The following is a 54,694-nucleotide window of genomic DNA, read 5'->3' on the forward strand; positions in this document are numbered from 1 at the left end:
TCCCGCGACCAGTACTACGCCACCCGCTCGCGGACCGTCGACCCGAACGCGCTGCTCCCCGGTGACCTGCTCTTCTTCGCCTCCGGTAGCAGCTGGACGAGCATCCACCACGTCGCCATGTACATCGGCAACGGCAGGATGGTCGAGGCGCCGCGGACCGGGGACGTCGTGAAGATCTCGGTGGTCCGGTGGAGCCGGCTCTTCGCCGCCACCCGGGTGGTCGGCGCGGTGCCCGCCCCGGTCACCCCCACCCCGACGCCGAGCCCGTCGAAGACGCCGAAGCCGACGCCCACCTCGCCGTCGCCCAAGCCGACCTCGCCGTCCCCGAGGCCCACCACGCCGTCGCCGACGCCGACCTCGCCGTCGCCGAGCCCGTCGACCTCGCCGTCCCCGTCGCCCACCCCCTCCGACTCGCCGTCCCCGTCGCCGACCGGCACGACGAGCGGGCCGAGCCCGACGAACAGCTCCGCCGGCTCCACCGACCCGTCGACGAGCACGGCGGACACCACCGCGTCCGCCACGAGCAGCGCCGGCTGACCCAACCGTCCACTCCGACTGTGCGGCCGGGTCGGAATGTGGCACGGTGAGAGCCAGGCACTCCCGACCGACGCCACGGTCCGGGGGCGAGCGTTGCCGTGGAGGGGCGAGCATGGGCGAGCGAGAGGTTCCGGCGGAGACGGTCCACCCGGGATCCGCGCCCGACCCCGTCGACCGTCCGGCCGACCCGGGCGTCGACCAACCGGGGCAGGCGGCCGCTGCGGCGGGAGCCGCCGTGGTGGCGCGGGCCCGGGTCAGCGTCGCCGGCGCGGCCGTACCGCCGGCGGCGGAGGAGCGTTCGGGCACCCCGGCCACCCCCAGGACGTACCGGGCGGGCACCCCGGCGGAGCCCGCCGCGCCCCTGCCGCGACGTGAGCCGGTCGCCCCGGTCACGGCCTCGACGTGGTCGGCGTTCGCCGCCGCCGAACGCCCCGGCGCGTCGAAGCCCCCGGTCGGCCCCGTCGGCACCGGCTCCGCTGCCGGCGACGACGCGGGTGCCGGGACCTCAGGGCCCGACGCGGAATCCTCGGCACCCGCGGCCGAGGCCGGCGCCCCGGCGCGGGCCAGCGCCGCCGTGCCGGGACTGAGCCGGGTCTCGGCGGACGAGGTCGCCGCGGCGGGGGTGGCGAAGGCCGGCGGCGCGAAGGTCTACCGCGCCGGACCGGTCAACCCCGAGCCGCCCGAGCCGGCCCAGCCGCCGGAGCCCGCGCAGCCCCCGCCGCCCCCCGGTCCGGAGCCCGAGCCGGCACCGACGCCGGTACCGGGTCCGACCCCGCCGTCGCCGGCACCCCCGGTCCCGGAGCCCGAGCCCCCGTTCCGGCCGACCCCGCCGGTGCCCGCCCCGCCGCCGGGCCCGGTTCCGCCGGTCCCCACGCCGCCACCCGGGCCCACCCCGCCGGCACCGGTCCCGCCGCTGCCCGGGCCGCCGGTACCGCCGCCGGCCCCGCCCGTGCCGCCGCCCCCGCCGCCGCCCGGGCCGATGCCGGCTCCGCCGTTCCCGCCGCCGCCCGCCACCCCGGCGGCCGGGCGCGTGCCGGCGGCCCGGGCGAGCGCGCCGGTCTCCGCCCCGCCGGTCCCGCCCGTCTCCGCTCCGCCCGTGGTGCCGGCGCCCGCCCTGCCCAGCTGGCCACCGTCGACCAGCCCCACGGTGAGCGGCGGCGCGTACCAGGCCAGCCCTCCGCCGGCCACCCGGCCGGCCTACCAGGGCGGCCCCGACCTGGCCGGCACCGCGTACGGGGGCACCGACGGGCCGGGCTTCGCGACGGTCTCGCTCCCGCACAGCAACCCGCTGGACAACTCCGGCTCGCTGACCGGGCACATCCTCGCCCAGGGTTGGGCCGAGGACGCCCCGGCGACCCGGTCCAGCAACACCCGGGTGGTGATCGTGCTGGCCGCCGCGCTGGGCCTGCTGATCGCGATCAGCCTGCTGGTGGTCTTCCTGGCGAACGACGCGTTGAGTGGCATCACGGGCAACATGCTCGACAAGTGACGGGGTGAGCCCGCCCACTACGGGATCGCGGCGCGGTGGCGGTCCCGCCACGCCGCCGTACACTTGTGGAGATCACTGACCCGGCGCGCCGATCGCGCGCCCATGGGCGATCTTGCGGGCGAATCGGCGGCGTACGGCGCTGCGGCGGGCCATCGCGAAGATGCGCCCCGCTCGAAAGGCATTTCTTGACCACCTACGCTGCCCCCGGCACGTCCCCGTCCGCTGACCAGATCCGCACGCCGGAGCTCCCGGCCACCGACACCCCCGACTTCGCCGCGCTGGGCCTGCCCCGGCAGCTCGTCGACGCGCTGGCCCGCCAGGGCATCACCACACCGTTCGAGATCCAGCGGGCCACCTTGCCGGACGCCCTCGCCGGCCGGGACGTGCTCGGCCGGGGCCAGACCGGTTCCGGTAAGACGCTCGCCTTCGGCCTGCCGGTCATCGCCCGGCTCGCCGACCGCAACCGGGCCCGGCCGCTGCACCCGCGCGCCCTGGTCCTGGTCCCCACCCGCGAGCTGGCCATGCAGGTCAACGACGCGCTGATGCCGCTCGGCAAGGCGGTGGGCATCTTCCTCAAGACCGCCGTCGGCGGCGTCCCGTACGACCGGCAGATCGACGCGCTGCGCCGGGGCGTGGAGATCGTCGTGGCCACCCCGGGGCGGCTCGGCGACCTCATCGAGCGGGGCGTCTGCAAGCTGGACGACGTCGAGATCACCGTGCTGGACGAGGCCGACCAGATGGCCGACATGGGCTTCCTGCCCGAGGTCACCGAGCTGCTCGCCAAGACCCCGGCGGACGCCCAGCGGCTGCTCTTCTCGGCCACCCTGGACAACGACGTGGACACGCTGGTCAAGCGGTTCATGACCGAGCCGGTCACGCACTCCACCGCGCCACCGACCGCCGCCGTGTCCACCATGGACCACCACCTGCTGCTGATCCCGCCGCACGACAAGTTCGCCGTCGCGGCGTCCATCGCGGCCCGGGACGGCCGCACCATGCTCTTCGCCCGTACGCAGCTCGGCGTCGACCGGCTCGTCGAGCAGCTCGCGGCGGTGGGCGTACGCGCTGGCGGCCTGCACGGCGGCAAGACCCAGCGGATGCGTACCCGGACCCTGGCCGAGTTCCGCGAGGGCCGGATGAACGTGCTGGTCGCCACCGACGTGGCGGCCCGGGGCATCCACGTCGACGGGGTGACGCTGGTGCTGCACGTCGACCCGCCGAAGGACCCGAAGGACTACCTGCACCGGGCCGGACGTACCGCCCGGGCCGGGGAGTCGGGCGCGGTGGCGACCCTGGTGCTGCCGAAGCAGCGGCGCACCACGCTGGCCATGCTGGAGAAGGCGGGCGTCGAGCCGGCCCAGACCCGGGTCCGGGCGGGCGACCCGGCGCTGGCCGAGCTGACCGGCGCCCGCGAGCCCAGCGGCGTACCGGTCCGCGACGAGCCTGAGCCGCGCCGTGAGCGTCCGGCCGGTGGCCGCCGCTTCGGCGACCGGGAGGGACGCGGCGGGTTCGGCCGGGACGGGCGCGGCGAGCGCCGCTTCGGCGGCCGGGCCTACGGCGACCGGGGCGAGCGTGGCTCGTTCGACCGGGACGGCCGTGGCTCGTTCGACCGGGACGGCCGTGGCTCATTCGACCGGGACGGCCGCGGCTCATTCGACCGGGACGGCCGCGGCTCATTCGATCGGGACGGGCGTGGTGAGCGGCGCTTCGGCGACCGCGACGACCAGCGGTCCGGCGAGCGGCGCTTCGGGAACCGGGACGACCGTGGCCAGGGCCGCCCCACGGGCGAGCGGGGCTTCGGCGAGCGCCGCCACGCCGACCGGGACGGGCGGGACGACCGCCGCTTCGCCGACCGCCGGGGTGCCGGCGAGCGCGGGGACCGGCGCTTCGATGACCGGCCGACCGGCGGGCGGGGCTTCGGCGTCCCGGACGGCCGGGGCGACCGACGCTTCGGCGAGCGGAGCGGGGAGTTCCGCTCCCCGGACCGCCGGGGCGGCTTCCGCCCCGAGGGGCGGGGCCGGGACGACCGGCGGGGCTTCGGGCGCCCGCCGGCGCGCGCCCACTGAGCTGACGGAACGACGGGACGCCGTCGTCGGGCCACCGCCCGGCGGCGGCGTTTCCGCATCCCGTGCCAGCGCCCGTCGGGTCGCGTAACGTCCGATTCATGCCGACCATGCCGAAGTCCCTCTTCTGGACCAGGACCGACACCGCCGGCTCCGAGCAGGTCGTCTTCGATGACCGTCAGGGCCTCTCCGCGCAGGGCGTGGCGCTGGCCGTCGACCCGATCCCGTACACCCTCCGGTACCGGTTGACCGCTGACGCGGACTGGTCGACCAGACGGCTGGAGGCCGAGGTCGAGGGGGCCGGCTGGACGCGGAGCGTACGCCTGGAGCGGGGCGGGGACGGCTGGCAGGTGCGTACCGGCGAGGAGGGCAACCTGGACGCGGCGCTGGACGCGACCGGGCATCCGCCGGTCGGCCTCCCGGGCACCGGAGAACCGGACCAGCTGGCCGACGCGCTCGATGTCGACCTGGGCGGGTCGCCGCTGTTCAACACCCTGCCGATCCGCCGGATCGGGCTGGGTCGGGCCCCGGCGGACCTGGCCCGGCCGGTCACCGTGGCGTGGGTCCTGGTGCCCAGCCTCCTGGTGGTCCCGGCCGATCAGGTCTACACCTCGCTCGGCCCCGGCCGGATCCGCTTCGCCAGCGGCACGTTCACCGCCGACCTGGACGTGGACCCGGACGGTTTCGTGGTCCGCTACCCCGGCCTGGCCGAGCGGGTCGGCGCGCGCTGACCGTCAGGCCGGCCAGGCGCCGGTGGCGAGGAACCGGTCGATGGTGGCCAGGTGCGGGGCGAGGTCCAGCCCCTGCGCGGCCACCCACTCGTCGGAGTAGTACGTGTGGGCGTAGCGGTCCCCCGGATCGCAGATCAGGGTGACCACCGAGCCGGTCCGCCCGGCGGCGACCAGCTCGGCGATCAGCCCGAACGCGCCCCAGAGGTTGGTGCCGGTGGAACCGCCCACCCGGCGACCGAGGACGGCCGACCCGGCCCGCATCGCGGCCAGCGAGGCGGCGTCCGGCACCTGGACCATCCGGTCCACCACCGACGGCAGGAAGGACGCCTCGACGCAGGGCCGGCCGATCCCCTCGATCCGGGAGCCGCGGTTGGTCCGCACCGACCAGTCGGCGGCCTGCCAGGCCGGATAGAAGGCGGAATTCTCCGGGTCGACCACGCAGAGCTTGGTGGGCAGCCGCCGGTAGCGGGCGTACCGGCCGATGGTGGCGCTGGTGCCGCCGGTCCCGGCGCCCACCACGATCCAGGCCGGCACCGGGTGCCGCTCCAGCGCGAGCTGGGCGTAGATCGACTCGGCGATGTTGTTGTTGCCCCGCCAGTCGGTGGCCCGCTCGGCGTAGGTGAACTGGTCCATGAAGTGCCCGCCGGTGTCCTCGGCGAGCCAGCGGGCCTCGATCACCACCTTCGCCGGGTCGTCGACCAGGTGGCAGCGCCCGCCCTGGAACTCGATCTGGGCGATCTTCTCGGGCGAGGTGGAGGCGGGCATGACCGCGATGAACGGCAGCCCCAGCATCCGGGCGAAGTACGCCTCCGAGACCGCGGTCGACCCCGAGGACGCCTCGATGACGGTGGTCTCCGGGCCGATCCAGCCGTTGCACAGCCCGTAGAGGAAGAGCGAGCGGGCGAGCCGGTGCTTGAGCGAGCCGGTGGGGTGCACCGACTCGTCCTTGAGATAGAGGTCGATCCCCCACTCCCGGGGCAGCGGGAAGGGCAGCAGGTGGGTGTCGGCGGAGCGGTTGGCGTCGGCCTCGACCGTGGCGATCGCCTCGGTCACCCACGTACGGCTGGCCTCGTCACACCGGTCGAGATGAGTCACGCCGGCAACGTTACAAGCGAGGTCAGCTCGGGTCCGGACGGACCCTGCCCGCCTGCCGGCGCTGACCGGCCCGGCCCGCCGCCCGGACCACCGGCAGCAGCGCCAGAGCCAGCCGGGGGAAGGTGTCGAGGAGCCGGACCTGGACGCCGCGCCAGCGCGGCAGGCTGACCACCGGGCGCGGGCGGCGGGCCAGCCGCACCGCCCGCGCGGCCACCCGCTCGGGCGTCAGCAGCGTCCCGGTGAAGGAGGCCAGGGCCCCCGGGTCGTCCAGCTTGTCGTGCAGCATCGGCGTCCAGATCCCGTCCGGGCACAGGCACGACACGTGTACGCCCCGAACGCCGGCCATCCGCAGGTCGGTGAGGATGCCGAGGCTGAACGCGAGCAGGGCGTGCTTGCTGGCCGCGTAGACGGTCTCGCCGGGTGCGGCGACCAGCCCGGCGAGGGACACGACGTTGAGCACGTGCCCGTGGCCCTGCCGCCGCATCACGGCCAGGGCGGCGAGGGTGCCGTTCATCGCCCCGAGCGCGTTCACCTCGACCAGCCGCCGCCGGGTCGCCGCATCATGCGTCCAGGCCGGGCCGGTGGCCAGGATGCCGGCGTTGTTCACCCAGAGGCCCAGCCCGCCGTCGGCGCCCGCCGCCTCCGCCGCCACCTCGGCGCAGGCCGTCTCGTCGCGTACGTCGAGGGCGCGCGACCACCCGCCGAGCGGCGCCGCGGCGGCGGCCACGGCCTCGGCGTCCAGATCGGTGAGCAGGACGCGCCAGCCGTCGGCGTGCAGCGCGGTGGCGATCGCCCGGCCCAGCCCGCCGGCCGCCCCGGTCACCACGGCCGTGCCCCGCGTCGAGATCGTCATCGGCGCACGGTATCCCCGCCCAGCCCGGCAGGACCAGAGTCGCCCGGCCGATGCCGGTCCGCGTCTCGCCGACAGCGGACCTGCTTGCGCCCCGCTGTGGAGCTGATATCTCAGACGACTCAACCGCGCCCGCCCGTGACCCGGCAGCGGCTGCCTGGAGCCCCGCCGGGCCGCTCGTCGCCGTTCGGTGAGTCGTTCGTGATATCAGCTCCACAGGCGGCCGACGAGGGGTGTCGGACCCGACGCGACCCGCCGGAGGCGGGGATCAGGAGGCGGACGGCTCGATCGGCTGGGGGCGGTTCTCCCACTTGGTCGACAGGGCGATGCCGGTACGGGTGGAGGCGACGCCCGGGGTCCGGTTCAACCGGACGATCAGCTGCTCCAGCTCGGCGATGGTGCCCACCCGGGCCTTGAGCAGGAAGGACTCGACCCCGGCCATGAAGTAGCAGGACTCGATCTCCGGCATCTGCCGGAACGCCTCCAGAACGTCGTCGGTGTCGGCGGTGGAGTCCTCCACGATGCCGATCAGCGCCGTGACGCCGAGCCCGATCGCCTCCGGCTCGACCTCGGCCCGGTACGCCCGGATGATCCCGCCCGACTCGAGCTTGCCGACCCGCTCGTGCACGGCCGGGGCGGAGAGCCCCACCTGGCGGGCCAGCTCGGCGTACGAGAGGCGGGCGTTGCCGCGCAGCAGCTCGACGAGACTGAGGTCGATCGCATCCACGGAGTGTCACCCTAGCCGTTCGGGCGTAACGTCCGGCGGTCGGTAACAGTTGAATGTGACGTCATGTAACGGTTCACAATCCAACTGTCAGGGGACCTCTCTGCCGGTACCATTTACTAACTTCTCACTTCCGTGCTTTTTTCGCGTTTGGGCGGACAGGCCGGTTCGCTGGTGCTGTAATTGCCATACGTCCCTCATGACGGCTCTGGGCTCGCACCGGCCGGGGGCAGTGTGTTCAGCCGGGGGCTTCGTCGATGCGAGGAGGGGGCTGTGGACACTGGAGATCGCCTGCTGACACCGGGAGAGGTCGCTGCGCTGTTTCGGGTAGACCCGAAGACCGTGACCAGATGGGCAGCGGCCGGCCGGATAGGCAGCATCCGGACTCCAGGCGGGCATCGCCGGTTTCGGGAATCCGAGGTGCGGGCCCTGCTTGAAGGGGAGGGCATGCTGGACGAGGCGGAGGACATGGGCAAGGCGCGCAACATGGGCCCCACCGCCTCGACCGGCCCTGGCCCGGCGAACGCCGGCATGTACTGAGTCGGCACCGAGCGGGACGCGGACCAGCTCTCCGACCAGCACCGTCAGGTCGGTTCCGCGTCCCGCCGGGCCGCCGCCAGCTCACCCGACCAGCGCCGGAACAGGGTGTGCGGCACGCCGAGCGCATCCAGCACCTTGCCGGCCACGAAGTCGACCAGCTGCTGGGCGGAGGCCGCCGCCCCGGCGCCGTAGAAGCCGGGGCTGGCCGGCAGCACGACGGCACCGGCGTCGTGCAACGTAATGAGGTGCTCCAGGTGGCTGCGGGTCACCGGGGTCTCCCGGGGGACCACCACCACCGGCCGCCGCTCCTTCAGATTCACCTCCGCGGCGCGCTGCAGGAGGTCCTTGGAGAGCCCGATCGCGATCCCGGCGCAGGCCGCCGTGCTCGCCGGGACGACCGCCATGCCGCGTACCCGGTAGGAGCCGCTGCTGGGGCCGGCGGCCAGGTCGCCGGCGGGCCAGTGCCGCAGGTCGGCGTCGGCGAGGTCGCGGCCCAGCCAGGCCGCGAGGTCCTCGGCCCAGTGCCCGTCCCGGAACGGGCGGCCGGTCTCGTCGAGGATGGTCAACCGGGCGGCCCGGGAGACGATCAGGTCCACCGCCGCACCGGCGTCGAGCAGGCCACGGATCACCGCGGCCGCGTACGGCGTACCGGACGCCCCTGAGACGCCGACCACCCATGGTTCGCGCATACCGGCAAGCCTGCCTGGTCGGTTCCGGCCCCGGGCGGGGACCCCCGGGGAACCGTCCCGGACGTCCTGCTTGCCCCACGACAAGCAACGTTGTCCACCCGGGCAACGGCCGCTGCGGCGACCTGCCATGCTTCCGTCTGCGATCCACATCCATGGAAGGGATCGGTGATGACGGAGGCGGTGCTCCGGTCGCTGCGGTCCGACTGCCCGATCGCGCCCCGGCTCTCCCCCTGCGCCGACCGGGTGCAGGAGTGGCTGGTCGACCAGCTCGACGGGCTCGGCCTGCCGCCGGACCCGGCCGCCCGGGAGCGGCTGGCCCGCGCCGGCTTCGCCCGGTACGCCGGCCGGCTCTACCCGGAGGCCAGCGAGCCCGACCTGCGCGCGCTGACCGCGCTGTTCACCTGGTTCTTCCTGGTCGACGACGCCTGCGACGGGCCCGGCCGGCCCGATCCGGCCCCGATCCGCGCGCTGCGGGACGGGGCGCTCGCCCTGCTCCGCGAGGGACCCCGGGCCCGGCACCCCGGGTTCTCCGGCCCGCTGCGCCGGCTGCTGGTGCGGGCGTGGCGGGAGCCCCGGCGCCGGATGCCGGCCCGCTGGCGGCTCCGCTTCGCCGACGCGGTCGCCGACCATCTCGACGGCGTCTGGCGGGAGGCGGTGGCCCGCGGCACCGGCCGCCCACCCGGCGTGGACGAGTACGTGGAGCTGCGCCGGGCCACCTCGGCCGCGTACGTGGCGTACCCGCTGATCGAGTTCGCGGCCGGCCGGCCGCTGCCCGACGCGGTCTACCACCATCCCGCGCTGCGCCGGCTCGGCCAGCTCGCCAACGACCTGCTCTCCTGGTTCAACGACATCGCCTCGCTGGACCGGGACCGGGCCACCGCCGGGGGCCACAACCTGGTGCTGGCCGTGGCCGCCGAGCGGGGCGTGCCGGTGGAGACCGCGGTCGAGCTGGTCGCGGCGCGCTGGCGGACCGAGATGGCCCGCTTCATGGCGCTGCGCGCCGCCGTGCCGTCGTTCGGTCCGGCGCTGGACGAGTCGGTCACCACCCATCTCGACGGGGTGGCCAACGCGGTCCGGGGCACCGTCGACTGGACACTGGAGAGCACCCGCTACCCGGTCGACGCCGGCGACAAGGAGCCCGCGCGGGCTCGCTAGGCCGGGCCTCAGGCGCGCAGGCCGAGGCGGACCACCAGATCCAGCAGGGCGAACACGAACAGCGCGATGCCGACGAAGCCGTTGGCGGTGAAGAACGCCCGGTTGACCTTGCTCAGGTCGGTCGGGCTGACCACCAGGTGCTGGTAGCCGAAGGCGAGCGCGGTGAGCGCCAGCCCGATCCACCAGAGCCAGCCGAAGCCGACCAGCGCGCCGAACCAGATGAACAGGGCGAAGGTCACCACGTGCGCGACGGTGGAGGCGTGCAGCGCGAAGCGCCGGCCGTAGCGGGCCGGGACGCTGTGCACCCCGATCTCCCGGTCGATCTCGGAGTCCTGGCACGCGTAGATCAGGTCGAAGCCGCCGATCCACAGGCCGACGGCGGCGCCGAGCAGCCAGGCCGGCCCGGAGCCGGCGAGGGTGCCGGTGACCGCCAGCCAGGCGCCCACCGGGCCGACCGCCTGGGCAATCGCCAGGATGGCGTGCGGCCAGTTGGTGAACCGCTTGCCGTACGGGTAGACGACCAGCGGGACCACGGCGAGCGGGGCGAGCGCCAGGCAGAGCGGGTTGAGCAGGGCGGCGGCGGCGAGGAAGACCACCAGCGCGACGGCCGCGCCGGTCCACGCCGTGCGGACGCTCACCGCCCCGGTGACCAGCTCCCGGTTGGCGGTACGCGGGTTCCGCGCGTCGATCCGCCGGTCGAGGATCCGGTTGGCGGCCATCGCGAACGTCCGCGCCCCGACCATCGCCACGGTGATCAGCAGCAGGTCGCGCCAGCGGACGTGCCCGCCGTTGACCCGCATCGCGGTCAGCGCGGACAGGTACGCGAACGGCAGGGCGAAGACCGAGTGCTCGATCGTGACCAGCTTGAGGAAGGACTTGACCCGGCCCGGGCGTTCGACGGGCTCCAGCACGGTCGCCATCAGATGCCGTACTCCTTCCAGCGCTTGTCGACCAGCGAGACCACCTCGGGCGACATGGTCATCTCCTCCGGCCAGCCCCGGGTGTAGCCCTCGGTGGGCAGCTTGCGGGTCGCGTCGATGCCCGCCTTGCCACCCCAGAACTGCTGGTACGACGAATGGTCGAGGTGGTCGACCGGCCCCTCGGTGACCAGCAGGTCCCGGGCGTAGTCGACGTTGCCGAAGGCGCGGAACGCGACCTCGTTGTAGTCGTGCACGTCGCAGTCCTCGTCGACGATCACGATCAGCTTGGTCAGCGACATCAGGTGGGCGCCCCAGATCGCGTTCATCACCTTCTGCGCGTGCTTCGGGTAGCGCTTGCGGATGGAGACGATGGCGCAGTTGTGGAAGACGCCGGCGGCCGGCAGGTCGTAGTCCACGATGTCCGGGATCATCAGCTTGAGCAGCGGCAGGAAGATCCGCTCGGTGGCCTTGCCCAGGCCGTGGTCCTCCTGCGGCGGCTTGGACGTGATGATCGAGTGGTAGACCGCGTCGCGCTGCATGGTCATCGTCTCGACGTGCAGCACCGGGAACGGCTCGACCGGGGTGTAGAAGCCGGTGTGGTCGCCGAAGGGCCCCTCGGGCAGCCGCTCGCCGGGCTCCAGGTAGCCCTCCAGCACCACCTGGGCGTGCGCCGGAACCTGCAGCGGCACGGTCAGGCAGTCGACCATCTCCACCCGCTCGCCGCGCAGGAAGCCGGCGAACAGGTACTCGTCGATGTCACTGGGCAGCGGCGCGGTCGCGGCGTACGAGACCACCGGGTCGCAACCGATGGCGATGGCGACCGGGAGGCGCTGGCCGAGCCGCTCGGCGACCGCGTGGTGGGCGGTGGAGTCCTTGTGGATCTGCCAGTGCATGCCCAGCGTGTTCCGGCTGTGCTGCTGGAGCCGGTAGAGCCCGAGGTTGCGCTTGCCGGTCTCCGGGTGCTTGGTGTGGGTCAGCCCGTAGTTGTGGAAGATCCCGCCGTCGCCGGGCCAGACCTGGAGGCCGGGGAGCCGGTTGAGGTCGACGTCGTCGCCCCGGTACACCACCTGCTGGCAGGGGGCGGTCTTCACCTTGCGCGGCGGCACCGACTTGAGCTGCATGACCTTGCCCAGGCCCTCGCGGATGCCGGACCAGCCGACCGGCAGCTCGGGCTTGATCAGCCCGCCGATCCGCTCGCCGATCTCGTCCAACGAGTCGACGCCGAGCGCCATCGCCATCCGCTTCTCGGTGCCGAACAGGTTGATCGCCACCGGCAGCTCGCCCCGGGTCGGCCGCTCGAAGAGCAGCGCCGGGCCGCCGGCCCGGACGGTCCGGGTGACCACCTCGCTGATCTCCAGGGTGGGGTCGGCCGGGACGCTCACCCGCCGCAGCTCGCCCGCGCGCTCCAGGGCCGCGAGGAAGTCCTTGAGATCGGTGTACGGGAAGCCACGAGCCGCCATGCCCGCCATCCTCCCGCACCGCCCCCAGCCCCGCCCACGCCGGGTGCTGTGATGCAAGCAGGGGCCCCTTCTTAACGCCTCCGGTAGAGCAGGGGGCCCCTGTTACACACACCGACACCGGCATGGACGGGAGCTGGACGGGTAGTCGGGCGGTCCGGCGAGGCCGGGGTGGGGGGACCATGGGTGATGGACGGCTTCCGGTCGGGTTCACCGAGCAGCGGGCCCAGATCGGCGAAGTCACACTGAACTACGTCCGCGGCGGGCGGGGGCCGACGGTGATGTTGCTGCACGGCTACCCGCAGTGCTGGCGCATGTGGCGGCACCTCCTGCCCCAGCTGGCCGAGTCGTACGAGGTGGTCGCGCCCGACCTGCGCGGCTTCGGCGACAGCGACGCCCCGCCCGGCGGGTACGACAAGAAGACGGTCGCTGCCGACCTGCACGGGCTGCTCACCGGGCTCGGCCTGACCGGGGAGACCCGGCTGGTCGGCCACGACGTGGGCACGATGGTGGCGTACGCCTACGCCGCCGCCCACCCCGACCAGGTCGCGCGGCTGGTCCTCACCGAGGCTCCGATCCCCGACGAGAGCATCTACACGTTCCCCGCGCTGACGGCCGCCGGCCCGGCGGTGTGGAACTTCGGCTTCTTCACCGTTCCGAACGGCCTGCCGGAGCAGCTCGTCGCCGGCCGGGAGGCGACCTGGGTCGACCGCTTCAGTGACTCGATCATGGTCAACAAGGGCAGCCTCGGCCCCGACGACATCGAGGAGTACGCGGGGCACCTGCGCGACGAGGCGCACCTGCGGGCCAGCTTCGGATACTTCCGGGCGTTCGGCCAGGACGTCGCGGACAACGCGGCGTACCGGGCGACCCGGCTGCCCATGCCGGTGCTCGCCGTGGGCGCCCGGGCCAGCCTCGGCCCGCAGGTCGCCGACCAGGTCCGCCAGTACGCCGACACGGTGACCGGCGAGGTGGTCGAGGACTGCGGCCACTGGCTGTTCGAGGAGCGCCCGTCGCAGCTGGCCGACCTGCTGCTGCCCTTCCTCCGCAGCTGACCCGCACCGGCCACGCCTGGGCGCCGAGCCGACCCGTCAGGCGGCCGGTTCCCAGGCGTACGCGGCGAGGGGCGGATCGAGCGGGGCGCCGGTGAGCCGGTTGGCGAAGGTCGAGATGGTGTACGTGCCGACACCGAGCACCACGTCCAACGCGTGCCGCGGTTGCCACCCGGCGGCGAGGAAGGCGTCCAGCTCCTCGTCGGGGACGGCGCCCCGGTGGTCGAGCACGGCCAGGGTGAATCGGCGCAGCGCCTCCAGCCGGGGCTCGGGCAGCTCGGCGCCGGCCCGGAGCGCCTCGACCAGCTCCGCCGTGCCGTCGTGCCGGCTCAGGGTGGCGGTGTGCATGGCCACGCAGAGGTGGCACTCGTTGCGGGTGGCGACGGTGAACACCACCACCTCGCGGGCGACCGGGTCGAGGTCGGTGGACTCGAAGACGGCGTTGGCGTCCAGGAAGCCCTTGAGCAGCTGCGGCGACTCGGCCATCAGGGCGACGGCGGTGGGCAGGTGCCCCTGCTTGCGGTGGACACCGGCCATGACCGGGCGGGCGGCGGCCGGGGCGGTGTCGGGGGTGTGGGCGGTGAAGACCGGTCGGGACATGACGGTACCCCTCACATAAGATGGTCAACGTGGTTGACCAAATAGTAAACGGGGTTGTCGAACGTGGCAACGTCTGACCGCCCCGGCTTCGCGCTCCCCCTGCTGCTGCTCGCCGGCTTCCGTACGCTGATCGACGACCTGCACGCCGAGCTGGCCCGGCAGGGCCACCCCGAGCTGCGCCCGGCCCACGGCTTCGTCCTCCAGGCGGTCGGCGCGGGCGGCATCACCGCCTCCGACCTGGGCCAGCGCCTCGGCGTCTCCAAGCAGGCGGCCGGCAAGACCGTCGACCGACTGGTGGTGCTCGGCTACCTGGAGCGCGTCGACGACCCCGCCGACGCCCGCCGCAAGCTGGTCCGGATGACGGACAAGGGCCTGGACGGGCTGCGCCGCTCGGCGGTCGTCTTCGACCAGCTCCGCGACCGCTGGGCGGCCACCCTCGGCGCCGACCGGGTCGCGGCCATCGAGGACGACCTGCGCCGGATGGTCCCCGCCGAGTTCTTCCGCCTCGACGTCCCCGGCTGGTTCGGCGGCTGAGCCCCACTCCCGTCCTGGCGTGAACCCGGAACCCCGCTGACGGAGAGACAGGGTGTCAGATCGTTCGTGGACGGGAGGTTCCTCGTGAGTCAGCTCCGACAGACCGCACCACCGTGCTGACGGTGGTGGGCGGTCGGGGCGTCGACGACGCCACGGCCATCGCGGCGTCCCACCGGGACGCCGAGGAGTTCGGCGTGCTCTATGACCGGTACGCCGCCCAGCTCTACCGCTACGCCCACCGCCGGGTCGGGCCGGAACTCGCCGAGGACGTCGTGGCCGACACGTTCCTCGCCGCGTTCCGCCGGCGCAGCTCGTACGACCTCGCCCGCACCGACGCCCGTCCCTGGTTCTTCGGCATCCTGACCAGAGAGATCGCCCGGCACCGCCGGTCCGAGGAGGCCCGCTGGCGGGCCCTCGCCCGGGCCGGGACCGACGACGTCGCCGAGGGCTTCGCCGACCGGATCGCCGCGTCGGTCACCGCCCGCTCCACCCGGCGTCCCCTGGCCGAGGCGCTGCGCCGGCTCTCCCCCGGCGACCGGGACGTGCTGCTTCTCGTCGCGTGGGGCGATCTCAGCTACGAGGAGGTCGCCGAGACGCTCCAGATCAAGATCGGCACGGTGCGCTCCCGGCTGCACCGCGCCCGCCGCAAGCTGCGCGCCGCCCTCGGCGACAGCAACCCGACCGACATCACCGAGGTGGACCGATGACCGACCTGAAGTCGCTGGACGAGTTGGGCCGTACCCTCGACCCGCCCGCACCCACCCCGCCCGGCCGGCTCCGGCACCGGGTGCTCACCGAGGCCACCCGGCCGGCCCGGGGCCGGCGACTCACCGCCCCCCGGTTCGGCTGGCGGCTGGCGGCGGTGGGCGGCCTCGCCGCGGCGCTGACCGCCGGCGTGCTGGCCACCCAGGTGGTCTCCTTCGGGGAGCGGACCCCGGTGTCCACCGCGTCCGCCGCCGAGCGGATCCTCGCCGGCGCGGCCGAGCAGGCGAGACGTCAACCTGCCCGGCCCGTCCGCGCCGACCAGTTCATCTACGTCGAGTCCCGCACCGTCACGATGAGCGTGCACGAAGGCGGTTCGGAACCGGCGACGATCAGTCCGGCACACCGGCGGGTGTGGCTCTCCGTCGACGGCACTCGGGACGGGCTGCTGCGGGAGCGGGGCGACACGGCCACCGGCCGGGAAGAGATGGTCCTGCCGGGGTGCCAGGACGGTACGAGCACCCAACGGAAGTCCGGCAAGCCAGTGCAGGTCGAGTGCACGCCCACCCCGGGCTACCACGCCGACCTGCCCACCGACGCCGATGGCATGTTGGCGTACCTGTATCGCGGAGCGGACCGGACGAAGAACCCGCGGGACCAGGAGGCGTTCACCACCGCCGGCGACCTGATCCGGGAGGCGTACCTGTCGCCCGCCACACTGGCCGCCGTCTTCGAGGCGGTCGCGCGGATTCCCGGCGTACGGGTCGTCGGTAACGTCACCGACGCGGCGGGCCGCGCCGGGGTGGCCCTGGCCCGGGACGAGGTGCAGGGCATCCGGGCCGAGCTGGTCTTCGACCGGAAGACGTCCGCCTTCCTCGGCGAGCACGAGGTGCTGACCCGGGACGCGTACGGCCTGAAGGCCGGGGAGTCGATCAACTCGACGGCGGTGCTGAAGGTCGCCGTGGTCGACCGCGCCGGACAGCTCCCCTGACGGAAGCGCCACACGCCGGCCGGGATAGGGCCCCGGGGCCTGTCCCGGCCGGCGGCCGCCGCGCATCATGGGGGGGCATGGACGACGCGTACGTGGTGGGAGATCCGGACGGGCTCACCCCGCTCCAGGCGGAGATCCGGGACGCGGTGGCCCGCGAACTGCACGCCCAGTTCGCCCTGCGAGCCGACCGCCTGGACCTGGCCGACCTGCCCGAGGTGGCGTACCAGATCACCCTGCGGGTCGACGGGGTGCCGAGCAGCCGGCGACCGGCCCGCTGAGACGACGCGACCGCCGGGGGCCGCGGGGCTCCCGGCGGTCGGCGCGCCACAGCTCAGTTGACGCCGGCGTACGAGTGCAGGCCGGTGAAGAAGAAGTTGACCCCGAACAGGTTCATCAGCATGGTCAGGAAGCCCAGGATCGAGATCCAGGTGGCCACGTTGCGCTTGACGCTCGGGGTGGCCCGGGCGTGCAGGTAGCCGGCGTACACCACCCAGGAGATGAAGGCCCAGGTCTCCTTCGGGTCCCAGCCCCAGGCCCGGCCCCACGCGGCCTCGGCCCAGATGGCCCCGGCGATCACCGCGAAGGTGAAGATCGGGAAGGCGAAGGCGTGCAGCGCGAAGGTCAGCCGCTCCAGGCCGGCCGCGGCCGGCAGCCGGCGGGCCAGGGTGTACGGGAAGCTCCGCCGGCCCTGCTCCCAGCCGGCCCGCATCAGGTACGCCGCCGCCGGCACCACGCCCAGCAGGAAGATGCCGGAGGCGAAGATGATCGTCGACACGTGGATGATGAACCAGTACGACTGGAGGGCCGGCATCAGCGGCGTGACCTGGACATAGAGCTTCAGCTCGGCGAACGCCAGCAACAGCACCATGACCAGGGTCAGGAAGAGCCCGAGCCGGCGCAGCGACGGCTGCTTCCAGAGCACCGCCAGCCAGGCCGCGGCCCCGATGAAGGTGACCGTCAGCACGAACTCGTACATGTTGCCCCAGGGCATCCGCTCGGCGGCGATGCCCCGGGTGGTCACGGCGCCCAGGTGCAGCGCCACGGCGAGCGTGGTGACCCAGGCGGCGATCCGCCCGGCGATCACGGCCCGGGCGGCCGAGCGGCTGGGCCGGGTCGCGGCCGGCGCGGTGACCGGCTCCTCGACGGTCCCGCCGGCGCCGCCGGCGCCCGCGCCGACCAGTTCCCGCGCCGGGACGGCCTTCGCCGGCACCGCGCGGGCGTTGCCGAGCGCGTACTCGACGGCGTGGCTGATCATGGCGACCAGGTACGCCAGGATCGCGTACGTGACCAGCTGGTCGGAGAGTGCGGACATCACTCGGCCCCTTCTCGTGCCCGCCGGTCGCCCCGCCCGTCGTCGCTGACCGCGGCGACGAGCTGCGCGAACTCGTCGGCGAACCCCGGATGCTCGGTGCGCGGCAGCCCACCGGCCTCCACCAAACTACTACCGCTCGTCGGAGATCCACCCTCGGGGGGCGAAACCCGGAACCACACCCGACGCCGGCGGGCGAAGAGCGAACCCATCAGGCCGGCCAGCAGGGTCACGCAGGCGACGAGCATCAGCGTCTGCCCGGGGGCGTACCGGACCGAGATGGTGATGTACGGCTGGGTGCCGACGAACTCCAGCGTGCTGCCGTCGTCCAGGGTCCACTTCTCGCCGAGACGCAGCAGCTTTTCATCGATCAGCTTCAGCTTGCCGTTGTCGATCTGCCGCTGGTCGAGCTGGTAGACCGAGCCGGGGATGCCGGCGTCCAGCCCGAGGTTGCCCCGGTAGGCGCGCAGGTTCAACGCCGGGTTCCGCTCCTCGGGGAACTGCGACGAGACGAACGGCGCGCTGTCCGGCGCGGTGGGCAGGTAGAGCCCGTCGAAGGCGACCTGCTGGTCGGCGGCGCGCTGGCCGGTCTTCGGGTCGACGTTCGCGTCGGGGAACGCGGCCACGCCCTCCTCGGTCGCGTTGTTGTCGCCGGTCCGCAGGAACGGCACCGTGCTGGTCTGGGTCCGGCCGTACCTGTCGGTGTACTTCAGGATCGGGGCGTACCCGTTGCCGAGCAGGTAGACGTTGGCCGAGCCGAGCCGCAGCGGCGAGTTGACCGAGAAGCCGGCCGTCCGCTTCGACCCGCCGGTCTCGTCCACGGTCACCGTGGCCCAGTAGTGCGCGGCCTGCCCCGACGGCAGGTACTTCGCGTCGAACCTGTCCAGGGTGAGGCAGAACGGCGGCAGGTCGGCGCTGTCCACCCGGGGGCCGAGGGTCGCCTCGGCGTACTGCTGCCGGGTGTTGCAGAAGGCGTTCTCCGCGCCGGAGACCAGGATCCGGTTGCCGTGCCAGCCGTACCAGGAGCCGACCGCGACCCCGAGCAGGACGGCGACCAGCGAGACGTGGAAGAGCAGGTTGCCGGTCTCCTTGAGGTAGCCCTTCTCGGCGGAGACCTCGTCGCCGCGGACCACGACCCGCCAGCGACGGCGACGCAGCACGCCCGCGATCGCCTCGGCGTCGGCGGCGGCCGGCGCCTCCAGCACCGCGTGCTGCGGCAGCCGGTCGAGCCGCTTCGGCGCGGCCGGCGGCTTCATCCGCAGCGCCCGGAGGTGGTCGCGGGCCCGGGGCAGGATGCAGCCGACCAGCGAGGTGAACAGCAGCAGGTAGATCGCGGAGAACCAGACCGAGCCGAAGACCTCGAACATGCCCAACTGGTCGAGCCGGGGCGCGAGGTCGGGGTGGTCGACGAAGTACTGGTTGACCTTCTCCGGGTTGACCCCGCGCTGCGGCAGCAGCGAGCCGGGGATGGCGGCGATGGCGAGCAGGAAGAGCAGGATCAGCGCGGTACGCATGCTGGTGAGCTGCCGCCAGGAGTTGCGCAGCAGGGCCAGCACCGGGTGGACCCGTCGCCGGGGCGCCTCGGCCGGCGGGCTGGCCGGCCGGTCGTCCACGGACGTCATCAGATGCTCACCTCGCCCACGCCCACGTGCGTCTGCAACCAGATCACGAAGTTCTGCCAGCCCCCGGTGACCAGCGCCAGGCCGATCAGGATCAGCAGCGCGCCGCCGATCCGGGTGACCCAGCGGCTGTTGCGCCGTACGGCGCGGAACACCCCGAGCAGGCGGTGGAAGCCCAGCCCGAAGACGACGAACGGTACCCCCAGCCCGAGGCAGTACGCCACGGCGAGCAGCACCGCCCGGTCGGTCCGCCCGTCGACCGTGGCCATGCCGAGCACCGCGCCGAGCGTCGGGCCGGTGCACGGCACCCAGCTGAGCGCGAAGACCGCGCCGAGGACGGGGGCGCCGAGCAGGCCGGCGGCGGGCAGCCGCTGGATCCGGAACTCGCGCTGCAGCCCCGGGATCACGCCGAGGTAGCCGAGACCGAGCACGACCACCAGCGCGCCGATGACCATCTCCAGCGTGCGTTCGTGCTGGAAGAAGAGCTTGCCGACGCCGGAGAAGAGGATCGCGGTGGCGACGAACACGGCGGTGAAGCCGGCGATGAAGAGCAGCGTGCCGGCCAGCACCCGCGCCTTGACCGCGGCCACGGTCCGGGTCTGCGGGGGTGCCGCGACCGCCACTCCGCCGCCGGTCGCCCCGTCGTCCCCGGCGGCCGGTGCGGTGTCGGCCCGGGGCCGGCCCTCCAGGTCGGCGCCGGCCAGCCCGGTGACGTACGACAGGTAGCCCGGCATCAGCGGCAGCACGCACGGGGAGAGGAAGCTGACCAGCCCGGCGAGGGCCGCCGCGCCGATGGCGAGCAGCACCGGGCCGGACTCGGCGAGCTGGCGGAAGGTCTCGCCCATCAGCGGGATCCGGACGCGGGCTGCTCGGCCGCGATCCGCTCGACGACGGGGCGCAGCCTGTCCTGCGTCACGGCGGCCCGGATCACCGTGGCGATCCGGCCCTCGCGGTCCAGCACGACCGTGGCCGGGACGGTGTTCGGCGGGATGTCCAGGGCCAGCGCCAGCCGGCTCGCCGGGTCGAAGAGGCTCGGGTAGGTGACCCGGCCCTCCTCGAAGGCGATCGCCTTGTCCTTGCTGTCCTGCACGTTGATGCCGAGGAAGGTCACCCCGGACGCCTTGGTGGCCTGGTAGGTGGCCTCCAGGTCGTCCGCCTCGGCGCGGCAGGGCGCACACCAGGAGCCCCAGAAGTTGACCACCACGACCTCGCCCCGGTCCTGGGAGACGTCGTACCGGCCGCCGGTGAGCAGGTCACCGGCGAGCTTCGGGGCCGCCGACCGCTGGTCGGGGGCGCACTCGATGATGCCGTTCCGGTCCGCGCAGCGGCTCTCCTGGCTCCCGGAGGAGCAGCCGACCAGCGCCGTCCCGGCGGTGACGGCGGTGAGCAGGGCGGCGACGAGCCTCCGGGTGCGCATCAGGCCCCCTTGGCCGTCCGGGCGGTCGGCGAGATGGCGATCAGGTGGGCCGCCGGCTCGGCGTATCCGATGCCGACGACCTTGGCGCCGTCGAAGTGGAACGAGGTGAGGCTGGCCAGGCCGCACTGCCGCCGGCGCGGGTCGTGCCAGAGCCGCTTGCGCTCGACGTACCGGCGCAGGGTCCAGATGGGGAGCTGGTGGGAGACGAGCACGGCCTCCCGGCCCTCGGCGGCCACCCGGGCGGCGTGCAGCGCGGCGAACATCCGCTCCGCGATCACCCGGTACGCCTCACCCCAGGACGGGGTGACCGGGTCGCGCAGCACCCACCAGTTGCGCGGGTCGCGGAACGAGCCGTCCCCCGGGGAGACCTTCTTGCCCTCGAACCAGTTCGCGCTCTCGATCAGCCGCTCGTCCACCCCGACCGGGAGCCCGAACTGGGCGGCGATCGGCTCGGCGGTCTGCTGGGCGCGCTCCAGCGGGCTTGCCACCACGTGCACCACGGTCCGGTCGGCGAGCGCCTGGGCGGCGGCCTTGGCCATCTGGACGCCCAGCTCGGAGAGGCGGAAACCGGGCAGCCGGCCGTAGAGGATGCCGTCCGGGTTGTGCACCTCGCCGTGCCGCAGCACGTGCACCACCGTCTCGCTCACGATTCCTACCCCCCGTTTCCGGCCGCTGCCGCTGCCCTCGCCGCGCCCGGGAGCGCGGCGGCGATCTGCTCCATGGCGGCGTCGTCGATCGCCGCCGACACGAACCACGACTCGAACGCGCTCGGCGGCAGGTAGACGCCGGCGGCGAGCATCGCGTGGAAGAACGCCTTGAACGCGGGCACCTGCTGCGTGCGGGCGCTGTCGTAGTCGGCCACGTCGGCGTCGGTGAAGAAGATCGAGAACATGTTGCCGGCGTACGACAGCCGGTGCGGGACCCCGGCGGCGGCCAGCGCGTCGGCGGCGAGCTTGCCCACCACGGCGGCCGTCTCGTCGAGCCTGCGGTAGAGGGCGTCGTCGGCCAGCCGCAGCGTGGCCAGGCCGGCGGCGCAGGCCAGCGGGTTACCGGAGAGCGTGCCGGCCTGGTAGACCGGGCCGGCCGGGGCCAGCCTCGCCATGATCTCCGCGCGGCCGCCGAACGCCGCCGCGGGCAGGCCGCCACCCATGACCTTCCCGTACGTCCACAGGTCGGCGTCGGAGGCGTCGAGGCCGTGCCAGCCGGCGCGGGAGACCCGGAATCCGGTCATCACCTCGTCGACGATGAGCAGCGCGCCGTGCGCGTGGGCGATTCGGGCGAGCTGCTGGTTGAAGCCGTCCCGCGGGGCGATCACGCCCATGTTGCCGGCCGCCGCCTCGGTGATGATCGCCGCGATGTGCGGGCCCTCGGCGGCGAAGACCTCCTCCACCGCGCGGACGTCGTTGTACGGCAGCACGATGGTGTCGCCGGCGGCCGCCCCGGTCACGCCGGGCGAGTCGGGCAGGCCGAAGGTCGCCACGCCGGAGCCGGCGGCGGCGAGCAGCGCGTCGGAGTGGCCGTGGTAGCAGCCGGAGAACTTGACGATCTTGGCGCGGCCGGTGAACCCGCGGGCCAGCCGGATCGCCGACATGGTCGCCTCGGTGCCCGAGTTGACCAGCCGGACCTGCTCGACCGGGGTGCGCGCGACGATCTCCGCCGCCAGGTCGACCTCACCCGGCGTGGGGGTGCCGAAGCTGGTGCCGAGGGCGGCGGCGGCGCGCAGCGCCTCGACCACCTCCGGGTGGGCGTGCCCGAGGATCAACGGACCCCAGGAGCAGACCAGGTCGACGTAGCGGCGACCGTCGGCGTCGAAGAGCCAGGGACCCTCCCCCCGGACCATGAAGCGCGGGGTGCCGCCCACGGCGCGGAACGCGCGCACGGGGGAGTTCACCCCGCCGGGCACGATGGCCTTGGCGCGGTCGAACAGGGCCTCGGAGGCCGGCGCGTCGGCCGGGTAGCGGCCGGATCCGGCGGAAAAGGTATCGGTCACGATGCCGCCATTGTGTCAGCGCCGGGCGGCTGGTCGGCAGCCACCCCGCATCGCGGGTTACCGGGCTCACGCCGCGCGTGCCCGCCGCATGGTCGACCGACGCGCCCGTGGCTCGACGGGCTCGGTGGTCGAGATCGCGATAGGCTGACCCGGTGGATCGTCCCGAACTGTCCATCACCGTACATCGGACGGGCGAGGAAGCCGTGCTTCGCCTCGCCGGTGAGATCGACATGCTCACCGCCGCCCAGCTGTCGACCGTCGTCAATGAGGTGCTGGCCGATCCCCCGCCACGCATCGTGCTCGACCTGGCCGGGGTGACCTTCTGCGACTCGCAGGGCCTCGGGACCCTGGTGGTGCTCAGCCGCAAGGCCAGCCACGCCCAGAGCCTGCTGGTCCTCAGCAACGTCGGCGACTTCCTCCTCCGCGTCCTGGACATCACCGGCCTCCGCTCCGCCCTCATGATCCGCAACGAAGCCGCCTAACCCCTCCCTCCCCCCTCCACCCGCCTTGTTGACCAAGGAGTTTGCGTCCGATCGGGGGCGATTCCAGACGCAAACTCCTTGATCAACGCGGGCTGGCCGGTGGGGGTCAGGTGGTAGGGACGTCGCGGCGGTGGAAGGCGGTCAGGCCGATCGCGGAGAGGGCCAGGGCCACCGCGGTGAGGGTCCAGAGGGGGGTGGCGCTCCAGTCGGTGCCCAGGGTCTGCGGGGTGTGGGTGAACGGGGAGACGTCCAGCAGCCACTGGCTCAACTTCAGCACCGCGCCGAGCTGGCCGAGCAGCACGCAGACCGCGAGCACCCCCCAGGCCACGGGCGCGAGCCGGGGCAGCAGCCCGTAGAGCAGCACCGCGAACCCGGCCAGCACCCAGGCCGCGGGCACCTGGGCCAACGCGGCGCCGAGCATCCGGGGCAGCTCGCCCGGCACGTCGTGCACGCTCAGCCCGTATGTGAGGCCGGTGGCCAGACCGGTCACGGCGAGCACCACCACCGGCCCGAGCAGCGCGAACGCCACGTGCGAGAGCAGCCAGGTCGAGCGGTGCGTCTCGGTGGCGAGCAACGGCTCGGTCCGCCCCGCGGCCTCCTCCGCGCGCATCCGCAGCGCGGCCTGGACGCCGTACCCGGCCGCCGCCAGGCCCGCCAGGCTCAGCGTCGCGCCGAGGTACGCATCGGCCAGCCCGGTCGCGCCCCCGATCCGGGCCATGATCTCCTCCAGCTGCGGGTTCCCCTCGACGGAACGGCCGGCGGCCTTCGCGGCGCCGCCCAGGATCAGCCCGAGCGCGCCGAAGCCGACCGACCACCAGAGGATCTGCCCCCGGTGCAGCCGCCAGGCCAGCCCGAACGGCCCGGCCAGGGCGGAGCCGGCGGTGGCCGGCCCGAGCCGGGGCGGCAGCAGCCCGGCACCCAGGTCGCGGCGCACCGACAGCGGGTACGCGAAGGCCGCCACCAGCGCCGACACGACCAGCGGCAGCGCCAGCACCCACCAGCGCTCCCCCACGTACGGGCGCACGCGCGGGGCCCAGCCGAGCGGGGAGAGCCAGCTCGGCCAGTCGTTGCTGGCGGTGTCCCCGACCATCCGCAGCGCGAAGGCCGCGGCGAGGACGGCGATGCCGATCCCCCGCGCCCCGCCCGCCGTCTCGGTGAGCTGGGCGGCCAGCCCGCCGATGGTGGCGAACACCACGCCGGTCAGCGCGGCGGCGAGCCCGTACGCGTACGAGCCGGCCGCGGGCAGCCCGGTGGAGGCCAGCCCGGCGGCGGTGAGCAGGCCGAGCAGCAGGTCGGCCGCGTACGTGACGAGCAGCGCGGCGGTCAGCCCGGCGTACCGGCCGAGCACGGTCGCGCCGAGCAGCTCCCGCCGGCCGGCCTCCTCCTCGGTGCGGGTGTGCCGGATGACGGTGAGCAGGCTGGCCAGCCCGATGATCACCAGCAGAAAGCCGCCGCGCTGGGCGGTCAGCGCGCCGACGCTGTCGCCGTACACCGGGCCGAGCAGCGCGATGATCGACGGGTTGCGGGCGGTGCCGGCGGCGTACGCGGCTCGCTGGGCATCGGTCGGGAAGAGGTCGAAGAAGCTGGTCGCGTAGGTCATCGGCAGGACGGCCAGGACCAGCACCCAGAGCGGCAGCAGGAACCGGTCCCGGCGCAGGATCAGCCGGACCAGGTGCCGGGTGCCGGTGAGCGTGCTCATCGCGTCACCTCGGCCGGGCCCGCCTCGTAGTGCCGCAGGAACAGCTCCTCCAGGGTCGGCGGCTTGCTGACCAGGCTGCGTACGCCCAGCTCGGTGAGGCGGCGCAGAGCGGTGTCCAGCGCGGCGGAGTCCACGTCGAAGCGCACCCGGTTGCCGTCGACCCGCAGGTCGTGCACGCCGGGCAGCTCGGCCAGCCCGTCCAGCGGGGCGGCCAGCTCGGCGTCGATCGAGGTGCGGTGCAGGTGGCGCAGCTCGCCGAGGGTGCCCGACTCCACGGCCCGGCCGTTGCGGATGATCGTCACCCGGTCGCAGAGCGCCTCCACCTCGGCCAGGATGTGGCTGGACAGCAGCACCGTCCGGCCGTCCTGCTTGGCCCGGCGCACCCAGTGCTGGAAGACCTCCTCCATCAGCGGATCGAGGCCGGAGGTCGGCTCGTCGAGGACCAGCAGCTCGACGTCGGAGGCGAGGGCGGCGACCAGGCCCACCTTCTGCCGGTTGCCCTTCGAGTAGGCCCGGCCCTTCTTGCGCGGGTCCAGTTCGAAGGACTCCAGCAGCTCGGCCCGGCGCTTCGGGTCGAGCCCGCCCCGCATCCGGCCCAGCAGGTCGATCACCTCGCCGCCGCTCAGCGTCGGCCAGAGGGTGACGTCGCCCGGGACGTACGCCAGCCGGCGGTGCAGGGCGACGGCGTCGCGCCAGGGGTCGCCGCCGAGCAGTCGGACGGCCCCCGCGTCCGCCCGCAGCAGGCCGAGCAGCACGCGGATGGTGGTGGACTTGCCGGCGCCGTTCGGGCCGAGGAACCCGTGCACCTCACCGGCACGCACGGTGAGGTCGAGTCCGTCGAGCGCTCGGGTCCGGCCGAAGGTCTTCACCAGGCCGGACACCTCAATTGGGGTTTCCATGCTTCGGAAGCTACGCTCGTTTCACAAACTTGTGAAGACAGTGAGAGCTGAGGCACGATCAGCTTCACGGCTTTTTAACGCGAGGAGCGCCCGCCGATGTCTGACGACCGCCGCCCGGCCCCGAACGAGGAAGAGGTCCACCTCTTCGTCGAACGGATGGCGATGGCCTTCGCCGACGTCGGCTTCCCGCGGATGGCCGGTCGGGTGCTCTTCACCGTGATGAGCGCGGACCAGCCGCTCACCGCCGCCGAGATCGGCGAGCGGCTGGGGGTCAGCGCGGCGGCGGTCTCCGGCGCGGTCCGCTACCTGACCCAGTTCGGCATGCTGGTCCGCGAGCCGGTCAAGGGCTCCCGCCGGGACCGCTACCGGATGCCGGACAACCCCTGGTACGAGGCCACCATCACCAAGACCGGCCTCTACAAGAACTTCATCGACATCGCCAATGGCGGGGTGAACGCGCTGCTCGGGCGGGACACGCCGGCCGGCGAGCGGGTGGCCGAGATGCGGGACTTCTTCCTCTTCGTCCAGTCGGAGCTCGACACGATGGGCGAACGGTGGCGGGCCTGGCGCGCCGCGCGGGGACTTGACGACCGGGCCGGCTGACCTCAGCGGGTGCTGCCCCAGCGGGCCTGCTCCAGGAGGTCCACCGCCCGCTCCCTGGCGTCCGGGCCGTCGTCCGCGCGCAGCAGGGCCGTCGCCTCGTCGACCGCGTCGGTGAGCACCCGCCACTGCGAGTCCCGCTCCCGGACCAGGTCCGACTGGGCGGCGAGCTGCCGGGTCTTCACCCACAACTCCACGAAGACCGACACCTTGGCCCGCAGCACCCACGGGTCGAACGGCTTGGTCAGGTAGTCGACCGCGCCGACCGCGTAGCCGCGCAGGGCGAGCTGGGCGTCCTTGTCCGCCGCGGTGAGGAAGATGATGGGGACGTGCCGGGTGCGCTCCCGCCGCTTGATGTGGGTGGCGGTCTCGAAGCCGTCCATGTCGGGCATCTGGGCGTCCAGCAGGATGACCGCGAAGTCGTCGACCAGGAGCTGCTTCAGCGCCGCCTCGCCGCTCTCCACGGCGACCGACTGCACCGGAAGCCCCTGGAGGATCGCCTCCAGGGCCATCAGGTTCTCCCGCCGGTCGTCCACCAGCAGCGCCTTGGCCATCTGGGTCACGGGGTCTCCTCGCCTCGGCTCCGGCCGATCCAGGACGCCATCATCTCGATCAGCTCGTCCAGGTCCACCGGCTTGGTGATGTAGTCGCTGCCCCCGGCCGCGATCGCCGACTCCCGGTCACCGGGCATCGCCTTCGCCGTCAGGAAGACGATGGGCAGGTCCGCGAAGCGGTGGTTCCGGCGGATCTGCCGCGTCGTCTCGTACCCGTCCTGGTCCGGCATCATCGCGTCCATCAGCACGATGTCCACCTCCGGATGCTCGGCCAGTTGGCGGACGCCGTCCGCCCCGTTGTCCGAGTACAACACGGTCATCCCATGAAGTTCCAACGCAGAGGTCAGCGCAAACACGTTCCGGACGTCGTCGTCGACGATCAGCACGGTCACGCCCTCCAGCCGCCGGGTCGCCGGGGTCTCGGCCGGCTGGGGCAGCTCCATCGGCATCAGCAGGGACGACGGCAGGCCCGCCCGCTGCGGCGAGGGCGGCGCCGGCGCGACCACCGCGTCCGGTGCCAGCACGTCCGGTACGAAGAGGGTGAAGGTCGACCCCTGCCCGGGCGCCGACGACACGGTGATCGTGCCGCCGAGCAGCCGGGCCAGGTCCCGGCTGATCGACAGGCCCAGCCCGGTGCCGCCGTACCGCCGGCTGGTCGTGCCGTCGGCCTGCTGGAACGCCTCGAAGATCAGCGACAGCTTGTCGTCCGAGATGCCGATGCCGGTGTCGATCACGGTGAACGCGATCACCCGTCGGGCGTTGGTCAGCGCCGGCACGTCGAAGACCGCGTTCTCGGCCGCCGGGGCGATCCGCAGCGTCACCGCGCCGTGGTCGGTGAACTTGACCGCGTTGGAGAGCAGGTTGCGCAGGATCTGCTGCAACCGCTGGGCGTCGGTGACCAGGGACGGCGGCAGGTCCTTGCTGACCCGGACCTGGAAGTCGAGGCCCTTCTCCTCGGCCTGCGGGGCGAACGCCTGCTCGACGTACCCGCGGATCTCGGAGAAGCGGATCTCGGTCGGCTCCACGTCCATCCGGCCCGCCTCGATCTTGGACAAGTCGAGGATGTCGTCGATCAGCGAGAGCAGGTCGGAGCCGGCGCTGTGGATCGTCCGGGCGAACTCGATCTGCTTCGGGGTCAGGTTCTGCTCCGGGTTCTCGGCGAGCAGCCGGGCCAGCAGCAGCAGCGAGTTCAGCGGCGTACGCAGCTCGTGGCTCATGTTCGCCAGGAACTCCGACTTGTACGCCGACGCCCGGGTGAGCTGCTGCGCCTTGTCCTCCAGGCCGAGCCGGGCCAGCTCGATCTCCCGGTTCTGCGTCTCGATGTTCGCCTTCTGCTCCGACAGCAGCCGGGCCTTGTCCTCCAGCTCGGCGTTGGTGCGCTGGAGCTCCGCCGACTGCTCCTGGAGCTCGTGCGCCAGCCGCTGCGACTGGGCCAGCAGCTCCTCCGTACGCCGGTTGGCCTGGATGGTGTTGACCGCGATGCCGATCGTGGTGACCAGCCGCTCGAGGAACGACAGGTGCAGCTCGGAGAAGGTGGTCACCCCGGCGAACTCGATCACCCCGAGCAGCTCGCCCTCGAAGAGCACCGGCAGCACCACCAGGTCGGCGGGGGGCGTCTCGGCCAGGCCGGAACGCAGCACCAGGCGACCGTCCGGCTGGGTGTTGACCCGGATGGTCCGCCGGGAGAGGGCGGCCTGCCCGACCAGCCCCTCGCCGGGGCCGAACGTCACGTCGTGCCCGCGCGCCACGTACCCGTAGGAGGCGGTCAGCCGCAGCCGCATGCTCCCCTCGGAGCTGTCCACCAGGAAGAACGCGCCGAGCTGCGCGTCGACCAGCGGGGTCACCTCCATCATGATCATGCGGCAGACCTCGCCGAGGTCCCGCTGACCCTGGAGCAGACCGCCGATCCGGGCCAGGTTGGAGTCCAACCAGCCCTGCTCGGCGTTCTTCTTGGTCGTCTCCCGGAGGGTGACGATCATCTGGTTGATGTTGTCCTTCAGCTCGGCGACCTCGCCCTGCGCCTTGACCGCGATCCGCTGGGTCAGGTCGCCCCGGGTCACCGAGGTGGAGACCTGGGCGATGGCCCGGAGCTGGGTGGTGAGGGTCGAGGCGAGCTGGTTGACGTTCTCGGTGAGGTCCCGCCAGGTCCCGGAGACCCCCTTCACCTGCGCCTGACCGCCGAGCTTGCCCTCGGTGCCCACCTCGCGGGCCACCCGGGTCACCTCGTCCGCGAACGACGACAGCTGATCCACCATCGTGTTCACGGTGTTCTTCAGCTCCAGGATCTCGCCCTGCGCGTCGACGGTGATCTTCTGGCTCAGGTCACCCTTCGCCACCGCGGTGGTGACCGAGGCGATGTTCCGCACCTGGGACGTCAGGTTCGACGCCATCGAGTTCACGTTGTCCGTGAGGTCCCGCCAGGTCCCGGAGACCCCCTTCACCTGCGCCTGACCACCCAGCTTGCCCTCGGTACCCACCTCACGGGCCACCCGGGTCACCTCGTCCGCGAACGACGACAGCTGATCCACCATCGTGTTCACGGTGTTCTTCAGCTCCAGGATCTCGCCCTGCGCGTCCACCGTGATCTTCTGCGACAGGTCACCCTTCGCCACCGCCGTGGAGACCTGGGCGATGTTCCGCACCTGACTGGTCAGGTTCGACGCCATCGAGTTCACGTTGTCGGTCAGGTCCCGCCAGGTGCCGGCGACGCCGCGTACCTGGGCCTGACCGCCGAGCTTGCCCTCGGTGCCCACCTCGCGGGCCACCCGGGTCACCTCGTCCGCGAACGACGACAGCTGATCCACCATCGTGTTGACCGTGGACTTCAGCTCCAGGATCTCGCCCCGAGCGTCCACGGTGATCTTCTGCGACAGGTCACCCTTCGCCACCGCGGTGGTGACCGAGGCGATGTTCCGCACCTGGGACGTCAGGTTCGACGCCATCGAGTTCACGTTGTCCGTGAGGTCCCGCCAGGTCCCGGAGACCCCCTTCACCTGCGCCTGACCACCCAGCTTGCCCTCGGTACCCACCTCACGGGCCACCCGGGTCACCTCGTCCGCGAACGACGACAGCTGATCCACCATCGTGTTCACGGTGTTCTTCAGCTCCAGGATCTCGCCCTGCGCGTCCACCGTGATCTTCTGCGACAGGTCACCCTTCGCCACCGCCGTGGAGACCTGCGAGATGTTGCGGACCTGGCTGGTCAGGTTGCCGGCGAGCTGGTTCACGTTCTCGGTCAGGTCCCGCCAGGTGCCGGAGACGCCGCGTACCTGGGCCTGACCGCCCAGCTTGCCCTCGATGCCCACCTCCCGGGCCACCCGGGTCACCTCGTCCGCGAACGACGACAGCTGATCCACCATCGTGTTCACGGTGTCCTTGAGCTCCAGGATCTCTCCCTGGGCCGCCACGGTGATCTTCTGCGAGAGGTCGCCCCGGGCGACCGCGGTGGAGACCTGGGCGATGTTCCGCACCTGGCTGGTCAGGTTCGACGCCATCGAGTTGACGCTGTCGGTCAGGTCCTTCCAGGTGCCCGCGACGTTCGGCACCTCGGCCTGGCCGCCGAGCTTGCCCTCGGTGCCCACCTCCCGGGCCACCCGGGTCACCTGCTCGGCGAAGAGCCGCAGGGTATCGGTGAGCGAGTTCATCGTGTCGGCCAGTTCGGCGACCTCGCCGCGCGCCCCGACCGTGATCTTCTGCGACAGGTCACCCTTGGCCACCGCGGTCGCCACCTGGGAGATCGACCGCACCTGGCCGGTGAGGTTCGACGCCATGGTGTTCACCGAGTCGGTGAGGTCCTTCCAGGTGCCGGCGACCCCGCGTACGTCGGCCTGGCCGCCCAGCTTGCCCTCGGTGCCCACCTCCCGGGCCACCCGGGTCACCTCGTTGGAGAAGGAGGAGAGCTGGTCGACCATGGTGTTGACCGTGCGGCCGATCCGCAGGTACTCACCGCGCAGCGGGCGGCCGTCGATCTCCAGCGCCATGTGCTGGGACAGGTCGCCGTCGGCCACCGCCACGATCACCCGGGCGATCTCGGTGGTCGGCCGGCCCAGGTCGTCGATCAGGGAGTTGACCGCCCGCTGCCCCTCCGCCCACGAGCCGTCCAGGCCCTCGTCGTCGAGGCGCTCGGTGAGCCGGCCGTCCCGGCCGACGACCCGGCTGATCCGCCGCAGGTCCAGGTGCTGTCGCTCCTGGAGCGACACCACGTCGTTGAAGGCGTCGGCCACCTCGCCGGCCAGGCCGGCCCGTCGGGGCAGCCGAACCCGCAGGTCGCCACGGCGTACCCGCCGCAGCGCCTCCACCAGCTCGCCGAGGAGCACCTCGTGCTCGTCCCCGGCTACGGACTGTTTCGCCGTGGTCATCGTTCCTCGCTCAGCTCGAGGGCCAACCGGCTCGTGCGACCCGCCGCCATCCCATCATTCTGCCCGCGTCCGCGTCGAGGCCACGGCCTGCGCACGCCCGCCACGCCCACGCGTCGGCCCCGGTCCCGGTTACCCGGCGCGATCGGGGGAGCGCTTGGCACCCGGGGTGGCGGCGGTGGAGGATACGGAGGTGTCAGCGGAGGCGGAGCCGGCGATGGACGGCGGCTCGGACGAGCATGTCCGGCGTGTCCGGCTTCCCGCCGACCGGCGTACGCCCGCCGCGGCTCGCGCGCTGGTGCGGTCCGTGCTCGCCGAGGCGGACCTGGACGAACTGGCCAACGAGGCACTCCTGCTCACCACCGAACTCGCCACCAACGCCGTCGAGCACGCCCGGACGGAACTGGACATCGAGGTCGCGGCGGACGGAACGGGACTGACCGTCACCGTCACCGACTTCGCCTCCGGCCCGGTCGAGGAGCTCGTGGTCGGCGTCCGCAACGACGCCTCGGAGATCACCGAGGTGGCCGAGCGCGGGCGGGGGCTGCTGCTGGTCGACCACTTCGCCAGCCGGTGGGGCACCACGTACCTGCCCACCGGGAAGGGCGTGTGGTTCCGGCTGGACCGCCCCGACGTGGTGCCGCCCACCCGGGCGACCGCGGCCGAGTCCCGCACGGCGGCCCTCCCGGCGGAGGTCGGGGGGAGCACGCCGAGCGCCGCCGCGATGAGCGAGCTGATGCAGACCACCCCCGATCCGTACGCCGACGACCCGCTGCCGGAGTTCGCCACCGACCTGCTGGCCCGGCTCGCCGAGATGGTGGGCGCGGCCGGCGGGGTGGTCCGGCTGGACCGGGGCGACGGGCAGGGCATGCAGGCGCTCGCCCGCTTCGGCCGGCAGCCGCGGGAGGGCAACGACCTGCTCCGCGTCCCGCTCGCCGTGCACCGCCCGTACGCGGGTGAGCTGGAGCTGGACGCGGCCCCCTCGGCGTACGCCCGGCCGCTGGCCGTACTGGCCGCCGAGCGGCTCTCGCTGCACCTGGAGAACGACCGGCTGCGGCGGGCGGACATCCGCCGGTCGACCTGGCTGACCTTCCTCGCCGAGGCGAGCGAGCTGCTCGCCCAGTCCCTCGACGTCGAGCTGACCATGGCGCTCATCCCGCAGCTGGTGGTGCCCCGGCTCGGCCAGTGGTGCGCGGTGCACACCACCGACGAGTGGGGTCGGCTGCGCCTGGCCGCGTCCAGCCACGCGGACGAGGCGATGCTGCCGCAGCTGCACCGGGTGCTCCAGGAGACCGGGCCGGACTCGATCCAGGCGCGGCTGCGGGAGGCGTCCCGGAGCGCGGCGCAGGTGCCGCTGAGCGGGCCGATGGAGGGCTTCGCCGTACCGCTGATCGCGCGCGGGCAGCGGCTCGGCACCCTGGCCGTCGGCCGTCACCAGCGGCACCGGCACGACCCGGACGAGGTCTCGGTGCTGGAGGACGTGGCCCGGCGGGCCGCCCTGGCGATCGAGAACGCCCGGATCCACGCCGAGCGGCGCCGGGTCGCCCAGACCCTCCAGAAGTCGCTGCTGCCGCCGGTGCTCCCGGTGGTCGAGGGCATCGGCTTCGCCGCCGAGTACGTCCCCACCGGCGACGAGGCCGAGGTCGGCGGCGACTTCTACGACGTGGTGCCGCTGCCGGACGGCCGCTGGCTCGTGGTCGTCGGGGACGTCTCCGGCAAGGGCGTGCAGGCGGCGGCGGTGACCGGCCTGGTGCGGGACGTGATCCGGGTGCTGGTCGGCGACGGCAAGCCGCTGCCGGAGGTGCTGGTCCGGCTGAACGAGACGCTGGTCGACCGGGGTGGCGGCCGGTACTGCACGCTCGCGCTGGCGGCGGTCGGGCCGGGCGAGGACCGGCAGCTCGATGTCTCGCTGCACCTCGCCGGACACGACCGCCCGGTGCTGCTGCGCGGCGGTGGCGGGACCGCCTTCGTCGGCCGGGGCGGCACCGCGCTCGGCCTGCTCGACTCGATCGCCACGCCCACCGCGGAGATCCCGCTCGGGCCCGGCGACGCGCTGATCTTCTACACCGACGGGGTCACCGAGCGGCGGCGCGGTCGGGAACTCTTCGGCACCGATCGGCTGCGCGAGTCGGCGGCCCCGCTCGCCGGCTACTCCGCCGACGTGGTCGCCGCCCGGCTCCGCGCCACCGCGATCGGCTTCTCGGTCGAACCCCCGCGCGACGACATCGCCGTCCTCGTCCTCCGCAACGACTCCCTCTGACCCCCACCGGCCCCCCGGGCCGGCCCCGGCGCGCACCCCACGCTGTTGATCAAGGGGTTTGCGTCGGCCTCGGGTTCGTTCCCGACCCAAACTCCTTGATCAACAGGGCCAGGGCGGGGGTGGGCGGTGGTGAGGGGGTCAGAGGCCGCCGGGGAGGCGGCCGGGGGCCAGGCGGTGGTGGGGGTCGAGGTGGGCCTTGGCGGTGCGGAGGCGGGTCAGGGTGGGCAGCTCGCCCCACAGGTCGACCGCCCGGCGGACCGGGGTGGGCGCGGAGACCACCACGCAGCGGCCCTGCCGGGCCAGGAGCACGCTGCGGACGGCGGCCAGGATCGCGTCCACCCGCTCCGGGGGCAGCGAGCCCGGCAGCGCGGCGTGCACTGTGCCGACCCCGGCGGAGCCCCGGACCGGCACCGGGCCGCCGGCCGCGTCGCGCAGCGCGTAGACCGCCGCGTGCAGGTCGTTGATGGGCACCTCGAGCCGCAGCGCGGTGTCCCCGGGGGCGAACGGGTAGCGCCCCCACCACTCGGGCGCGGAGTGGCTGATCACCGCCTCGTCGCCGAGCACCTCGACCAGCCGCTCCGCCCGCTCCGCGACGTGCGCCGGCCCGCCCTCCAGCAGCACCACCAGGCTGCCCGCGGCGGCCGGCCGGGTCGACCGCCCGGTCACCGCCGGATGGTCCGGACGCCCGACCACGGACGGGTGCGACGGGTGGACCCGCCGCCGCGGGAGCGGCACCGGCACCGGCAGGTCCAGCTCGACGGCCGCCGGGTCCAGCCCGGCGGCGAGCACCGCCCGGACCAGGTCGTGCACCTCCAGCGGGGTCCACACCGGGCGGGACACCCAGACCCGGCCGGCCGGCGTCGCCTGCACCCGCATGGTCGCCGAGACCAGCACCCCGAGGCCGCCCTGCGAGCCGCAGAGCAGCCGCGCCACGTCCAGCCCCGGCAGGTCGCTCCGGCCGAAGATCGCCGCCGCGCCCCGGTGCGCCGCGTCGACCCCGGTCGGCGCCGCCCTGCCGAGCAGCGCGGTGCCGGCCTCCCCCAGGCTGACCAGCTCGCCCTCGGCGTCCAGGTAGCGCACCCCGACGAGCTGGGCGCACGGGGTCCCGTGCCGGTGCCGGAGCGGGCCGGCCTCGTCGGCGGCGAGCACCCCGCCCAGGGTCGCCCCCGGTGAGGGCGCGTCGATCGGCAGTCGCCGGCCGGCGCGCTCCAGCGCCGCCTGCACCGCGCGCAACGGCGTACCCGCCCCTACCTCGGCCAGCGTCGAGCCCTGCGGCTCGTGCCAGACCCCGGCGAGCCGGCCGGTGTCGAGCATGATGTCGACCTGTTCCGGGGCGGCACCCCAGTCGATCTTGGTGCCGGCGCCGCGCGGCACCACGGTGAGGTCGTGCGCGGCGGCCAGCCGCAGCACCTCGGCGGCGGCGCGCGGACCACCCGGCACCGCCACCCAGCGCGCCGTCCGGCCGGCCACCTCGTCGGCCGCGCCCGCGAACCGGGCGAACGGCGGGCCGCAGATCTCCGCCAGTCGTCGGGTTATCTCGAGGGCTCCGGGTCGGTTGGTGGAACTCGCTGCAGCCGCCATGGCGGTCATCGTACACATGTTCGAAAGAGCTGGTGGCGTGTTGCCGGAACCCGCCCCGGCGACATCTCCGGCGCGGCGCGTCCGGCGCCCCGCCGTGACCTGGAGCCGCCGACGGCGGGCCCGCCGGCCGGTAACGTGACGCCGTGACCACCGAGACCCCCGACAACTCCAGCTCGGCGCGTCTGTCGCCGCGCCGCGACCTGGAGCCGTCGCCCGTGCCCGTCGCCAAGCGCGTCCCGAGCGAGCGCACCCACCACGGCGACACCGTCGTCGACGAGTACGCCTGGCTGGCGGCCAAGGACGACCCGGAGACGATCGCCTACCTGACGGCGGAGAACGCGTACACCGAGGCACGCACCGCGCACCTGGAGCAGTTGCGCGCGACCCTGTTCGAGGAGACCCGCCGGCGCACCCAGGAGACCGACCTGTCGGTGCCCAGCCGCAAGGACGGGTACTGGTACTACACCCGCACCGTCGAGGGGCAGCAGTACGGCGTCCAGTGCCGCCGGGCCGTCCGCGACGGTGAGATCGCGCCCCCGGTCAGCGCGGACGGCGCCCCGCTCGACGGCGAGGAGGTGCTGCTCGACGGCAACCTGCTCGCCGAGGGGCACGACTTCTTCGCGCTCGGGGCGTTCGACGTCAGCCCCGACGGCCGCTGGCTGGCCTACTCGACGGACTTCTCCGGCGACGAGCGGTTCACCCTGCGGATCAAGGACCTGAGCACCGGCGAGGTGCTGGCCGACGAGATCCCCGGCACCTTCTACGGCACCGCCTGGTCCGCCGACGCCTCGATCCTCTTCTACGTGACCGTCGACGACGCGTGGCGGCCGTACCGGGTCTGGCGGCACGCCGTGGGCACCCCGTCGAGTGAGGACGTGGTGGTCCACCAGGAGGACGACGAGCGGTTCTGGGTGGGCGTCGAGCTGACCCGGTCCGAGCGGTTCGTGGTCATCGACATCCACAGCAAGATCACCAGCGAGGTACGGGTGGTCCCGGCCGCCAACCCGACCGGCGAGCCGGCGATCATCGCGCCACGCCGGCAGGGCGTCGAGTACGCGGTGGAGCACCACGGGCACCGCTTCCTGATCCTGCACAACGACGGCGCGGAGGACTTCGCGCTGGCGTACACCTCGGCGGACGCGCCGGGCGACTGGACCCCGCTCATCCCGCACACCCCCGGCACCCGGCTGGAGGCCGTCGACGCGTTCGAGAACCACCTGGTCGTGTCGCTGCGCAGCAACGGGCTGACCGGGCTGCGGGTGCTGCCGATCGGCGGCGGCGACCCGTACGACATCGACTTCCCGGAGCCGCTCTACAGCGTCGGGCTGGACGCCAACCCGGAGTACCGCACCAGCGAGGTGCGGCTGCGCTACACCTCGCTGGTCACCCCGGACTCGGTCTACGACTACGACCTCGTCAGCCGGCAGCTGGTGCTGCGCCGGCAGAAGCCGGTGCGCCCCGGGCCGGACGGGCGGGCGTACGACCCGGCCGACTACGAGCAGCACCGGGACTGGGCGCTCGCCGACGACGGCACCCGGGTGCCGATCTCGCTGGTCTGCCGCACGGGCACGCCGCGCGACGGGTCCGCCCCCTGCGTCATCTACGGCTACGGCTCGTACGAGGCGAGCATGGACCCGTGGTTCTCCATCGCCCGGCTCAGCCTGCTCGACCGGGGCGTCATCTTCGCCGTGGCGCACATCCGCGGCGGCGGTGAGCTGGGCCGCCGCTGGTACGACCAGGGCAAGCTGCTGGCCAAGAAGAACACCTTCACCGACTTCGTGGCCTGCGCCCGGCACCTGGTCAAGGCGGGCTGGACCGGGAGCGACCGGCTGGTCGCCCGGGGCGCCTCGGCCGGCGGCCTGCTGATGGGGGCGGTGGCCAACCTCGCGCCGGACGCGTTCGCCGGGATCGTCGCGCAGGTGCCCTTCGTGGACGCGCTCACCTCGATCCTCGACCCGTCCCTGCCGCTCACCGTCACCGAGTGGGAGGAGTGGGGCAACCCCCTCGACGACCCCGAGGTGTACGCGTACATGAAGTCGTACACCCCGTACGAGAACGTGGCCGAGGTGGACTACCCGGCGATCCTCGCGGTGACCAGCCTCAACGACACCCGGGTGCTCTACCACGAGCCGGCCAAGTGGGTCGCCCGGCTGCGCGCCGTCGCGCCGCAGGGCGACTACCTGCTCAAGACCGAGATGGGCGCCGGGCACGGCGGCCCCAGCGGCCGGTACGACGCCTGGCGCGAGGAGGCGTTCATCAACGCCTGGATCCTGGACCGCCTCGGCCGTGCCTGAACGGCACGGGCGGAGGGGCCACGCCGGCCCCTCCGCACCCGGCGGCCCGTCCTCAGCCGAGCGCCGACGCCAGCACCGCCGGGTCGACGTTGCCGCCGGTGACCACGGCGACCGTGCGGCCGGCCGGCAGCTCGTCGCGGTGGAACAGCCGGGCCGCCAGCGCCACCGCGCCGCTCGGCTCTACCACCAGCCGGGCCTCGCGGACCAGCCGCCCCAGGGCCGCGGCGATCTCCTCCTCGGTGACCGTGACGATGCGGTCGAGCCGGTCCCGCAGGTGGGCCAGGGTCAGCTCGGAGAGGTTCGTGCGCAGCCCGTCCGCGCTGGTGCGGTAGCTCCGCTCGACGTCCCAGACCACCACCTCGCCGGCGGCGAGCGACTCCCGGGCGTCGGCGGCCAACTCCGGCTCGACCCCGATCACGGCGGCCGACGGGCGCAGCGCCCGCACCGCCGTGGCCACGCCCGAGGAGAGCCCGCCGCCGCCCACCGGCACCAGCACCACGTCCACCTCGGGCAGGTCGGCGACGATCTCCAGCCCGACGGTGCCCTGCCCGGCGATGATCCGCGGGTGGTCGAAGGGCGGCACCAGCGCGGCCCCGGTGGCGGCCACGATCCGCTCCGCCTCGACCAGCCGGCGGGCCGGCGGCACGAGCCGTACGTCGGCGCCGAGCGCCCCCATCCGGTCCACCTTCACCTGCGGCGCGCCCTCGGGGACGACCACCGTGCAGGGCACGCCGAAGGCCCGGGCCGCATACGCGAGGGCCTGTCCGTGGTTGCCCGAGGAGTGGGTCACCACGCCCCGGGACCGGGCGGCCGGGTCGAGCCGGGCCACCGCGTGGGTCGCCCCGCGCAGCTTGAACGACCCCACCGGTTGCAGGCTCTCCGGCTTGAGCCACAGCTCGTCGTCCCAGAGGGTCGGCAGCAACGGGGTACGCACCACCGTCCCGGCGATGTCGTCGGCGGCGATCCGGATGTCGGCGATCGAGACCAACTCCATCGCCCCATCCTGCCCCGCCCCGACCCGGTCCGCCGCCCCATGATCGCGCTCGATCCTGGAAGTAGCCTCCTCGTCGTGCGCGGGAGGCGACTCCATCCATGATTGAGCGCGATCCTGCGCGGCCGGCCCTAGACTCCGCCCGATGAGTGAGGAGGACCGGGCGGCGACGGGCGCGGACGCGGCGGAAGCGGAGGCAGGGGCGGCCCGGCGCGGGCCGACCTGGTTGATCCTCGCCGTGGTCGCCGCCGCCCTGCTGGTCTGCTGCTGCTCGGCCGTCCTCGGTCTCGGCCTGTCCTGGTCCGCCGGCCTCTTCGGCCGCTGACGCGTCAGCGCACGGGGCCGGCGCCGACCAGGGCGGCCGCCTCCCCGGTACGGGCCATCCGCTGCCAGCGCAGCCGGTTGCCGACCACCGCGGTGACCACCGACTGCACCACCACCAGGTACATCACCTGCCGGTAGACGAGCTGCTGGAGCGGCAGGGTCCACAACGGCCCGTACCGTTCCCGGTCCAGCCGCAGCGCGTACGCGGCGGTGAACCCCTGGAGCAGGAGCAGGCCCAACCAGGCCAGCAGCAGGTCGGACCAGGGCATGAAGAGCAGCCCGTAGACCGCGAAGACGTCGACGGCCGGCGCGGTCAGCGGCAGCACGATCTGGAACACGGTCAGGTACGGCAGACCCCGCCGGCCCAGCTTCCCGCCCGCACCCGGCTCGCCCAACGCGTGCCGGTGCTTCCACATCGCCTGCATGGTGCCGTAGCACCAGCGGTACCGCTGCCGCCAGAGCTGGCGCAGCGACGACGGCGCCTCGGTCCAGGCGATCGCGCCCTCCTCGTACACCACGCGCCAGCCGGCCCGGAGCACTTTCATGGTCAGGTCGGTGTCCTCGGCGAGGGTGTCGGCGGGGACTCCCCCGACGGCGAGCAGCACCTCCCGGCGGAACGCGCCGATCGCGCCGGGGATGGTGGGCATGCACTCGAGCACGTCGTACATCCGGCGGTCGAGGTTGAAGCCGATCACGTACTCGAGGTGCTGCCAGCGGCCGAGCAGCCGGCGCCGGTTGGCCACCTTGGTGTTGCCGCTGATCGCGCCGACAGTCCGGTCCGCGAAGCCCTGGACCAGCCGGTACACCGTGTCCGGCTGGAAGACGGTGTCCCCGTCGACCAGCACCAGCAGCTCGGCGCGGGCGGCCCGGATGCCGGTGTTCAACGCGGCCGGCTTGCCCGCGTTGGCCTGCCGGATGACCCGTACCCCGCGCAGCCCCATCCGCTCGACGATGTCGGCGGTGCCGTCGCTGGAACCGTCGTCGACCACGATCACCTCCAGCGCCGGGTACGCGCTGGCGACCAGGGACCGCACGGTCGCGGCGATGTTCGCGGCCTCGTTGTACGCCGGCACGATCACCGAGACCGGCGCGGTCACCTCGGGCCGGCCGCGTGGTGGCCGGCGGACGCGACGGACGTGTACCTGGGCGCAGACCACCTGCACCACGAGCCGGGCCACGCCGAGCAGCAGGGCCACGCCGAGCAGCAGGTTCATCGCCGAGGTCAGCCAGCCGGCTCCGGTCTGCGCCCAGCGCAGCGCGGTCCCGCTCAGCCGGGCGCCGCCGCCGGCCGGGAGCATCGACGCGGGTGCGCCGATCCCCTCGGACACCGTGGTGAACCGGTATCCCGCCTGGTTCAGCCGGGGCAGCAGCTGGTCCAGCGCGGCGACGGTCTGGCTGCGGTCCCCGCCGCCGTCGTGCATGAGCACCACCGCGCCGGCGCCGCCCTGCGGGGTGGCCGCCCGGACGATGGCCGGTACGCCGGGCCGCTCCCAGTCCTTGGCGTCCCGGTCGGCGAGCACCGCCACGTGGCCGCTGCCGGCGGCGTCGCGCAGCGCCCGGTACTGCGGTTCGGTCAACGAGGCCGTGGTCGAGGAGAAGGGAAGCCGGAGCAGCGTCACCTCGCGGCCGGTCGCCCCGGCGATCGCGTTCCGGGTCCACGAGAGCTCGGCCGCGGCCCGCCAGGCCGGCACGCCGCCCAGGTCGGCGTGGGTGAAGGTGTGCGAGCCCAGCTCATGCCCCTCGGCGAGGATCCGCCGGACCAGCTCGGGATGCTCGTTCACCCGGGAGCCGACCACGAAGAACGTGGCGTGCGCGTGGTGCCGGCGCAGCACGTCGAGGATCTGCGGGGTCCAGCGCGGGTCCGGCCCGTCGTCGAAGGTCAGCGCCACGGTACGCGCGGGCAGCCGCCGGGCGACGGGCGTCGGCCCGTCCAGCCGCAGCACCGGGCCGCCGTCGGTGAGCTGCGGGGACGCGGCCGGGGCGGGTCCGCCGGCCGGGCCGGAGCCGCCGCCGACGTGGGTGACCAGTCCGTGGAAGCTCAACGCACCGAGCAGCACGAACAGCCCCAGCAGGAGCAGGATCCAGTGCGCCCGAGGGTCGGGGCGGGCGACGTGTCTCGCCATGGTCAGGGCTTGCCCGGAGTCCTGCTCGGCTTGACGGAGCTGCGGTGCTCGTCGCCCTGGCCCGGCACGCTGGTGGTGGGCTGCGGGGCCGAGGTGGTCCGGGACGTGGGGCGGGTGGCGGTGGGCGCCGACGACGGCAGGGGTGCGGTCGTGCTGGTCGCGGGTGCGGGGCGAGGGCTGGGGCTGGTCTGTTCCTGGGGGTGGCCGGGAGCGTCGACGCCGGCCTCGATCGGCGGCTGGACCTTCGTGTCGGACCAGCCGGGGATCGGCACCGAGGAGTCGAAGAAGAGCCCGGCGAGGATCAGGCCGAGACTGGTGAGCAGGCCGACGCCCATCGCCGTCCCGGCTATCACGGTGAGCCGGCGGCGCCGTCCGGTCCGGTCGACGAACACCGGCGGCGCGGCGCCGGGCTGGTTCTGCATGCTCGTGGTCTCCCGCTGTTCCGCTCTGCACCAGCCGGTGCACCCGGCTCGGGAGGCCCACCCGTGGGACCTCCCGGTCCGAACAGCGTCCGGGCCGGCGATCGCGTCACATCAGGTCGCCCGCAGCTCCTCGACCGTCGTACCCACCCGCAGGAAGAGCGCGCCCGCCCCGACCGTCAGCAGCACCGCGGCCAGCCCGCCGGCCCCGAACCAGGCGAGCTGCTCCCACGGTACGTCCGGCGTCACGGTCACCTTCGGCACCCACTCGGTGCGGGTGTACTGGGCGCCGGTGAGCGGGTCGCCGCAGAGCCGCGGCCCCGCGTCGCAAACCTCCTCAGCATAGCCACCGCCGCTCGGCGCCCGGTACACGCCCCGGACGAGCAGGTAGCCGACGGTCAGCGCCAGGCCGATGGCGGGCACCGCCGGGGTGAGCGACTGCCAGAGCAGGGAACGACCGATCGTCCCGCGCGGCACCCCGCTCGCCACCAGCGCCGCGTACGTCCGCCGCCGGGCGGTGACGCCCTCGACCACCGCGACCAGCAGCCCACCGGCGGCGATCGCCACGGCCACCCCGACCGCGAGGTCGACCAGGCCGAGTGCCCGCAGATAGAACCCGTCCGGGGCGGCGAACCCGCCCCCGACCCGCCGGTGCAGCTCGGCGTCGGCGAGGAAGCCGGCACGGAACCCGGCCGCCCCGGCGCCGAAGATGAGCGCCGCCAGCAGCGCGGCGAAGGTGCGGCTGCCGGCCCAGGGGTCGGCCGTCAACCGGCGCGCGGCCAGCAGCGTGGCCGGGCGGCGGGCGTACCGGTGCAGGACCCGGCCGGTGGTGTGGGAGATCCAGCCGGTGCCGGCCACCACGCCGACCATTGCGGCCAGGCTGCCGCCGATCAGCAGGGTCGGCAGCAGCCAGACCGGTGGTTCGCCGTACCGCCGCTCGTACCAGAGACCCACCGGCTGGAAGGCGGCGAACATGGCGAGCCCGAGGAGGATCAGCAGGCCCGGCCACGGCCAGGGGGCCCGGGTACGGACCCGGCGGACCACGCCGAACGGGGTGGTGGTCACCCGGCGCAGCAGCAGGGCGCTCACGGCGGCGGTCACCAGCGGCAGCCCGACCACCACCGCCACGATCGCCGCCGGGGCGGGGTGGACGTCGGTGGGCAGCGGCAGTCGCCCGTCCGGGTCGGGCCGGTGCAGCAGCCGGCGGCCGACCAGGTAGACGACCAGGCCGGTTCCGGTGCCGAGCAGGCTGGCCAGCCCGGTCTCCGCGACGGCGATCCAGGTGACCTCACCGGGCGTCGCCCCGGCCAGCCGGAGCGCGGCGAGCCGCCGGTCCCGGGCCGGCGCGCCGAGCCGGGCGCACTGCCCGGCCAGCCCGAGCACCGGGACCATGAGCAGCAACAGCGCGAGCGCGACGCCCGGGCGCAGGCCCGGCTCGCGGAGCAGGGCGTTGGTGTACTGCGTGGACTCGGTCCAGGCGTCACCCGGCGGCTTGACGATGGCCAGCACGGTCAACGCGGCCAGCCCGGAGAGGGTGGCGAGGGCGGCGCTCAGCGCGGTCAACGCCACCCGCGCGCCGTCCGTCCGCGTGCCGGCCAGGGCCAGCCGGAACAACGTGCCCGGCCTCACCGGTGGCCGCCGGGGAGCGGCGCGTCGAGGCCGAGGCCCGAGTGGTCGACCACCCCGTCGCGCAGGGTCACCTCGCGATCGGCGTACGCGGCGATCCGCGGCTCGTGGGTGACCAGCACGACGGTCGTGCGCTGCTCCCGGGCGAGCCGGACGAGCTGGGTGAGCACCTGCTCGCCGGTGAGGGTGTCCAGCGCCCCGGTGGGCTCGTCGGCGAGGAGCACCCGGGGTTCGGTGACCAGGGCCCGGGCGGTGGCGCAGCGCTGCTGCTGCCCGCCGGACATCTCGCCCGGCCGGACGTCGGCGACGTCGGCCACGCCCAGCCGCTCCAGCCAGGTCAGCGCCGCCGTCCGTGCTGCTCGCCGCCCCGTGCCGGCGAGCAGCAGCGGAAGGGCGACGTTCTCCGCCGCGGTCAGCTCGGCGACCAGCTGGCCGAACTGGAAGAGCACTCCGAACTCGGTGCGTCGCAGCCGGGACCGGGCCGCCTCCGACCACAGGTCGATCCGCTCCCCCCGCCAGGTGACCTCCCCGGCGTCGGGACGCAGGATGCCGGCGAGGCAGTGCAGCAGGGTGGACTTGCCACACCCGCTGGGCCCGGTGACGGCGACGATCTCTCCCTCCGCCACGTCGAGCGTCACCCCGCGCAGGGCGGGGGTCGGGCCGTACGCGCGGACCACGCCGCGCGCCCCCAGGTACGTCACGAGTGCACCTCCCGGTGCCAGTCGGCGACCCGGTCCAGGGTGGTGTGCAGCCACCGGAGGTCGGCGTCGAGATGGGCGATGGCGAAGTCGGCCCCGATCACGTCGTCGAGGGTGGCCGAGGGGGCGGTCTTCAACGCGGTCAGCTCGCGCAGTCGCGCGGTGTGCGCCCGGCGCTGGGCGATCAGGTAGTCGCGGGCCCGGTCGACGTCGGCCACCAGCAGCGCGACCACCACCTTGGCGAAGAGGGTGCTGGCCACGTACGGCATCGGCGGTTCGACGGTGGCGAGCCACCGGTCGAGCGCGGCCCGCCCCTCCGCGGTGAGCGCGTACGCCGTGCGGTCGGGGCCGCCCTCGCGCTCCTGCCCCGCGGGGACCACGAGGCCGTCCCGCTGGAGCCGGGCGAGGGTGGCGTAGACCTGCCCGAAGGCGAGCGGGCGGGCCCGGGGCAGTCGCTCGTCGTGGGCACGCTTCAGCTCGTACCCGTGCCGGGCACCGGAGGCGAGCAGCCCCAGCAGGACGTGCGAAGTGGACACCCGGGTCACTATTCACTCAGCGAATAGCGATGTCAAGAGTGGCCCGCGCGGCAGGGCGCCGGCGCGGGCCGCAGTTGTCAGGGATGCAGGGTCAGGGGGTCCAGCCGGGGTCCCGGCCGGTCCGTCCGAGCAGCCGGTCCAGGTCGGTGGCCCCTGTGGCGGTGGGGACCGGCTCGCCGAACGCTCCCATCCGCTGCCCGGTATCACCCATCTTGTCCATGAAGCCGTGCCCGGCCGCCAGCACCGCCGGGTCGACCTCCAGCCGCTGGCCGGTCGCCCGGGCCAGGTCCCAACCGTGCACGGTGAGGTCGATCAGGGCCATCTCGCCGACGGTCTCCTGGGGCAGCCCCATCCCGGCCGAGACGCCCTCCAGCGCCGCCGGGTCGGACCACGCCTCGACCAGGCGTACGGTCTCCGCCGCGAAGCGGTCCCGCCAGCCCTCGGTCAGGTGGTCGGTCTTGGCCGACCAGTCCACCTCCTGCCGCCGAGCCAACGCCTGGAAGTTGACCACCACGTCGTACACGTGCCGGAGGAGGTCCCGGACGGTGTAGTCGGGGCACGGGGTGGGCAGGTCGAACTGGTCGTCGGAGATGTCGCGGACCACCGCCACCGTCCGGGGCGCGGCGACGGCCAGCAGCTCACTAGTCTTCGTGGTCATAGGGCCAGCGTATGAGGGCGGTCTTGAAGAAATGCGACACGAGCCGCGGCGGGACAGCCGGGGGATCCTCGACCCCGACCGGCTGCTGCGGCAGGTCCGGTTCCGGCGCCGGCTGCCCGCCCCGGCGCTGCGCCCGTACGTCGAGCACTACTGGCTGATCGACTGGGCGCTGGCCGAGCCCTTCGACCAGCGGGTGGTCCCGCACCCGGCGGTCAACGTGGTGTTCCAGGCGCAGCAGGGCGGCCCGGAGACCGGCGAGATCGCCGGGGTCGACACCGGTCTGTTCAGCGTCACCCTGCACGGCGTCGGCCGGGTCACCGGGGTGCAGTTCCGCCCCGGCGGTTTCCGCCCCTTCTGGCGTCGGCCGGTGTCCGAGCTAACCGGCCGGCGCCGCCCGCTCGACGTCCCCGAGCCGGTCTGCCCGGGCACCGACGACGACCGGTGCCGCCGGGTGGACGAGCTGCTCACCGCCTGGGGACCGGAACCGGACCCGCTCGCCGCCGAGGCCACCGCGCTGGTCGAGGAGATCCGCGCCGACCGGGGCATCCTCCGGGTGGACGACTTCGCCCGCCGGCACGGCGTCTCCACCCGGCGGCTCCAGCGCCTCTTCCTGGACCACGTCGGGGTCGGCCCGAAGTGGGTGATCCGGCGGTACCGGCTCCAGGAGGCGATCGAACAGGCCGCCGCCGGGCCGCTCGACTGGTCGCGGGTCGCCGCCGACCTGGGGTACGCCGACCAGGCGCACCTGGTCCGCGAGTTCACCGCGGTCGCCGGGGTCTCCCCCGCCGCGTACGCCCGCTCGCTGGCCACCTCGCGCGGCGGCTGACCGCCGCGTCCGGGCTCAGCGGCGGCGGACGGCGACCACCGCGACGTCGTCGTGGATCTCGGGCGGCGCCAGCTCGACCAGGAGCCGCTGGCAGAACTGGTCCAGGTCGTCGTCCACCCGGGTGGCGACCGCGCTCAACGCGGCCAGCCCGTCGTCGATGGTGGTGTCCCGGCGTTCGATCAGCCCGTCGGTGTAGAGGACCAGCGTGGCGCCGGCCGGCAGCACGAACTCCAGGTCGGGCGGTCGGGGAGCGCGCACCCCGAGCAGCGGGGCGGCGTGCTGCACGAACTCCACCCGCCCGTCGCGGCTGATCAGGGCCGGCAGGTGGCCCGCGCTGGCCAGCCGGACCAGACCGCTGCCGGGGTGCAGCAGCAGCAGGCAGAGGGTGGCCTGCTCGTTGGGGAGGAGGGTGCGCATCAGCTCGTTGACCCGGTCCAGGATCACCCCGGGCTGGTGCCCCTCCACCGCGTACGCCCGCACCGCGTGCCGCAGCTCGGCCATCACGGTGGCGGCGTGCAGCGAGTGGCCGGCCACGTCGCCGACCGCCACGAGCAGGCGCCCGTCGAGCATCACCAGCTCGTAGAAGTCGCCGCCGACCTCGGTCTGGGCGCTCGCCGGCTCGTACCGGACGGCCAGGTCGAGCCCGGCGACCTCGGGCAGCCGGCGGGGCAGCAGGCTGCGCTGGAGGGTGACCGCGATCCGGTGCTCCTGGTCGAACGACCGCTGCGCCTCCACCGCCGAGGCGACCGCCTGGGCGAGCTGCACCAGCACCGGGGTGCGGACGGTCTGGGTGGCGGTCGGCACCACCACGTAGAGCGGGGCCCGGTCCTCGCGCAGCCGGGCGGCGGCCACCGTGACCGTGTCCCCCTCCGGCCAGTCGACCAGCCGCCAGTTGCCCGGCTCGTCGACCCGGACGGTGGCCCCGATCGGCGCCCCGGTGCCGTCCACCGTCCACGGCGTCACCCTCGCCGGCGCGTCCGGCCCGGCGGCCGCCGCGGCCAGGTAGTCCCCGTCGAAGGTCTCGGCGATCACCGCCGCCGGGCTCCGGAAGATCCGGGCGGCGCCGGCCGCGGCCGCCTCCAGCAGCCGGACGACGTTCGCGGCGGCGTGCATCTGCACGGTGGCGTCGGCCAGCGCGGCCAGCCGCTCGGCGAGCAGCTCCGCCCGCCGCCGGGCCTGGTAATAACGGAGCACCGCGTGCGCGGTGGCGACCAGTTCCTCCGGCTCGATCGGCTCGGCCAGGTACGCGTCCGCGCCCCGGGTCAGCCCCTGGGCCCGATCCCCGACGTCGACCGCGTGCGCCGAGACGTGGATGACCGGCGTCACCGGGTGGGCTTCCTTGATCCGCTCGCAGACCTCGAAGCCGCTCATGTCGGGCAGCCGGACGTCGAGCACCACCAGGTCGATGTGGTCGTTCTCCACCAGGGCCAGCGCCTCGGCGCCGTTCTCCGCCTCGATGGTCTTGAAGCCGGCCCGGGTCAGCCAGCTCACCAGCAGGTACCGCTTGGTACGACTGTCGTCGACCACGAGCACGGTCGCCGCGCCGCCGCTCAACGCCACGGTGACCTCCCTGACCTCTGGACGGGCGGACTCTATCACCGGAGGTCGGCGACTTACTTGCTATGCAGCAATGGAATGATCATCGGCACTCGTGGGGGCTCCGGTTCTGCGTACCCCCCGCTTCGTGGGATACCGTTCCACGGAACACAGGAGGTCGGCGAATGTCCCTGACGGTGCACACGGAACAGCGCGGCGACGTGGTCGTCGTGTCGGTCGCGGGCGAGCTGGACATGGCGACGGCACCGCAACTGCAGGACCAGATCACTGATCTGCTGGACAAGGGGCGCAACCGTCTGGTCTTCGACCTAACGGACCTGTCGTTCTGCGACTCGACCGGGCTGTCGGTCTTCGTCCGTGCCAAGAACAGCTGCGACGAGGCCGGCGGTGTGGTCCGGCTGGCCGCCCCGCAGCGCGGCGTCCTGCGCATCCTCGAGGTCAGCGGTCTGGTCGAGGTGCTGCACACCTACCCGACGGTGGAGCAGGCCGTCGCGGGTGACCCCACGCCGGCCTCCTCCTGACCGTTCCTCCTCAGCACTCGTCCTCGATGTGCCGGGGACGGGCGATCACCAGGCCCGCCGTCGTCTGCACGGCGAGGGCCACCAGCAGGAAGCCGATCGGCGCGGTCCAGCCCCCGGTCGCCTCGTAGAGGATGCCGACCAGCAGCGGACCGAGCGCCGCGATGACGTACCCGGTGCTCTGCGCGAAGGCGGAGAGCGCCACCGTGCCCTCGGCGGTCCGGGCACGCAGCCCGATCGTGGTCAGGATCAGCGGGAACGCGCCCTGGCCGAGGGCGAGCAGCAGCACCCAGAGCGGCGCCGGGCCGTACGGCGCGACCGCCAGGCCGAGGTACGAGGCTGTGGAGAACACGGTCAGCGCGAGCACCAGCGGCCGCAGCGTACGCAGCCGGCCGGCCAGCGCCGGCATGACCAACGCCACCGGCACGCCGAGCGCGGTCACCCCGGCGAGCAGCAGGCCGGCGTTCTCGGGGGAGTAACCGGCGTCCCGGAAGAGCTGCGCGAGCCAGCCCATGATCGCGTACCCGCTGAGCGACTGGGCCCCGAAGTAGGTCGCCATGGCCCAGCCGAGCCGGGTCCGCGCGGGCCGTACCCGGGTCGGGGTGGCCGTGGCCACGGTCGGGGTCGCCGTCCGCCGGGCCGCGCGGGCCCGCAGCGCCAGCGGCACCCACGGGAGTACGGCCAGCGCGGCCATCCCGGCCCACACCCCGAGCCCGGCCCGCCAGGAGCCGAAGGCGTGCGCCACCGGCACCGCCGAGGCCGCGGCCACCGTCGTGCCCGTGGTGAGCGCCATCGTGTACGCCCCGGTGACCAACCCGGTGCGGTGCGGGAAGTGCTGCTTGACCAGCATCGGCAGCAGGATGTTCGCCACCGCGATGCCGGCCAGGGCGAGCGCGCTGGTGAGCACGAAGACCGCCGCCGAGTCGGTGACCACCCGGAGCACCTGGCCGACGGTGAGGGCGAGCATCGCCAGCACCAGCACCCGGGCGGCTGGCCAGCGGCGGACCAGCCACGGGGTGAGCGCGCCGAGCCCGGCGAAGGCGATGGTGGGCAGCGTGGTGACGAAGCCGGCCATCGTGCCGGAGAGCCCCAGACCAGCCCGTACCTCGTCGAGCAGCGCGCCGAGGCTGGTCACCGCGGCGCGCAGGTTCAGCGCGACCAGCAGCATGCCGACCAGCACCAGCGCACCGCCCCGTGCCGGGCCGACCAGGCGCGGGGGCGCGACCGCCTCCGGGGCCGGTCCGGGTGTCACGTCGGTGGTCGGCGCGTCGGTGACGGTGGCCCGCTCGGCGGCGGGGGCCTCGGCGGAGGCGGCTGGCGGGGTCATGGCTTCCAACCTACAATCATGGGATGAATTTCGGCAGGAGTTGTAACCGGTGACACCCGCCGCCGATTCCGTCGTCGTGCCCCCGCGCGGCCACCGGGTCCGCCAGACGATCGAGCAGCTCAGGGCCCGGATCCTCGGCGGCGAGTGGCCGGTGGGCGCGCGGATTCCCACCGAGCCGCAGCTCGTCGCCGCGCTCGGCGTGGGGCGGAACACGGTCCGCGAGGCGGTCCGCGCGCTGGTGCACGCCGGGGTGCTGGAGTGCCGTCAGGGCTCCGGGACCTACGTGGTCTCCACCGACGAGCTGGCCCCGGTGGTGGCCCGACGGCTCACCGACGACCGGATGGCCGAGGTGATCGAGGTGCGGCGCGCCTTCGAGGTGGAGGCGGCCCGGCTCGCCGCGCTGCGGCGTACACCTGCGGACCTCGCGGCGCTCGACGGCGCGCTCGCCGTCCGGGAGGCCGCCTGGCGGTCCGGCCGGGTGGACGAGTTCGTCGAGGCGGACGCCGCGCTGCACAGCGCCGTGGTGGCCGCCGCGCACAACGCCATGCTCGCCGAGCTGTACGCCTCGGTCGGCGCCGCGCTGCGCAGCACCGTCGCCCAGGCGATGGGCGACGCACTGGAGCCCGAGCGGTACGTCGACCACGGCCGGCTGGTCGAGGCGATCCGGGCCGGCGACCCGGCGCGGGCGGCGATCGAGGCCGGCGCTTTCCTCGAGGCCCCCTCCCGGGCATAGGGTCTCCCGGACGGAGAACCGGACAGCACGGGAGTGCGGATGCTCAAGGGCTTCAAAGACTTCATCATGCGCGGCAACGTGGTCGACCTGGCGGTCGGCGTCGTCATCGGTGCCGCGTTCACCGGCGTGGTCACCCAGCTCACCAAGTCGTTCCTGGAACCGCTGGTCCGGGTGTTCATCGTGTTGATCACGGGCCACAAGAACGGGATCAGCGGCTCGACGCCGACGTTCCGGGGCATCCCGTTCGACTGGGTGGCCTTCATCAACGCCGCGATCACCTTCCTGCTCACCGCGGCGGCGCTGTACTTCCTGGTCGTCTACCCGATGAACAGGCTCGCCGAGCGGCGCCGGCGCGGCGAGGAGCCGCCGCCGAAGGCCCCCAGCGAGGAGATCAAGCTGCTCACCGAGATCCGGGACGCGCTGCTCGCCGGCAACCAGGCCACGCCGGCCCAGCGGGGCGCGCTGGACGACGTGCTGGGCCGCCGGCCGGAGCCGCCCGCGCAGCGCTGACGGACCCCCGCACACCGGCCCCCATGGGAATCCCGTGGGGGCCGGCTCATGTCGAACACATGTTCGATAGAGTCCGGCCATGGAGCAGCGCAGGCACTGGTGGAACGGGAAATGGGGGCGGCTGGCCCGGCGGGATGTCTTCCTCCGGGTGGACGGCGACCGCTGGCACGTCGAGCAGCGCGCCGGCGGCGCCGAGGGGGTCTCCCGGTTCTACGAGTACGGCAGCCCGGAGGAGGCCGAGGAGACGGTCCGGGCGTTGCTGGAGGGTACGGACAGCTGGCGCGAGCTCTCCCCCCGTCCGCCCGGCGGCTGGGCCCCACCCGTTTAGCGCGGCGGCGGTCCGGGAACCGCGCCTGCATGAGCCAGCGCGGTACGCAGCAGCAGGGGACCATCTCCCGGGTCACCACCGGCATGCGGGTGGTCGACTCCACCGGCACCGAGGTGGGCACGGTGGATCTCGTCCAGCGCGGCGACCCGACGGCGGTGACCGTGCAGGCCCCCGCCCCGGTCGACCCGGGCAGCAGCCTGGACGAGCTGATCGAGTCGACGGCGGTCGAGGAGCCGGACGTCCCCGCGGACCTGGCCGCCCGGCTGCGGCACAGCGGCTACCTGAAGGTCTCCAGCGACCGGGCCCGCACCGGCGCGGTCTACGTGCTGGCCGACCGGATCGCCGCCGTCACCGCCGAGGGGGTACGCCTCGACGTCCCCGCCGCCGAGCTGCCCGAGGAGGAGTGAGCCGGGCTGAGGTCCGATCCTGGAGGGCTCCGGAAAAACCGTCCAGGATCGGGCGGCGCCGGCGGTGGAACTCCTAACGTGGACGCCATGTGGATGGTGATCGGGGAGCAGGGCGGCGCACCCGCCGACGTGGCGGCGCGGGCCGCCCAGTTCGCGCACATGGCCGAGGTGACCCGACGGAGCCCCGGCTTCATTCGCGGCTGGTGGGGCGCGGACGGCGACGACCCGGGGCTCACGCACGCGCTGGTGGTCCTCGACACGCTCGACCACGCCCGTGCCCTGAAGCAGATGGTCGAGAAGAACGTCGCCGGCGTACGCCTGCGGCTCATGGAGATCGGCGTCGAGGCGGCGGGGACCCCCTGATCAGCCGACCCGCGCCGGGGTGACCACCTCCGCCTCCGGCTCGTCCATGGCGGGCGGCGCGGGGCGGCGGCGGAAGAGCAGGAGCATCAGCCAGCCGGCGACCAGTCCCCAGAACGCCCCGCCGACGCCGAGCAGGCTCACCCCGGAGGCGGTGACCACGAAGGTGACCACCGCGGCCTCCCGGGCGTCCGGCTCGGCGACCGCCGACGCGACCGCCCCGGCCAGCGCCCCGAGCAGCGCGAGCCCGGCCACCGCCTCGACCAGGATCGGCGGGGAGAGCAGCACCAGGGCGGTCGCCACGCCGGCACCGAGGCCGAGCAGCGCCATGCCGATCCCGGCGGTGACGGAGGCGATCCAGCGCCGCTCCGGGTCGGGGTGGGCGTCCGGGCCGGCGGCCAGCGCGGCGGTGATCGCGGCGAGGTTCACCGCGTGCCCGCCGGCCGGCGCGCCGAGCGCGGTGGCGAGCCCGGTCACCCGGAGCGCGGAGCCGAGCGGGGCCCGGTAGCCGTAGCCGGCGAGCACGGCCGTCCCGGGCACGTTCTGCGCGGCCATGGTGACCAGGAAGAGCGGCAGCGCGAGCCCGACCACCGCGGGCACGGTCCAGGCCGGCGCGGTCAGCGCCAGGGTCGGCGCGAGGTGGGTCCGGGCCGGGGCGGACGCGGTGAGCGCGATGGCCACCGCCGCCACGGCCAGCGCCCCCGGTACGGCCCAGCGGCGCGCGAAGCGGTGCAGCACCAGCCAGGCGAGCACCACGGGCCCGGCCAGCCGGGGCACCTCGACCAGCGCCCGGACGGGCGCGGTGCAGAGCGGCAGCAGCACCCCGGCGAGCATGGCGCTGGCGATCGGGCCGGGGATCGCGGCGACCGCCCGGCCGAGCGCCGGGACGAGTCCGGCGGCGGCGATCAGCAGGCCGGTGAGGAGGAAGGCGCCGACCGCCGCCGGCCAGCCGCCGGGCACGGGGCCGGTGGCCACGAGCAGCGCGGCGCCCGGGGTGGACCAGGCGATGGCGAGGGGCAGCCGGTGCCGCAGCCCGAGCCAGACGGCGCAGCAGCCGGTGGCGACGCAGAGCGCGAGCAGGCCGGAGGCCGCCTGCGCCTGGTCCGCGCCGACCGCGCGCAGCCCGGCGAGGACGACCGTGAACGAGCTGGCGAAGCCGACCAGGGCGGTGACCACGCCGGCCAGCACGGGTTGGAGTCGACCGGCCATGCCACACCTCCGTCCGCTGTTCCGTTTACGGAACAGCACGGTGTAGCACCATAGCTCCCATGGCAGCAGCCCCACCAGCCGGTGACCACGGTGCGGAAGAGGTCGGCCGGCGGATCCGCGCCCTCCGGGAGGAGCGGGGCCTGTCCCTCTCCACGCTGGCCCGGCTGGCCGGCGTCGGGAAGGCCACCCTCTCCGGGCTGGAGAACGGCACCCGCAACCCGACCCTGGAGACCCTGTACGCGGTCACCGCGCAGCTCGGCGTACCGCTCACCGCCGTCCTCTCCGGCCCGGCCGGGACACCGACCGTACGCGGCGCGGCGGTGGGCGCCACCCTGCTGGAGGTCTTCACCGACACCGACGCGACGTACGAGCTGTACCGGATGCGGGTCAGCCCCGGCCCGCCGCAGCTCTCCCCCGCGCACCAGGCCGGGGTCACCGAGCACGTCACCGTCTTCTCCGGCGTGCTGCGCGCCGGGCCGGTGGACGCCCCGATGACCGCCGGCCCGGGCGAGTACCTGCGCTGGACCTCGGACGTGCCGCACAGTTACGCCGCGGTCGGCGACGAGCCGGTCCGGGCGAGCCTGCTGCTCCGCTACCCCCGTCACTGACCACGATGGACGGTGGGGACACGCGGATCTTCCTCGGGCATACCCGGTGTGTAGAGACGAGAATGGTGTCTTCTTGGCAAGCTTGACCCCATGACGCTGATCCTCCGCTCGGCAATCCTCAACGACGTCGGCCTCGTCCGGACCAACAACGAGGACTCCGCCCTCGCCGGTGACCGCCTCGTGGCGGTGGCCGACGGCATGGGCGGCCTTCCCGCCGGCGAGGTGGCGAGCGAGATCGTCATCCGGATCCTGGACGAGCTGACCCCGCCGACCGTCCCCGACGAGGCCGCCGACGCGCTACGCGCCGTGGTGAGCACCGCCAACCAGCGGATCCGCGCCGCCATCACCGTGGACCCGGCCCGCGACGGCATGGGTACGACGCTGACCGCCGGCCTGCTCGCCGGCGACACCCTGGTCCTCGCCCAGGTCGGCGACTCCCGCTGCTACCTCCTGCGGGACAACGAGCTGACCCAGCTCACCCGGGACGACACCTTCGTGCAGGCGCTGGTCGACCAGGGCGCGCTCTCCCCCGAACAGGCCCGCCACCACCCGCAGCGTTCCCTGGTCACCCGGGCCGTGCAGGGCTCGGACGCGCCGCCGGCCATCGGCGTGCTCACCGTGTTCCCCGGCGACCGGCTGCTGCTGTGCAGCGACGGCCTCTCCGACTACGTGGAGGATCCGGCGATCGCCTCGGCGCTGGCCACGTACTCCGACCGGCAGCACTGCGGCGAGCAGTTGGTGAAGCTCGCCCACCAGGCCGGCGCGCCGGACAACGTCACCGTCGTCGTCTCCGACGTCACCGCCGCCTGACCCGGCCGACCACACCGACGACGGCTACCTGGCCCGGGGAGCGGCGCACGCCGTCGCCGTGACCGCCCTGCTGGTCCTCGCGGTCGCGGGCGCGTCCACCGCCCGGCTGCGCCGCCGCCGGCACGTCCGGCACCTGCCGGTGACCTGACCGCCGATTCCGGTTGCGCGGCTGCCCGGGCCACGTTGGGATGGACTGATGCTCATCCGCCGGTTGGCCGCCGAAGAACGACTGACCCACAGCTTCCCGCTCCAGGCGTACGCCTTCGAGGCGTCGCCGATGGGGCCGTCCCGGCTCGAGGAGTTCCGCGAGTACCTGCCGTACAACGTGGGCAACCGGACGCTGGTCGTCGAGGAGGAGGGCAGCGCCACGGCCGCCGCCACGGCGATCCCCATGCGGCAGAACCTGCGTGGCGCCGTACTGGAGATGGCCGGCGTGGCCGGGGTGGCGACCCACCCGCTGGCCCGCCGGCGCGGCCACGTCCGCAACCTGCTGCACCAACTCCTCGACGAGATGCGCGACGAGGGGCACGCACTGACCGCGCTCTACCCGTTCCGCGCCTCCTTCTACGAGCGCTTCGGGTACGTCGGGCTGCCCCGCCGGCGTACCGCGGTCCTCTCCCCGGCCGACCTGGCCCCGCTGCTCCGCGCCGACCTGCCCGGCGAGGTGGTGTGGGAGCGGATCGGTGCCGGCTACCCGACGTGGCGCGCGTACACCGAGCGCTGCCTGCGCGAGCGGCACGGGTTCGCGATCTTCCCCGACTTCCGCGCGGTCGGCCTGCGGGACCGGGACGACCGCTGGCTGCTCACCGCCGTCCGCGACGGCGCGACGGTCGGCGCGGTCACCTACCGGATCGACGACCACGGCGGCACGCTGCACGCCGACGACCTGCTCGCCGACGACCCGTACGCCCGGGCGTCGCTGTTGCAGTTCTTCGCCC

54 protein-coding genes (2 of these 54 cut by a window edge) are annotated in these 54,694 nt (G+C 73.9%); 26 read left to right on the top strand and 28 right to left on the bottom strand.

The features are described from left to right. The 4 genes from ACGFI9_RS08600 to ACGFI9_RS08615 form a co-directional block, all read left to right on the top strand. Positions 1–537 carry the final stretch of a C40 family peptidase gene (locus tag ACGFI9_RS08600; protein WP_393176429.1) on the top strand. The gene continues 972 nt to the left of window position 1, outside the view, so 537 of the gene's 1,509 nt are visible here — the last part of the coding sequence; its start codon lies off the left edge, out of view; it ends in the stop codon at positions 535–537. A gap of 112 nt (positions 538–649) precedes the next feature. After that, positions 650–2,026, top strand: coding sequence for a hypothetical protein (locus ACGFI9_RS08605; protein ID WP_393176431.1), 1,377 nt, complete (start codon positions 650–652; stop codon positions 2,024–2,026). A 185-nt stretch (positions 2,027–2,211) separates the two neighbouring features. Next, entirely contained in the window at positions 2,212–4,092 is a 1,881-nt protein-coding gene (locus ACGFI9_RS08610) for a DEAD/DEAH box helicase (RefSeq protein ID WP_393176433.1), read from the top strand. A 107-nt stretch (positions 4,093–4,199) separates the two neighbouring features. Further along, the gene (locus ACGFI9_RS08615; RefSeq protein WP_393176679.1) at positions 4,200–4,820 is read left to right on the top strand and encodes a putative glycolipid-binding domain-containing protein; all 621 of its coding nucleotides are present in this window, start codon (positions 4,200–4,202) and stop codon (positions 4,818–4,820) included. A 3-nt stretch (positions 4,821–4,823) separates the two neighbouring features. On the opposite strand, the gene ACGFI9_RS08620 is transcribed toward ACGFI9_RS08615, so the two are convergent. From ACGFI9_RS08620 to ACGFI9_RS08630, 3 genes are all read right to left on the bottom strand, one after another. After that, positions 4,824–5,915, bottom strand: coding sequence for a PLP-dependent cysteine synthase family protein (locus ACGFI9_RS08620; RefSeq protein ID WP_393176435.1), 1,092 nt, complete (start codon positions 5,913–5,915; stop codon positions 4,824–4,826). A 22-nt stretch (positions 5,916–5,937) separates the two neighbouring features. After that, on the bottom strand, positions 5,938–6,768 hold the full coding sequence (locus ACGFI9_RS08625) for an SDR family NAD(P)-dependent oxidoreductase (RefSeq protein ID WP_393176437.1): 831 nt from the start codon (positions 6,766–6,768) through the stop codon (positions 5,938–5,940). Between the two features lie 265 nt (positions 6,769–7,033). Continuing rightward, positions 7,034–7,492: an Lrp/AsnC family transcriptional regulator gene (locus ACGFI9_RS08630; RefSeq protein ID WP_393176439.1), complete on the bottom strand. Its 459-nt coding sequence runs from the start codon at positions 7,490–7,492 to the stop codon at positions 7,034–7,036. Positions 7,493–7,762: 270 nt separating this feature from the next. Between ACGFI9_RS08630 and ACGFI9_RS08635 the strand changes: the two genes are divergently transcribed. Next, positions 7,763–8,029 carry a BldC family transcriptional regulator gene (locus tag ACGFI9_RS08635; protein ID WP_013473529.1) on the top strand — a complete coding sequence of 89 codons (267 nt, stop codon included), beginning with the start codon at positions 7,763–7,765 and terminating at the stop codon, positions 8,027–8,029. A 44-nt stretch (positions 8,030–8,073) separates the two neighbouring features. On the opposite strand, the gene ACGFI9_RS08640 is transcribed toward ACGFI9_RS08635, so the two are convergent. Continuing rightward, entirely contained in the window at positions 8,074–8,718 is a 645-nt protein-coding gene (locus tag ACGFI9_RS08640; RefSeq protein ID WP_393176441.1) for a UbiX family flavin prenyltransferase, read from the bottom strand. A gap of 168 nt (positions 8,719–8,886) precedes the next feature. Between ACGFI9_RS08640 and ACGFI9_RS08645 the strand changes: the two genes are divergently transcribed. Next, positions 8,887–9,873: a terpene synthase family protein gene (locus tag ACGFI9_RS08645; protein WP_393176443.1), complete on the top strand. Its 987-nt coding sequence runs from the start codon at positions 8,887–8,889 to the stop codon at positions 9,871–9,873. Between the two features lie 8 nt (positions 9,874–9,881). Here ACGFI9_RS08645 and mqnP read toward each other — a convergent pair whose 3' ends face one another. Together mqnP and ACGFI9_RS08655 are read right to left on the bottom strand one after the other, a co-directional pair. Then, on the bottom strand, positions 9,882–10,793 hold the full coding sequence (mqnP, locus tag ACGFI9_RS08650; RefSeq protein WP_393176445.1) for a menaquinone biosynthesis prenyltransferase MqnP: 912 nt from the start codon (positions 10,791–10,793) through the stop codon (positions 9,882–9,884). Beyond that, entirely contained in the window at positions 10,793–12,253 is a 1,461-nt protein-coding gene (locus ACGFI9_RS08655) for a menaquinone biosynthesis decarboxylase (protein WP_393176447.1), read from the bottom strand. The genes mqnP and ACGFI9_RS08655 overlap by 1 nt, the downstream gene beginning before the upstream one ends. Positions 12,254–12,432: 179 nt before the next feature. Between ACGFI9_RS08655 and ACGFI9_RS08660 the strand changes: the two genes are divergently transcribed. Continuing rightward, a complete protein-coding gene (locus tag ACGFI9_RS08660; RefSeq protein ID WP_393176449.1) occupies positions 12,433–13,305 on the top strand; it encodes an alpha/beta fold hydrolase in 873 nt (290 codons plus the stop codon). Positions 13,306–13,341: 36 nt separating this feature from the next. Here ACGFI9_RS08660 and ACGFI9_RS08665 read toward each other — a convergent pair whose 3' ends face one another. Next, on the bottom strand, positions 13,342–13,902 hold the full coding sequence (locus ACGFI9_RS08665) for a carboxymuconolactone decarboxylase family protein (protein ID WP_393176451.1): 561 nt from the start codon (positions 13,900–13,902) through the stop codon (positions 13,342–13,344). A 63-nt stretch (positions 13,903–13,965) separates the two neighbouring features. On the opposite strand from ACGFI9_RS08665, the gene ACGFI9_RS08670 reads away from it, so the two are divergent. From ACGFI9_RS08670 to ACGFI9_RS08685, 4 genes are all read left to right on the top strand, one after another. Then, the gene (locus ACGFI9_RS08670; protein WP_393176453.1) at positions 13,966–14,436 is read left to right on the top strand and encodes a MarR family winged helix-turn-helix transcriptional regulator; all 471 of its coding nucleotides are present in this window, start codon (positions 13,966–13,968) and stop codon (positions 14,434–14,436) included. A 113-nt stretch (positions 14,437–14,549) separates the two neighbouring features. Next, positions 14,550–15,143, top strand: coding sequence for an RNA polymerase sigma factor (locus tag ACGFI9_RS08675; RefSeq protein WP_393176455.1), 594 nt, complete (start codon positions 14,550–14,552; stop codon positions 15,141–15,143). After that, on the top strand, positions 15,140–16,129 hold the full coding sequence (locus ACGFI9_RS08680; RefSeq protein WP_393176457.1) for a CU044_5270 family protein: 990 nt from the start codon (positions 15,140–15,142) through the stop codon (positions 16,127–16,129). Before ACGFI9_RS08675 ends, ACGFI9_RS08680 begins: the two co-directional genes overlap by 4 nt. Before the next feature lie 77 nt (positions 16,130–16,206). Continuing rightward, complete coding sequence (locus tag ACGFI9_RS08685; RefSeq protein WP_393176459.1) at positions 16,207–16,407, top strand: hypothetical protein; 201 nt, start codon at positions 16,207–16,209, stop codon at positions 16,405–16,407. A gap of 53 nt (positions 16,408–16,460) precedes the next feature. On the opposite strand, the gene ccsB is transcribed toward ACGFI9_RS08685, so the two are convergent. Genes ccsB through hemL form a run of 6 tightly spaced genes read right to left on the bottom strand, consistent with a single transcriptional unit; the run spans position 16,461 to position 22,464 of the window. Further along, entirely contained in the window at positions 16,461–17,441 is a 981-nt protein-coding gene (gene ccsB, locus ACGFI9_RS08690) for a c-type cytochrome biogenesis protein CcsB (RefSeq protein WP_393176461.1), read from the bottom strand. Further along, a complete protein-coding gene (locus ACGFI9_RS08695; protein WP_393176464.1) occupies positions 17,441–19,060 on the bottom strand; it encodes a cytochrome c biogenesis protein ResB in 1,620 nt (539 codons plus the stop codon). The genes ccsB and ACGFI9_RS08695 overlap by 1 nt, the downstream gene beginning before the upstream one ends. Continuing rightward, complete coding sequence (locus tag ACGFI9_RS08700) at positions 19,060–19,902, bottom strand: cytochrome c biogenesis CcdA family protein (protein ID WP_393176466.1); 843 nt, start codon at positions 19,900–19,902, stop codon at positions 19,060–19,062. Before ACGFI9_RS08700 ends, ACGFI9_RS08695 begins: the two co-directional genes overlap by 1 nt. Continuing rightward, positions 19,902–20,474, bottom strand: coding sequence for a TlpA family protein disulfide reductase (locus ACGFI9_RS08705; protein WP_393176468.1), 573 nt, complete (start codon positions 20,472–20,474; stop codon positions 19,902–19,904). The genes ACGFI9_RS08700 and ACGFI9_RS08705 overlap by 1 nt, the downstream gene beginning before the upstream one ends. Next, entirely contained in the window at positions 20,474–21,121 is a 648-nt protein-coding gene (locus ACGFI9_RS08710; protein WP_393176470.1) for a histidine phosphatase family protein, read from the bottom strand. The genes ACGFI9_RS08705 and ACGFI9_RS08710 overlap by 1 nt, the downstream gene beginning before the upstream one ends. A 5-nt stretch (positions 21,122–21,126) precedes the next feature. Beyond that, positions 21,127–22,464 (bottom strand): glutamate-1-semialdehyde 2,1-aminomutase, encoded by a 1,338-nt coding sequence (gene hemL, locus ACGFI9_RS08715; RefSeq protein ID WP_393176472.1) that lies wholly within the window; start codon positions 22,462–22,464, stop codon positions 21,127–21,129. Positions 22,465–22,616: 152 nt separating this feature from the next. On the opposite strand from hemL, the gene ACGFI9_RS08720 reads away from it, so the two are divergent. Further along, positions 22,617–22,946 carry an STAS domain-containing protein gene (locus ACGFI9_RS08720; RefSeq protein WP_393176474.1) on the top strand — a complete coding sequence of 110 codons (330 nt, stop codon included), beginning with the start codon at positions 22,617–22,619 and terminating at the stop codon, positions 22,944–22,946. Between the two features lie 106 nt (positions 22,947–23,052). Here the strand turns inward: ACGFI9_RS08720 and ACGFI9_RS08725 are convergent, their stop codons facing one another. Next, the gene (locus ACGFI9_RS08725) at positions 23,053–24,645 is read right to left on the bottom strand and encodes an ABC transporter permease (protein WP_393176476.1); all 1,593 of its coding nucleotides are present in this window, start codon (positions 24,643–24,645) and stop codon (positions 23,053–23,055) included. Then, positions 24,642–25,544, bottom strand: coding sequence for an ATP-binding cassette domain-containing protein (locus ACGFI9_RS08730; RefSeq protein WP_393176478.1), 903 nt, complete (start codon positions 25,542–25,544; stop codon positions 24,642–24,644). The genes ACGFI9_RS08725 and ACGFI9_RS08730 overlap by 4 nt, the downstream gene beginning before the upstream one ends. A 96-nt stretch (positions 25,545–25,640) precedes the next feature. Here ACGFI9_RS08730 and ACGFI9_RS08735 point away from each other — a divergent pair, with 96 nt between their 5' ends. Beyond that, positions 25,641–26,147: a GbsR/MarR family transcriptional regulator gene (locus ACGFI9_RS08735; protein ID WP_393176480.1), complete on the top strand. Its 507-nt coding sequence runs from the start codon at positions 25,641–25,643 to the stop codon at positions 26,145–26,147. 2 nt (positions 26,148–26,149) lie between these two features. Here ACGFI9_RS08735 and ACGFI9_RS08740 read toward each other — a convergent pair whose 3' ends face one another. Next, positions 26,150–26,707 (bottom strand): two-component system response regulator, encoded by a 558-nt coding sequence (locus ACGFI9_RS08740; RefSeq protein ID WP_393176482.1) that lies wholly within the window; start codon positions 26,705–26,707, stop codon positions 26,150–26,152. After that, on the bottom strand, positions 26,704–31,056 hold the full coding sequence (locus tag ACGFI9_RS08745; RefSeq protein ID WP_393176484.1) for a HAMP domain-containing protein: 4,353 nt from the start codon (positions 31,054–31,056) through the stop codon (positions 26,704–26,706). Before ACGFI9_RS08745 ends, ACGFI9_RS08740 begins: the two co-directional genes overlap by 4 nt. 190 nt (positions 31,057–31,246) lie before the next feature. On the opposite strand from ACGFI9_RS08745, the gene ACGFI9_RS08750 reads away from it, so the two are divergent. Then, positions 31,247–33,313, top strand: coding sequence for a SpoIIE family protein phosphatase (locus ACGFI9_RS08750; RefSeq protein ID WP_393176486.1), 2,067 nt, complete (start codon positions 31,247–31,249; stop codon positions 33,311–33,313). A 138-nt stretch (positions 33,314–33,451) separates the two neighbouring features. Here the strand turns inward: ACGFI9_RS08750 and ACGFI9_RS08755 are convergent, their stop codons facing one another. Further along, positions 33,452–34,894 carry an FAD-binding oxidoreductase gene (locus ACGFI9_RS08755; protein ID WP_393176488.1) on the bottom strand — a complete coding sequence of 481 codons (1,443 nt, stop codon included), beginning with the start codon at positions 34,892–34,894 and terminating at the stop codon, positions 33,452–33,454. A 200-nt stretch (positions 34,895–35,094) separates the two neighbouring features. On the opposite strand from ACGFI9_RS08755, the gene ACGFI9_RS08760 reads away from it, so the two are divergent. Continuing rightward, positions 35,095–37,188 (top strand): S9 family peptidase, encoded by a 2,094-nt coding sequence (locus tag ACGFI9_RS08760; protein WP_393176681.1) that lies wholly within the window; start codon positions 35,095–35,097, stop codon positions 37,186–37,188. Between the two features lie 52 nt (positions 37,189–37,240). Here ACGFI9_RS08760 and ACGFI9_RS08765 read toward each other — a convergent pair whose 3' ends face one another. After that, complete coding sequence (locus tag ACGFI9_RS08765) at positions 37,241–38,182, bottom strand: threonine/serine dehydratase (RefSeq protein WP_393176490.1); 942 nt, start codon at positions 38,180–38,182, stop codon at positions 37,241–37,243. A gap of 142 nt (positions 38,183–38,324) precedes the next feature. On the opposite strand from ACGFI9_RS08765, the gene ACGFI9_RS08770 reads away from it, so the two are divergent. Further along, positions 38,325–38,504 carry a hypothetical protein gene (locus tag ACGFI9_RS08770; RefSeq protein WP_393176492.1) on the top strand — a complete coding sequence of 60 codons (180 nt, stop codon included), beginning with the start codon at positions 38,325–38,327 and terminating at the stop codon, positions 38,502–38,504. A 4-nt stretch (positions 38,505–38,508) separates the two neighbouring features. Here the strand turns inward: ACGFI9_RS08770 and ACGFI9_RS08775 are convergent, their stop codons facing one another. From ACGFI9_RS08775 to ACGFI9_RS08800, 6 genes are all read right to left on the bottom strand, one after another. Next, on the bottom strand, positions 38,509–40,626 hold the full coding sequence (locus ACGFI9_RS08775) for a bifunctional polysaccharide deacetylase/glycosyltransferase family 2 protein (RefSeq protein WP_393176494.1): 2,118 nt from the start codon (positions 40,624–40,626) through the stop codon (positions 38,509–38,511). A gap of 2 nt (positions 40,627–40,628) precedes the next feature. Further along, positions 40,629–41,048, bottom strand: coding sequence for a hypothetical protein (locus ACGFI9_RS08780; RefSeq protein WP_393176496.1), 420 nt, complete (start codon positions 41,046–41,048; stop codon positions 40,629–40,631). Between the two features lie 111 nt (positions 41,049–41,159). Continuing rightward, a complete protein-coding gene (locus ACGFI9_RS08785) occupies positions 41,160–42,674 on the bottom strand; it encodes an FtsX-like permease family protein (RefSeq protein ID WP_393176498.1) in 1,515 nt (504 codons plus the stop codon). Then, positions 42,671–43,372 (bottom strand): ABC transporter ATP-binding protein, encoded by a 702-nt coding sequence (locus tag ACGFI9_RS08790; RefSeq protein ID WP_393176500.1) that lies wholly within the window; start codon positions 43,370–43,372, stop codon positions 42,671–42,673. Before ACGFI9_RS08790 ends, ACGFI9_RS08785 begins: the two co-directional genes overlap by 4 nt. After that, complete coding sequence (locus ACGFI9_RS08795) at positions 43,369–43,905, bottom strand: PadR family transcriptional regulator (protein WP_393176502.1); 537 nt, start codon at positions 43,903–43,905, stop codon at positions 43,369–43,371. Before ACGFI9_RS08795 ends, ACGFI9_RS08790 begins: the two co-directional genes overlap by 4 nt. Before the next feature lie 91 nt (positions 43,906–43,996). After that, complete coding sequence (locus ACGFI9_RS08800) at positions 43,997–44,563, bottom strand: TIGR03086 family metal-binding protein (protein WP_393176504.1); 567 nt, start codon at positions 44,561–44,563, stop codon at positions 43,997–43,999. 31 nt (positions 44,564–44,594) lie between these two features. Between ACGFI9_RS08800 and ACGFI9_RS08805 the strand changes: the two genes are divergently transcribed. Beyond that, on the top strand, positions 44,595–45,389 hold the full coding sequence (locus ACGFI9_RS08805) for a DUF6597 domain-containing transcriptional factor (RefSeq protein ID WP_393176506.1): 795 nt from the start codon (positions 44,595–44,597) through the stop codon (positions 45,387–45,389). Between the two features lie 15 nt (positions 45,390–45,404). On the opposite strand, the gene ACGFI9_RS08810 is transcribed toward ACGFI9_RS08805, so the two are convergent. After that, on the bottom strand, positions 45,405–46,943 hold the full coding sequence (locus ACGFI9_RS08810; RefSeq protein ID WP_393176683.1) for a SpoIIE family protein phosphatase: 1,539 nt from the start codon (positions 46,941–46,943) through the stop codon (positions 45,405–45,407). Between the two features lie 167 nt (positions 46,944–47,110). Here ACGFI9_RS08810 and ACGFI9_RS08815 point away from each other — a divergent pair, with 167 nt between their 5' ends. Next, positions 47,111–47,467 (top strand): STAS domain-containing protein, encoded by a 357-nt coding sequence (locus tag ACGFI9_RS08815; RefSeq protein ID WP_393176508.1) that lies wholly within the window; start codon positions 47,111–47,113, stop codon positions 47,465–47,467. Positions 47,468–47,477: 10 nt separating this feature from the next. Here ACGFI9_RS08815 and ACGFI9_RS08820 read toward each other — a convergent pair whose 3' ends face one another. Beyond that, entirely contained in the window at positions 47,478–48,791 is a 1,314-nt protein-coding gene (locus ACGFI9_RS08820) for an MFS transporter (protein WP_393176510.1), read from the bottom strand. 49 nt (positions 48,792–48,840) lie between these two features. Here ACGFI9_RS08820 and ACGFI9_RS08825 point away from each other — a divergent pair, with 49 nt between their 5' ends. The 5 genes from ACGFI9_RS08825 to ACGFI9_RS08845 all read left to right on the top strand — a co-directional run bounded on the left by ACGFI9_RS08825 (position 48,841) and on the right by ACGFI9_RS08845 (position 51,132). Next, complete coding sequence (locus ACGFI9_RS08825; RefSeq protein WP_393176512.1) at positions 48,841–49,524, top strand: FadR/GntR family transcriptional regulator; 684 nt, start codon at positions 48,841–48,843, stop codon at positions 49,522–49,524. Positions 49,525–49,563: 39 nt separating this feature from the next. After that, entirely contained in the window at positions 49,564–50,034 is a 471-nt protein-coding gene (gene mscL, locus ACGFI9_RS08830) for a large conductance mechanosensitive channel protein MscL (protein WP_393176514.1), read from the top strand. Between the two features lie 79 nt (positions 50,035–50,113). Beyond that, on the top strand, positions 50,114–50,362 hold the full coding sequence (locus ACGFI9_RS08835; protein ID WP_393176516.1) for a hypothetical protein: 249 nt from the start codon (positions 50,114–50,116) through the stop codon (positions 50,360–50,362). A 29-nt stretch (positions 50,363–50,391) separates the two neighbouring features. Next, complete coding sequence (locus ACGFI9_RS08840; RefSeq protein ID WP_393176518.1) at positions 50,392–50,769, top strand: hypothetical protein; 378 nt, start codon at positions 50,392–50,394, stop codon at positions 50,767–50,769. An 87-nt stretch (positions 50,770–50,856) separates the two neighbouring features. Then, entirely contained in the window at positions 50,857–51,132 is a 276-nt protein-coding gene (locus ACGFI9_RS08845) for a hypothetical protein (protein WP_393176520.1), read from the top strand. On the opposite strand, the gene ACGFI9_RS08850 is transcribed toward ACGFI9_RS08845, so the two are convergent. After that, positions 51,133–52,338: a benzoate/H(+) symporter BenE family transporter gene (locus ACGFI9_RS08850; RefSeq protein WP_393176522.1), complete on the bottom strand. Its 1,206-nt coding sequence runs from the start codon at positions 52,336–52,338 to the stop codon at positions 51,133–51,135. It lies immediately after the preceding gene. A gap of 59 nt (positions 52,339–52,397) precedes the next feature. Between ACGFI9_RS08850 and ACGFI9_RS08855 the strand changes: the two genes are divergently transcribed. From ACGFI9_RS08855 to eis, 3 genes are all read left to right on the top strand, one after another. Next, complete coding sequence (locus tag ACGFI9_RS08855; RefSeq protein WP_393176524.1) at positions 52,398–52,946, top strand: helix-turn-helix domain-containing protein; 549 nt, start codon at positions 52,398–52,400, stop codon at positions 52,944–52,946. A gap of 90 nt (positions 52,947–53,036) precedes the next feature. After that, a complete protein-coding gene (locus tag ACGFI9_RS08860; RefSeq protein ID WP_393176526.1) occupies positions 53,037–53,756 on the top strand; it encodes a PP2C family protein-serine/threonine phosphatase in 720 nt (239 codons plus the stop codon). Positions 53,757–53,952: 196 nt separating this feature from the next. Beyond that, positions 53,953–54,694, top strand: the 5' portion of a protein-coding gene (eis, locus tag ACGFI9_RS08865; protein ID WP_393176528.1) for an enhanced intracellular survival protein Eis. The gene runs 458 nt beyond the window's last position; only the first 742 of its 1,200 coding nucleotides appear in the window; the start codon lies at positions 53,953–53,955; its stop codon lies off the right edge, out of view.

This window comes from Micromonospora sp. NPDC048930 (assembly GCF_043197935.1).
Lineage (GTDB): Bacteria > Actinomycetota > Actinomycetes > Mycobacteriales > Micromonosporaceae > Micromonospora.

What these genes read in the sequence shown, in the direction of transcription:
- ACGFI9_RS08605 (WP_393176431.1), top strand. Translation starts at nt 650, where the DNA reads ATGGGCGAGCGAGAGGTTCCGGCGGAGACGGTCCACCCGGGATCCGCG.
- ACGFI9_RS08615 (WP_393176679.1), top strand. Translation starts at nt 4,200, where the DNA reads ATGCCGAAGTCCCTCTTCTGGACCAGGACCGACACCGCCGGCTCCGAG.
- ACGFI9_RS08625 (WP_393176437.1), bottom strand. Translation starts at nt 6,768, where the DNA reads ATGACGATCTCGACGCGGGGCACGGCCGTGGTGACCGGGGCGGCCGGC.
- ACGFI9_RS08640 (WP_393176441.1), bottom strand. Translation starts at nt 8,718, where the DNA reads ATGCGCGAACCATGGGTGGTCGGCGTCTCAGGGGCGTCCGGTACGCCG.
- ACGFI9_RS08645 (WP_393176443.1), top strand. Translation starts at nt 8,887, where the DNA reads ATGACGGAGGCGGTGCTCCGGTCGCTGCGGTCCGACTGCCCGATCGCG.
- mqnP (WP_393176445.1), bottom strand. Translation starts at nt 10,793, where the DNA reads ATGGCGACCGTGCTGGAGCCCGTCGAACGCCCGGGCCGGGTCAAGTCC.
- ACGFI9_RS08655 (WP_393176447.1), bottom strand. Translation starts at nt 12,253, where the DNA reads ATGGCGGCTCGTGGCTTCCCGTACACCGATCTCAAGGACTTCCTCGCG.
- ACGFI9_RS08660 (WP_393176449.1), top strand. Translation starts at nt 12,433, where the DNA reads ATGGGTGATGGACGGCTTCCGGTCGGGTTCACCGAGCAGCGGGCCCAG.
- ACGFI9_RS08665 (WP_393176451.1), bottom strand. Translation starts at nt 13,902, where the DNA reads ATGTCCCGACCGGTCTTCACCGCCCACACCCCCGACACCGCCCCGGCC.
- ACGFI9_RS08680 (WP_393176457.1), top strand. Translation starts at nt 15,140, where the DNA reads ATGACCGACCTGAAGTCGCTGGACGAGTTGGGCCGTACCCTCGACCCG.
- ACGFI9_RS08685 (WP_393176459.1), top strand. Translation starts at nt 16,207, where the DNA reads ATGGACGACGCGTACGTGGTGGGAGATCCGGACGGGCTCACCCCGCTC.
- ccsB (WP_393176461.1), bottom strand. Translation starts at nt 17,441, where the DNA reads ATGTCCGCACTCTCCGACCAGCTGGTCACGTACGCGATCCTGGCGTAC.
- ACGFI9_RS08695 (WP_393176464.1), bottom strand. Translation starts at nt 19,060, where the DNA reads ATGACGTCCGTGGACGACCGGCCGGCCAGCCCGCCGGCCGAGGCGCCC.
- ACGFI9_RS08700 (WP_393176466.1), bottom strand. Translation starts at nt 19,902, where the DNA reads ATGGGCGAGACCTTCCGCCAGCTCGCCGAGTCCGGCCCGGTGCTGCTC.
- ACGFI9_RS08705 (WP_393176468.1), bottom strand. Translation starts at nt 20,474, where the DNA reads ATGCGCACCCGGAGGCTCGTCGCCGCCCTGCTCACCGCCGTCACCGCC.
- ACGFI9_RS08725 (WP_393176476.1), bottom strand. Translation starts at nt 24,645, where the DNA reads ATGAGCACGCTCACCGGCACCCGGCACCTGGTCCGGCTGATCCTGCGC.
- ACGFI9_RS08730 (WP_393176478.1), bottom strand. Translation starts at nt 25,544, where the DNA reads ATGGAAACCCCAATTGAGGTGTCCGGCCTGGTGAAGACCTTCGGCCGG.
- ACGFI9_RS08735 (WP_393176480.1), top strand. Translation starts at nt 25,641, where the DNA reads ATGTCTGACGACCGCCGCCCGGCCCCGAACGAGGAAGAGGTCCACCTC.
- ACGFI9_RS08745 (WP_393176484.1), bottom strand. Translation starts at nt 31,056, where the DNA reads ATGACCACGGCGAAACAGTCCGTAGCCGGGGACGAGCACGAGGTGCTC.
- ACGFI9_RS08755 (WP_393176488.1), bottom strand. Translation starts at nt 34,894, where the DNA reads ATGGCGGCTGCAGCGAGTTCCACCAACCGACCCGGAGCCCTCGAGATA.
- ACGFI9_RS08765 (WP_393176490.1), bottom strand. Translation starts at nt 38,182, where the DNA reads ATGGAGTTGGTCTCGATCGCCGACATCCGGATCGCCGCCGACGACATC.
- ACGFI9_RS08770 (WP_393176492.1), top strand. Translation starts at nt 38,325, where the DNA reads ATGAGTGAGGAGGACCGGGCGGCGACGGGCGCGGACGCGGCGGAAGCG.
- ACGFI9_RS08775 (WP_393176494.1), bottom strand. Translation starts at nt 40,626, where the DNA reads ATGGCGAGACACGTCGCCCGCCCCGACCCTCGGGCGCACTGGATCCTG.
- ACGFI9_RS08780 (WP_393176496.1), bottom strand. Translation starts at nt 41,048, where the DNA reads ATGCAGAACCAGCCCGGCGCCGCGCCGCCGGTGTTCGTCGACCGGACC.
- ACGFI9_RS08800 (WP_393176504.1), bottom strand. Translation starts at nt 44,563, where the DNA reads ATGACCACGAAGACTAGTGAGCTGCTGGCCGTCGCCGCGCCCCGGACG.
- ACGFI9_RS08805 (WP_393176506.1), top strand. Translation starts at nt 44,595, where the DNA reads ATGCGACACGAGCCGCGGCGGGACAGCCGGGGGATCCTCGACCCCGAC.
- ACGFI9_RS08815 (WP_393176508.1), top strand. Translation starts at nt 47,111, where the DNA reads ATGTCCCTGACGGTGCACACGGAACAGCGCGGCGACGTGGTCGTCGTG.
- ACGFI9_RS08820 (WP_393176510.1), bottom strand. Translation starts at nt 48,791, where the DNA reads ATGACCCCGCCAGCCGCCTCCGCCGAGGCCCCCGCCGCCGAGCGGGCC.
- mscL (WP_393176514.1), top strand. Translation starts at nt 49,564, where the DNA reads ATGCTCAAGGGCTTCAAAGACTTCATCATGCGCGGCAACGTGGTCGAC.
- ACGFI9_RS08835 (WP_393176516.1), top strand. Translation starts at nt 50,114, where the DNA reads ATGGAGCAGCGCAGGCACTGGTGGAACGGGAAATGGGGGCGGCTGGCC.
- ACGFI9_RS08840 (WP_393176518.1), top strand. Translation starts at nt 50,392, where the DNA reads ATGAGCCAGCGCGGTACGCAGCAGCAGGGGACCATCTCCCGGGTCACC.
- ACGFI9_RS08845 (WP_393176520.1), top strand. Translation starts at nt 50,857, where the DNA reads ATGTGGATGGTGATCGGGGAGCAGGGCGGCGCACCCGCCGACGTGGCG.
- ACGFI9_RS08850 (WP_393176522.1), bottom strand. Translation starts at nt 52,338, where the DNA reads ATGGCCGGTCGACTCCAACCCGTGCTGGCCGGCGTGGTCACCGCCCTG.
- ACGFI9_RS08855 (WP_393176524.1), top strand. Translation starts at nt 52,398, where the DNA reads ATGGCAGCAGCCCCACCAGCCGGTGACCACGGTGCGGAAGAGGTCGGC.
- ACGFI9_RS08860 (WP_393176526.1), top strand. Translation starts at nt 53,037, where the DNA reads ATGACGCTGATCCTCCGCTCGGCAATCCTCAACGACGTCGGCCTCGTC.